Origin of the sequence: Pelomicrobium sp. (assembly GCF_036803785.1) — a bacterium.
GTDB lineage: Bacteria > Pseudomonadota > Gammaproteobacteria > Burkholderiales > UBA6910 > Pelomicrobium.
The window spans coordinates 1-57,671 of the sequence record NZ_DAIRTR010000001.1 but is presented as its reverse complement, the minus strand read 5'-3'; the positions used below and the strand labels follow the sequence as shown (position 1 = coordinate 57,671).

Here is a 57,671-nt window from a genome sequence, read left to right as displayed (position 1 = left end):
GTCATGCACTGAGCACAGGCCCAGATCTTCTCCTGCATCGCGTCGTAGATCTGTTCCACGTTCTCGGTCCACAGGAGCTGGACGATTTCCCGAGGGCTGTAATCGTAGAACTGGGCCGAGGGACAGGTGGCGGTGCAGATGCCGCAGTTGAGACAGCCGTTCAGCTCGTGGTCGTAGCGAAAATCGCTACGGATATCGTCGAAGATCTCCTGCATCTCGGCGTACGTCGCCATCGATGCCTCCTCACCAGAAAGGACGAGTAGCCGTCCTGAACGAGATGGATTATTAGAAGCTGCTAATATTGCAATAGTAAGCCAGCCGGCTGTCGGTTACAACCCCCGGAATCGATCGAATTTCCTTATGATCGAATCAAGGAGTTCGGTGCGTGCCAAGAGGCTTCCCGATTCCCGCCGCTTCGAACCTCAAATGAACAAGCACACGTCCGACTCCCCGGCAAATTCGAAGAAGGTGGCGGCACCCCCATACTCGATGCCGTCGATAAAGTCCTCGTGACTGAAGCCGAAGAGATCCACCGTCATTTCGCAGCCGATAAAAGTCACCCCTGCCTCCAAGCACAGCTCCCGCAGTTCCGGAATCGGGGCGACTCCTTTTTGCCGGATCGTCTGTTTCATGAGGGCACTCGCCAGGGACTCGAAACCGGGGACCAAGGCCTGCACCGCGTTGGGAATTTTCCAGTTGATGCTGCGAAACCACTTGGGACCGAAGGGCATCTTCATGGGCATGGCCGGGTTGCCCAGAGGGCTCACCTTCAGGTCCGAGAGGTCCTTGCGCAGCAACTGCAGGCCATAGAAAGTGAAAAATATCTTCACCTCGTAGCCCAGAGCAGCGCCGGTCGACGCGAGAATGAAGGGCGGATACGCCCAGTCGAGGGTGCCCTTGGTGGCAATCAGCGCGAGCTTCTTTTGCTCGTCCATCGAATCCTCCTCCCGTCCATTTGCGTGCGGCCCGGCGGTGGGCGATCGGCAGTGGGCTATTTCTTCTTGAGCCAGAAATGGAATTCGCCGTTGACTTCCGTCGAGTTCAATAGCTCATTGCCGGTTTGCTTGGAAAAGGCCTGGAAGTCCTTCACCGAGCCCGGATCGGTCGCCAAGATCTTGAGGATCTGCCCGGATTTCATGTCGGCTAGGGATTTTTTGGTGCGCAGGATGGGCAGCGGGCAGTTGAGGCCGCGAGCATCCAGTTCCTTGTCGAAATTCATGGTGTCTCCTTCCAGATGATCGAACAACCGATGTAAAGTCCTCGAACAAACACGGGACACTTCAGGTTCAGCCCGGCAGGGCCACGGTACCACCCGAGCGTACCCATTCGAGTATCCCACCTTTCAAATTATACGAATGAGCAAATCCCTGGGCTGCGAGATAAGCGCACGCCTGAGCCGAACGAGCGCCCGATCGGCAATAGACGACCGTGACCGTGCCCGGGTCCAGCTCGCCTACCCGCAGGGGCAGCAACGCCAGCGGGATGTGTATCGCCCCTTCGATCATGCCCCGTGCCACTTCTTCCCCGGTACGCACGTCCAGAAGCTGCACCGGGCCCCGAGCGGTCAAGGCAGCAAGTTCATGGCTTTCGATCTCGCGGACCCGGTGCATCGTTCAAAATCCAAGATATTAGAAAATTCTAATGCGTCTTCCCTCTGGGAGCAAGGTGGAAAGCCTTCCCTCAGCCCTCAAGAAACTACTTGATAATAAAGATTTTGTGGATGATTGGCCTGGGCGAAGAAAAACCAGCGTTCCGCCACCAAGCCTAAGTATTGAACGGCGAAGGCGGCCGCCAGCAGGGAAAAAGAGGGCCCCTGCTGGCCGGCGGCCATGGCGTACAGGCCTGCAGCCAGGAGAATGAGGGGCACGAGGAAAGCGAGTAGCAGAAACGCCCATTTGACGTGTTTGAGGACCGCCGGGGGCTTCCCATGGAAAAACTCCCGGGTATTGAAGGAGCCCCCCATGAATCCCTGGGACTTCTGCACGATCCGGCTGTGGCGAACGCCGATGGCGCTCTGGAGGGACGATTTGGGCTTCAAGCGGGCATTGCGCACCAGGGCAGCGCTGCGGGTGAGGAAGGCAGTCAGGGTGAGGGCCATGGCGCAGGCGCCCAGGAAGATGACATTGCTTTGTCCATGCCAGGCCGCCCAGGCCGTGCTCAAGGTGAAACCGGAGGCCGAGCCAAGCAGGAGATAGTTCACCACCGTAAGCGGCGAATGCCATTCCTGGAGAAATTTGATGCTCGCATAGATCATGCCCGTGCACACGAAAAGTGCCACAGAAACGATTACGGTCACGACCCCGAGAAGCGCCATGCCGGGCCAGCCGAGCCACTTGCCCAGACTCCACAGGAAGACAAGGGCCATGAACAAGGGCAGCACGATCACCTCCCGGGAAAGCCAAGAGGTGCGCCATCGGGCGGCGGAGCGCCACGCCCGTTCGGGATGCCCCAAGTGGAAAAAAGAAGCGAGGAGGCCTGCGGCAAGAAGCACGAGGGTGATGAGCCCGCCTAAGGCATGGAAGGAGACGTCGTCCATGGGTGGGAGCTTTTCAAGCCGAGCGCCCAGATCGACGAAATAGAGGGCCATATACAACCCCTGGCCGGCGCCGATCAGGGTCGTCAGGAAGATGACGGAAAAGGGGGGATGCATGGGTTCGGTTTTCGTGCCAGCGGGCGGTCCTGGCTCGCCGACCCATGCGCACCGGTGGCATCGGCGGGACGGCGGACGCGCCCAGGTCTTACCAGCTCGTCACATCGTCCAGGGAGGGTTCTTTCAGGGCGGGCTTGGGCAGCTTGCCGTCGATCTTGAGGGGATTGTCGGCCCGCTGCAGATCCTCGGCCCGGATTTCCAGCCGGGTCTTGCGCCGCGGCAGATAGTGGTTGGCGGGGCGGGTACCCCATTCCGGCATCAGGGTATAGCCGGCGTTTTCCCGGATCGCCCTGGATACCTCCGATTCGGGATCATGAATGTCGCCGAACAGCCGTGCGTGGGTGGGGCAAGCGAGCACGCAGGCGGGCTGGCGCTCCGCAGGCGGGAGTCGCTCATCGTAGATGCGGTCTACGCACAAGGTGCACTTCTTCATCACCTTCTGGTGCTCGTCCAGCTCCCGCACGCCATAGGGGCAGGCCCAGGAGCAGTATTTGCAGCCGATGCACTTGTCGTAGTCCACTAGGACGATGCCGTCCTCCGCCCGTTTGTAACTGGCACCGGTGGGACACACCGGCACGCAAGGCGGGTCCTCACAGTGCAGGCAAGACTTGGGGAAATGCACGGTTTCCGTGTGGGGATACTCCCCCACCTCGAAGGTCTGGACTCGGTTGAAGAAGCAGCCAGTCGGGTCGGCCTCGTAGGGCCGGTCATCCGACAGATAGCCGGCCTGACCCGAAGTGTTCCACTCCTTGCAGCTCGTGACGCAGGCGTGGCAGCCCACGCACACGTTCAGGTCGATCACCAAGGCAAGCTGCGTCATGGGAGAATCTCCGTCACTTCCACTCTCCCCTTCCCGCCACGAACGCTAGCCAGCGGGGTCTTGCCGGGACGGTCCCAGGCGCTGGCGGCACCGGGTCGTACTGGGGCCAAACCTCCCTGGGTTCGTCCGCGGCAGCTTTGTAGATGCGCACCCGCACGTCGTACCAGTCGGCCTGACCGGTCACCGGATCGGAATTGGACACGCGTGCGCCTTCCAGGTCGGGCAGCTCCTCGGTGATCAGTGGGTTCAGTAGGAATCCCTTGCGGAACTCGTTGGCATCGGGGGCGAGATGCCAAGCCCCGGCCGCCTTGCCAATGGCGTTCCAAGTCCACACCGTACCAGGCTCCACCGCCTCGCTGAAGCGGCACATGCAGCGTACCCGACCCCACGGGCTTTCCACCCAGATCCAATCTCCGTCTTCGATGCCCTGGGCGCGGGCAGCGCGGGGGTTGACGAACAGGTAGTTGTGGGTATGGATCTGCCGCAGCCAGGCGTTCTGGGAGTCCCAGGAGTGGTACATGGCCATGGGCCGTTGGGTGACGGCGTTGAGCGGATAGCGCCCGGTATCCGTAACCCGGGTCTCCAGCGGCTCGTAATAGAAGGGCAGCGGATCGAAGTAGGTTTCGATCCGCTTTTTCAGGTGGGCTGGCGGTTTGCGCCCGGGCCACTTGCCCTGGGCCGCCAGGCGGAACTTTTGCAGCACCTCGGAGTACACGTGGATCAGGATCGGGTCCGAGTAGCGGATGATGCGCGCCCGCTGGGCCCACTCCAAGTAGCCCTTGTTCCAGTTGCGCATGTACTGATAGCTCGGCGGCAGCTTGTAGTGGAAGACACAATTGTTCTTGGCGTACATCTCCCATTGCCGGGGGTTGGGCTCGCCGCGCATAAACTTCTCGCCCCCCCTGCCCCGCCAGCCAGCGAGGAAACCGATCCCAGAGCCGGGCTCCGTTTCGTAATTGATGATGAAATCTGGGTAGTCGCGGAATTTGCGCGAGCCGTCGGCGTTCACGAAGGCAGGCAGCTTCAACCGACTCGCCAACTCGATCAGTACCTCTTGGAACGGCTTGCATTCCCCCTTGGGCGGCACCACAGGGATGCGCACCGCATCCACTGGACCATCGAACTCGGAGATGGGCCGGTCCAGCATGGACATCACGTCGTGGCGCTCAAGATAGGTGGTGTCGGGCAGTACCAGGTCGGCGTAGGCCACCATCTCTGACTGGAATGCATCGCACACCACCAGGAACGGAATCTTGTATTCACCGTTTTCGTCTTTGTCGTTGAGCATCCTGCGCACTTCCACCGTGTTCATGGTGGAGTTCCAGGCCATGTTGGCCATGAAGATAAGCAGCGTGTCAATGCGGTACGGGTCACCACGCCAGGCGTTGGTGATGACGTTGTGCATGAGCCCGTGCACCGACAAGGGATACTCCCAAGAGAACCCTTTGTCGATTCGCACCGGCGAGCCATCGGGGTTGACAAAGAGATCGTCGGGGCCGGCGGGCCAGCCGAGGGCCATGCCCCCCAGGGGCTTGCCGGGTTGTACCGCCTCCGGGCCGGTAGGGGTCTTCGCACAAGGGGGAATGGGCCGCGGAAACGGGGCCTTGTGGCGAAAACCGCCGGGACGATCGATGGTGCCAAGCAAGGTCATCAGGATGCCGAGGGCCCGGATGGTGTGAAAGCCGTTGGAATGCGCAGCGAGACCCCGCATGGCATGGAACGCCACCGGGTTGCCGGTAACCGATTCGTGTTCCTGGCCCCAGCTGTCGGTCCATGGAATGGGCAGCTCGATTCTCTCGTCCCTGGCGGTGATGCCCATTTCATACGCGAGCCGCCGGATGGTGGCAGCGGGCACGCCGCTGATGCCTTCCGCCCACTCCGGCGTATACGGCCGCACCCGCTCCTCTAGAAGCTGGAACGCGGGCTTGACCGGTGTGCCGTCAGGCAGTTTGAAGCTGCCCAAGAGGTACGGGTCCGCCCCCTCAGTGTGGCTCAGCACAGCCCTGTTGGTGAAGCGGTCCCACCATAGCTTGTTCTGGGGATCGATGCAGCTCGCATAGTCCACCTCCTCCTCGTTCACCCGAACGAACAGCCCATACTTGTCGGAGGTCTCATCCACGTTCACCAATTGGGCCGCGTTGGTGTAGCGGGTGAGGAACTGCCGATCGTAGAGCCCCTGGGCAATGATCTCGTGGACGATGGCAAGCAGCAGCGCCCCGTCGGTGCCGGGTTTCACAGGTACCCATTCATCGGCGATAGCGGAGTAGCCGGTGCGCACGGGGTTGATGGAGATAAATCGCCCGCCGGAACGCTTGAACTTGGAGATGGCGATCTTGAGGGGATTAGAATGATGATCCTCCGCCGTGCCGATCATCACGAACAGCCTGGCTCGCTCCAAGTCCGGGCCACCGAATTCCCAGAAAGAGCCGCCGATGGTATAGATCAGGCCCGCTGCCATGTTCACCGAGCAGAAGCCGCCATGGGCGGCGTAGTTGGGAGTGCCGAACTGCTTGGCGAAGAGACCCGTGAGGGCCTGCATCTGGTCGCGGCCGGTGAACAAGGCAAACTTCTTGGGGTCGGTTTCCCGGATTTTTCGCAGCCGCTCCTCCAAGATGGAGAAGGCCTGCTCCCAGGAGATGGGTTCGAACTGGCCGCTACCCCGCTCGGCGCCCGCCTTGCGTAAGAGGGGACGGGTGAGCCGGGCCGGAGAGTACTGCTTCATGATGCCGGAGGATCCCTTGGCGCAAATGACGCCTTTGTTCAGGGGATGGGCCGGATTGCCCTCGATGTAGCGCACCTCGCCGTTCACCACGTGCACCCGGATGCCGCAGCGGCAGGCGCACATGTAGCAGGTGGTGGCCTTCACCTCCCGGACCGGCTCGGGGAAACGCTCGGACGGAACTGCGCTCATGGGTAGGAATCGCGAAAAGGTTGCTATTGTGCAAAACAAAATCGTTCTCAGCAAAGGAATTTTTTTATAGACCTCGCCCTTCTCTTTTATAGGGAATAAGGTCGATTGAGGCAGCAGGCCCACTATGCTAAATTAGCATTTCCTAATGCACGGAGGCCACCGTGGACAAGAGCCACTTCAAGGAGGACACCCGCTATACAGTGACATGGCGCGATGCCGCCACCGGCAAGACTCGGCCGGCGAATTTCCACGTCTTGCGCACCTACGAGAAATTCATGATCGTCCGCGAGACCTCGGGAGGGGGGCTGCTGCGAAAAATTGCCTATGAGGACATCGAGCGCATCGTCCAGGAGATGCCCGTGGACCCAGCGCATCGGTATAAAGTCCCGGCTGCACTCCTAGACGAAAAGCTGTGGCGGGACCGCAGCCTGATGGAGCACTATTTCAGCTCTCCGGCGCTGGGAAAATGAGCGCTAGGGTTACCCCTTCCCCGGCAGCCGCTGTACGAACCATCTATCCCCAGACGCTCAAAGCAGCGTGATCTGGCGCTCGGCGAGGAGTTGGGAGAGCCGTGCGTTGGCCATGGCCAGCCGATCCACCAGGATGCCCAGGAAGGCACCATTGAACTTCTGGCGGCAGGCCACGGAGGCGTTGTTCAACATCTCGGCGTCGATTTCCACCACCGTCACCTCGGTGAGCGTAGCCACCGTGGCGGAGCGAGTAAACGCGCGCCGGGCGAGATAGGCCATCTCCCCGAAGCAGTCCCCCGCTTTGAGCATGTTGAGCAGCTTTCCATCCACGGTGACGCTCACTTCGCCCGAGGTGAGGACGTAAAACGAGCTGCCGCTGTCGCCCTCGCGGATCAGCGTGGTGCCTTGGGGATAACGGTGCCACGAACTGATGCGCACGACTTCCCATAGCTCCACATCCGTAAACTCCCGAAAGAACGGGAGAGAGCGCAGGGCATTGAATTTTTCGGTGTCTGAGATCTCCTGCACCGAGCCTTTCACCAGCTCGTGGACGTTCGCCAGGTCGCGGGCGAACTGTTCCCACGACTGGTAGCGCCCCTCCAAGTCCTTGGCCATGGCCTTGAGCACGACCGCGTCCAGAGCCGGGGGAATCTCCGGCCGCAGGCTGCTCGGCTTGGGCGGCTCGGCGTTCAGAATCTGGTAGATCATGCTCACGTTGGTGCTGGCGCTGAAGGGAAGCCGTCCCGTGAGGGCCTTGTACATCACCACGCCCAGGGAGTAGATGTCGGTCTGGTGAGTGAGCGGATGTTCCTTGATCTGTTGGGGCGACATGTAGGCGGGCGAGCCCACGGCGCTGATCTGGGTGGTATGCAGGGAGTCCGCCGTGATGGCCGCCCCGAAGTCCGAGATCTTGATGTCCGTGCCGCCGGGAAGGAGGATGTTAGCCGGCTTGATGTCCCGGTGGATCACGCCGTGGCGCTGGGCGTAGTCGAGGGCCTTGCAGCACTTGTAAATGATCTCGATCACGTCAGAGAGGGGGAGCAGGCTGTCCACCTCGCAAAACCGCTCCAGGGTGGAGCCCGGCACGTATTCCATGACGATATAGCTTTGCTCTTCCTCCACCACCGCGTCGATGATCTCGACGATGTGGGGGTGTTTGAGCTTGCCCGCGAGGGAAGCCTCGGTCAGAAACAGCTTGCGGTAGAGCTTGCCCTTGGCCTTGTCCTTGAGCGCCTCGGGGTAGATCAGCTTGATCGCCACCTCCCGCTGGGTGAAGGGGTCGAGGCACAGGTAGACAGCGCTGGTGGCGCCGCTGCCGATCTTGCGCACCACCTGGTATTTGCCGATCTTGTCCATCGCCACCCCCGCGCGACAAAGTCGAAAGGAGAGAGCTCAACTCCCGATCCAATGGCCCGACTTGCCGCCCTGCTTCTCGAGCAGCCGGATTGCCTCCAGCCGCATGCCCCGGTCCACCGCCTTGCACATGTCGTAGACCGTAAGCAGAGCGACGCTCACCGCGGTGAGCGCCTCCATTTCCACGCCCGTGCGCCCCACGGTCTCGGCGGTCACCTGGCAATCGACGGCGCTGCGCTTCTCGTCGATGACGAACTCCACCTGGATGCGAGTGAGGGCCACGGGGTGGCATAGGGGAATGAGCTCTGCCGTGCGCTTGGACGCTTGGATGCCGGCGATGCGGGCCACTGCCAGCACGTCGCCCTTCTTGGCCCCGCCTTCCAGGATGAGTTTCAGCGTCTCTGGCCGCATGCAGATCGTCCCCGCTGCCCGCGCCACGCGGCGGGTTTCCGCTTTTTCCCCCACATCCACCATGTGGGCCTGGCCGCTCGCGTCGAAATGGGTCAGTCCCTGTGTCATGATAGCGCCTCCATCGATTGAACTCCGCCCGCCTGTCCCAATCATACCGAGCAGTATGAAACTGCGTCACCTGATCGTGGGTGTGTGCCTGGGGGCAGCGGCCGTGGTGAGCGCCCAGCAACTGCCGGAGCTGGGAGACACCGCGGCCGCCCAATTGAGCCCCCAGCTCGAGCAGCGTATCGCCGACGAAATCGTCCGAGAAATCCGGCGCAGCCCCGCCCTGGTGGACGATGCGGAGCTCTCCGACTACTTGAACGCCCTGGGCCATCGCCTAGTCGCTAACAGCCCGGGGGCGCGCCAGAACTTCCGCTTTTTCCTGATCAAGGATCCCTCTATCAACGCCGCCGCGTTCGTAGGCGGAGTGATCATCGTGCACACGGGGCTATTGCTTGCCGCCCAGTCCGAGTCGGAGGTGGCTGGGGTGCTTGCCCACGAAATCGCCCACGTCACCCAGCACCACATCGCCCGCATGATCGCCAAACAAGAGCAAGCCACCCTGCCTACGCTGGCGGCGCTGGCGCTTGCCATCCTGGCCGCCCGCTCCAACCCGCAGGTGGCCGAAGCAGCCATCGTCACTTCCCAGGCGGCGGCGATCCAGGCCCAACTCAACTTCTCCCGGGACGCGGAACGGGAGGCTGACCGGGTCGGGCTCCAAATCCTGGAGCGCGCCGGCTTCGACCCCCGTGCCATGCCCGCTTTTTTCGAAAAGCTGCAGCGGGCGGGCCGGTTTCAGGAATCGGCGGCTCCAGCCTACCTGCGTACCCACCCCCTCACCTACGAGCGCATCGCCGACATCCAGAACCGAGTCCAGTCTCTGCCCTACCGGCAGGTGCCGGACAGCGCTGACTTTTTCCTGATCCGCGCCAAGCTGCAAGCCATGCAAGGCCCAGCCCTGGATGCGGTAAGGGACTTCGAGGCATGGATCAGGGAGAAAAAGTACGCCCACGAAATGGCGACCCGCTATGGGTTGGCGCGGGCGCTGGTCCGGGCCCAGCAGCTTTCCCGGGCCGAGGCAGAACTTAAGGCGCTGCGCGGCCACTTCCCGGCCCACCCGATGGTGGAAACGCTGGCGGGCGAACTGCTCCTCGCCCAGGGAAAGCGCTCGGAAGCACTCGAACACTACCGGAAAGCCTTAGCCACTTTCCCCCAACACCGGGCCCTTGTTTACGATTACGCCCGGGCGCTTCTCGCCGACGGACAAGCCGAGGCGGCGGTGCGGTTCGTCTCGAGCCAGCTCGAATACTTCCCCGACGATCCCCGCCTCTACCGGCTACAGGCCGAAGCGCACGGGGCACGGGGGGAGCCGCTCGCCGCCCATCGTGCCCAGGCGGAAGCCTATGTCCGGGAAGGAGACCTGAGCGGCGCCGTGCAGCAGTTAGAGCTTGCCGCTCGTAGCGGAGGAGACTTTTATCAACTCTCCATCGTCGAGGCCCGGCTGCGGGAGTTGCGGCGAGAGCTGGCAGCCCTGCAACGGGAAGCGGTCCGTTGAAAGGACTCAGGGAATTTTTTGTCTAGCAGGTGCGTTTACTATATTGACCCTGCAACGGGACGCAGGCTATTGCAAGAACCCAAGTGCCATAAACGGAGTTTATCCTCGAATTAGGCATAACTATTGGAAAGGAAAGCGATTTTTTTCGGGCGACCGGGGCTTTGACGTCGCAGAAAATTAAGTTATGCTAATTCTTTGTCCCAGGAAGAGTGTCGGATCCGCAGTCCGGCCAAAGGAGGAGAGAGCCATGAATCCATTGCGTAGAGCGATCCTGAAAGGCACGGGAGCCGCAGGCACCCTGGCAGTGGCCGCGGCAGCGGGGTTGATTCGGCCCAAAGCCGTCTTGGCAGCCGAATGGAACAAGGCCGCTTTCGAGGCGAAAAAGGTGGAGGATGTGCTGAAGACGATCGGCGTTGGCGCTCCGATCGAGTCTGCCGACATCGTGATCAAGGCCCCCGACATCGCCGAAAACGGCGCCGTGGTACCTGTGGAGGTGACCAGCAAGATCGCCGGAACCGAGCGCATCGCCGTGATCGCAGAGAAAAACCCGTTCCCGCTGACCGGCAGTTTTAACCTGGGCAACGGGGCGGAAGGTTATGTGAGCTTTCGCATCAAGATGGGCCAGACCTCCAATGTGATGGCGCTGGTGACCGCGGGTGGAAAGCATTATGTGGCCTCGAAAGAGGTCAAGGTCACCATCGGCGGGTGCGGCGGCTAACCGGTACTCGCAAAAGAGCGATTCCCAGGAGGACGACATCATGGCGAGCATGAAAATCCGGGCCACCATGCAGGGCGACGTGGCCGACGTGAAATTGCTGATCAACCATCCCATGGAAACCGGCCAGCGCAAGGACCCCAAGACCGGTCAACCTGTTCCCGCCCACTTCATCACCAATGTGACCGCCACGCTTAACGGCAAACCGGTCCTGGATGCTCAGTGGAGCCAGGCGGTTTCCAGGAACCCGTTCTTGGGCTTCCGGGTGAAGGGCGCCAAGGCAGGCGACAAGGTGAAGGTGAGCTGGATCGACAACAAGGGCGAATCCGACAGCATCGAGACCACCGTTGGCTGATCGGCCAGGCTGGGCTTTCCGCAGGAGAGCCATGCGCCAGCCGACCACCATTCTGGCGTAAGCCGAAGGCCCGGGAGCAAGCTCTCGGGCTTTTCGTTTTCAAAAAGCCCCAGTAAAAACCCAGGAGGATGTCCATGTCCATGACCCGGCGCGAGTTTCTTCAGGTCCTGGCCACTGCCGCCGCAGCGGGCCTGCCCTTGGGAAGCCGCTCGGCCTTGGCCGAAGCCCAGCCGGAAACGTTCTATCGAATCCCCCGCTTCGGGCAGGTGAGCCTGCTGCACATGACCGACTGCCACGCCCAGCTTCTGCCCATCTATTTCCGGGAGCCGAGCGTCAACATCGGTGTGGGGGCCGCTGCGGGTCAGCCACCCCACCTGGTGGGGGAAGCGCTGCTCAAGCACTACGGCATCCGGCCCGGTACCCGAGAGGCCCACGCCTTCACCCACTTGGACTTCGTCCAGGCGGCACGCACCTACGGCAAGGTGGGCGGTTTCGCCCATCTCGCTACGTTGGTGAAATGGCTCCGTGCGGAGCGACCCGGTGCCCTCCTTCTGGACGGCGGCGACACGTGGCAAGGCTCGGCCACAGCCCTCTGGACCCAGGGCCAGGACATGGTGGACGCCTGCCTGCAACTGGGGGTGGACATCATGACCGCCCACTGGGAGTTCACCCTGGGCGCCGAGCGGGTGAAGGAGGTGGTGGAAAAAGACTTCAAAGGCAAAGTCGCCTTCGTCGCCCAAAACGTCAAGACCACCGATTTCGGCGATCCGGTCTTCGAGCCCTACGTGATTCGGGAAATAAACGGGGTACCGGTGGCGATCATCGGCCAGGCTTTCCCTTACACCCCCATCGCCAATCCCCGTTACATGGTTCCCGAATGGTCTTTTGGTATCCAGGACGAGCGGCTGCAGAAGCTGGTGGAAGAGGTACGAGGCAAAGGCGCCCAGGTGGTGGTGCTTCTCTCCCACAACGGCATGGACGTGGACCTGAAGCTGGCCACCCGAGTGACTGGCATCGACGTCATCCTGGGCGGGCACACCCATGACGGGGTCCCCCAGCCCTCGGTAGTCAAGAACGCCAGCGGCCGGACCCTGGTCACCAACGGGGGTTCCAACGGCAAGTTTCTGGGCGTGCTGGACCTGGAGGTGAAAGGAGGAAAGGTGGCCGATTACCGCTACCGGCTCGTCCCGGTCTTCGCCAATCTCCTGCCGCCGGACCCGGACATGGAACGGTTGATCCGCAGCCTCCGTGCCCCCTACGAAGAACGGCTCCAGGAGAAGCTGGCGGTGAGCGAAGGGCTCCTCTATCGGCGCGGCAACTTCAACGGCTCCTTCGACCAAGTGATCCTGGACGCCCTGATGGCCGTCAAGGGGGCGGAGATTGCCTTCTCTCCAGGCTTCCGCTGGGGCACCACCATCCTGCCGGGGGAACCCATCACCATGGAGCGGCTCATGGATCAAACCGCCATCACCTATCCCTACACCACCCTCAATGAGCTGAGCGGAGAGCAGATCAAAATGATTCTGGAGGACGTGTGCGACAATCTGTTCAATCCCGATCCTTACCTTCAACAAGGCGGAGACATGGTGCGGGTTGGCGGTCTCCAATACACCTGTTCCCCTAACGAGACCATCGGTCGCCGCATTAGCAACATGACCCTGAGGGGTAAGCCCCTTGATCCGGCCAAAAAGTACAAAGTGGCGGGATGGGCGCCGGTGGCCGAGGGCGCGACGGGAGAACCCGTCTGGGAAGTGGTGGCCCGTTACTTGAGGGACCGGAAAACAATCCCTACGCCGAAACTTAACTTGCCCAAGCTGGTCGGTGTTAAAGGCAATCCTGGCGTTGCCTGAGCCAATCGCCTGGCCAAGGGCGCCTCGGCCGGCAGGCGGTTGGTTATAATCAGGCAAGGTAGATGCCTTTCACTCCGGCCCCGGAATTCGATGCGAATCAAAGCGATGCTTTTCGTCGCGGCCCTGGCGTTGGCCGCGGCCGCCGGCGGCTGGGAGTACCTCCATCGCGTCAACGACCGCCCGCCTTATGTGACCGCCATCGTCGACCGGGGTGACATCGTTCAGACCATCGCCGCCAACGGTACCTTGAACCCGGTGATTCTGGTCAACGTAGGCACCCAGATCTCAGGTACGGTCCATAGAATTTACGTCGACTTCAACGACCAGGTGAAAGCTGGCCAGGTCCTGGCCGAGCTGGACCCCGCCCTCATCCAGGCGGCCATCGCTCAACGCCAGGCCGACCTAGCGAGCGCCGAGGCGAGCCTACGGCTCGCCCAGGTGAAAGAGCGCCGCACCCGGGAACTGGTGGCCAAGGGCTTCGTACACCAGGCCCAGTTGGACGACGCCATTAAGGAAACCGAGGCGGCCGAAGCGCAGGTAGCGGCGGCCCGGGCCCAGCTCGAACGGGAGCAGGTCAATCTGCGCTATTCCGTGATTCGCTCCCCCATCTCGGGTATCGTGGTGGCCCGCAACGTGGACGTGGGCCAGACCGTGGCCGCCAGCTTCCAGACGCCCACCCTGTTCCAGATCGCCAAAGACTTGAAGCAGATGCAGATCTATGCAGCGGTGGCAGAAGCCGACGTGGGCGCCATTCAGATCGGCCAACAGGTGCGCTTCACCGTCGACGCGTTCCCGGAGCAGACTTTTGTCGGCATCGTCAGCCAGATACGCCTCAACCCTACAGTGCAGCAGAACGTGGTGACCTACAACGTCGTAGTCACGGCGGACAATCCGGAGGGCATACTCCTTCCCGGGATGACCGCCCATGTCTACATCACTCTGCGCACCCGAGAAAATGCTCTGCGCGTTCCCAACGCCGCATTGCGCTTCGTGCCCCAGAGCGAGCGTGAAGCCCCGTTCGCGCGCTCCCAGCGCCCCGAACCTCCTGGCACCAGGACGGTCTACCGCCTGGAGCAAGGTAAACTTCTCGTGCCCGTGCAGATCCGCACCGGCATCAGCGATAGCAACTACACCGAAGTGGTGAGTGGCGAGCTCAAGGCGGGCGACACCATTGTCCTCCGTCAGGCGCGGACCGAACGCACCTCTGGGACGGGCGGTCCAGCGTTCCGCTTCCGCCTATGAGCGCAGGCGAGCCCCTCGCCCGCCTAGAGGGCATCGTCAAGCGCTACCGGGCGGCGGTGGACGAGCGCCCAGCTCTTCAGGAGGTGGACCTGACGATCCGGAAGGGCGAGTTCGTCGCCATCATGGGCCCCTCAGGCTCGGGTAAATCCACCCTCATGAACATCCTGGGGTGCCTCGACGTCCCCAGCGCGGGCCGCTACTTCCTCGACGGCCGCGACACCTCCAGGTTGAGCCCAGATGCCCTGGCGCGGCTGCGCAACCGCACCATCGGCTTCGTATTTCAGGGTTTCAATCTGCTCAAACGCATGAACGCCGTGGACAACGTGGCGCTGCCCCTGCTCTACGCCGGCCTGAGCCTCACCGAACGCCGGCGCCGCGCCCGCGAGCTTCTGGAACGCATGGGCCTGGGCCGTTTCGCCGAGTCCCTACCCAACCAGATGTCAGGCGGTCAACAGCAGCGCATCGCCATCGCCCGCGCCCTGGTCAATGACCCGCAACTGCTCCTGGCCGACGAGCCGACCGGGAACCTGGACACCCAGACCAGCGCGTCGATCATGGCACTCCTCACCGAGCTCAACCGAAGCCACGGCATCACCATCGTGCTGGTGACCCACGAGCCGGACATCGCGGCCTACGCCCGGCGCATGGTGCGCTTTCTCGATGGGCGGATCGTGCAGGACACAAGCCAGCCTTCGGCGAGCACACATGAACCCGAGTTGATCATGCGCTCGTCCGCATGAGCGACGAAATGGGGTTGCTACACGCTGTGGGCGTCATAGGCGAAGCGAGACGCACCCAAGGAAACCAGCAAACGGTGCTCCGCGATGCGTCCCGTTTCTGCAATATTCGGAGGTGGTCGGCCCGTGATATTGGCTATCGCTGCTGAGAGCTGGCGCGCCCTGGGCCAAAACCGCCTGCGAGCAGCGCTCACCATGCTGGGCATGGTGATCGGGGTTGCCTCCGTGGTCCTTATGCTGGCTATCGGTCAAGGCACCCAGACCACCGTCAACCAGGCCATCGCTAGCATGGGAAGCAACCTGATCGTCGTGGTCCCCGGGGCCACCACCCAAGGAGGCGTGCGCCTCGGCGCCGGCACTGCCGGCCCCCTCACGGTTGCCGACGCCGAGGCGATTGCCGCTCTGCCCCAGATCGCGGAAGTCGCCCCTATGCACAGCGGCGCATTGCAGGTCGTCTACGGCCCCAATAATTGGGGCACCAATGTCTACGGCGTCGTACCGGCTTTCTGGCGCATCCGCGGTTGGGACATTGAGGCCGGAGACGGGTTCACCGAATCGGAAGTGCGCTCGGCAGCGCGGGTCGCCGTGCTTGGCAAGGTGGTGGCCGAAAATCTTTTTGGCGCCGAAAACCCCGTGGGCAAGACCATACGGATCCGCGACCTTCCCTTCGTCGTGGTAGGTGTGCTCGCCCCCAAGGGCCAGAATCTGGACGGGCGCGACCAGGACGACACCGTTCATGTGCCGCTCACCACCGCCCAGCGCCAGCTCTTCGGCATGTCGGTGCCCGGGGCCATCCGCTTCCTGGTGGTCCAGGCCCGCTCGGCCGAGGTCATGGAGCAAGCGCAGGAAGAAATCCGCAGCCTCCTGCGCCAGCGCCGCCGCGTCGCGCAGGGTCAGGAAGACGACTTCACCGTGCGCAATCTTTCGGCCGTGGCCGAGACCGCAGCCCTGTCGGCCCGCACTCTCTCCCTCACGTTGGGGGCGATCGCCTCGATCTCCCTCGTCGTCGGGGGTATCGGCATCATGAACATCATGCTGGTCTCCGTCACCGAGCGCACGCGGGAAATCGGCATCCGTATGGCGGTGGGGGCCCGGCGCCAGGATATCCTGGCGCAGTTCTTGCTAGAAGCCGTCTTGATTTGCACCGTGGGAGGCCTGGCAGGGGCTGTTTTAGGGGTGGCCATCGCATGGATCCTCAGCGAAACTGCTCGTATGACGGTCGTGGTCAGCTTGAGCGCGATCGCCCTGTCCTTCGGTTTTGCCGCCGCTATCGGAGTCTTTTTCGGCCTCTATCCGGCGCAAAAGGCGGCAAGCCTCCCGCCAGTGGAGGCGTTGCGGCACGAGTGAGCCGCAACGCTCCCTGTGACTTATCCGAGTCGCCGCATGGCGGCGATCCATTTGCGTGAACGCCCGCCACCTCGCACGAAACACGCTCTACAGCTTGGCTGGACAGGGGGTGCCCCTGCTCCTAGCGCTTTTTGCCTTTCCTCTCTTGATCCAGCAGCTCGGCACCGACCGATTCGGTGCGCTGATGCTCCTCTGGGCCGTGCTCGGCTATTTCAGCCTGTTCGACCTCGGCATCAGCCGGGCGCTCATCAAGGTCGTGGCAGAAAACACCGCCGCCAGACAGGACGATCAGGTATCAGTGTTCCTCGGGACGGCCTTAGTGTTGACCGGCTGCCTCGGCATCGCAGCAGCGCTGTCGCTTGTCGCCGTGACGTCGTGGCTGGTGACCAGTACGTTGAGCATTCCTCTCGAGCTAGCGGAGGAAACCCGCCTCGCCCTATACATCCTGGCTACAAGTCTTCCCTTCCTCACCACCGCGGCAACCTTCAAAGGGCTGTTGGAAGGCAAGCAACGCTTCGGCGCTAGCAACGCCATTCAAGTCGGAATGGGTGCGGTCACGCTCCTGGGACCTCTCGCTGTTCTCCCGCTATCCTCGAGCCTCAGCGCAATCGCGTGGGTGCTCGTGGCCGGTCGAGTCGCTGCATGGATTGCCTATTTCGTCTCGTCCACCCGCTTGGTCCCAGAAGGGACATTGCACTTGATGCCGCAAGCTTACGCAGCAAGAGCCCTCTTCCGGATCGGCGGTTGGATGGCGATCTCGAGCGTGATTGGTCCCGTCATGGTTTATATGGACCGTTTCGTCATCGGCAGTGTGATTTCCTTGGCCGCCGTGGCGTACTACGTCACTCCCTACGAAGTCGTCACTAAGCTGTGGCTCATTCCTGGTGCCCTAGCCGCAGTGCTTTATCCCGCTTTTTCCGCCTCCTTTAATTCAGACCGCCATCGGACAGCGAGACTCTTCAGGCAAGGGCTCAAGTACGTTTTCATCGCTCTCTTTCCCGTGACTTTGGCGCTCTTGACCCTGTCCAGGGAAGTCCTCGAGCTATGGATAGACGTCGAGTTCGCACACAACAGTTATCGCGTTCTGCAAGTGCTGACAGTGGGCGTCCTGATCAACAGCCTGGCCCAGATTGCTTATGCCCTGGTGCAGGGCGCAGGAAGGCCCGATCTTACGGCCAAGTTCCATCTCGCCGAACTCCCCTTTTACCTGGCCGCTCTGGGATGGCTGGTTCCCGCCTACGGTGTCACGGGTGCGGCCCTTGCCTGGACCGGGCGGGTCATTGTGGATGCTGCATTGCTCTTTTATGCATCCGCGAAGCTCATCCCTATCGAAACAAAGCTTCGCATCAATCAGGCATGGCTGCCAGTCTCTCTGGCCGGCATCGGGCTCGCCGCCGGACTCGGCCTGGAAAACCTCATGGTCAAGCTAACGTTCTTGGGCATCGGCCTGCCAGTGCTCCTCGCCTGGTGCTGGCTACGTTGCTTCTCAGCAGATGAGCGCGCCGCGGTGCTCAACCTACTCCACCATTCCACCGTCAAATCATGAGCTTCTCGGATACGCAAATCAGAGCCTGTCCTGCTCCGCGCTGCTTTCTGTGCGGCGCGGAAGGAGATATTTTGTACCGCAGCTTGAAAGATCGACTGTTCGGCGCCCCAGGTCAATGGGACATGAGACGCTGCCCCGGCCGGGACTGCGGCGTATTGTGGCTCGATCCCATGCCCTTACCGGAGGACATCGGTCGCGCATATCAGGTGTATTACACCCATACTGAGACGAAGCGGCGCAGAAGCCCTTACTTGCAAAAGGTCTTTGACTTGGTGAGATCCGGATATCTTGCCTGGCAGTATGGATACCCTTCTAATGAGAACAAAATGGTGGAAAGTCTACTCGGGCAATTGATTCGATTACATCCCGCCCGCAGGGCAAGCCTGGATTTCGACGTGATGTATCTTCCTTACAAACCCGGCGGCAGGCTGTTGGAAATAGGCTGCGGAAGCGGAAAGCTGCTTGAATTCTTGAAATCTCTTGGCTGGGCTGTGCAAGGCGTGGATTTCGACCCCAATGCCGTCAACAACGCCCGCAACAAAGGATTGGAAGTACTACTGGGAACCCTGCAAAGCCAGCATCACCCGGACGGCTCCTTTGATGCTATCGTCATGAACCATGTCATCGAGCACGTTCACGATCCACAAAATCTACTTCGCGAATGCCACCGGATTCTACGAGATCATGGGCAACTCACCATTGCGACACCCAATGCCCAAAGTTTCGGGCATCGAATATTCAAGTCGAATTGGAGAGGTTTGGAACCTCCTCGCCATCTGCACGTGTTCACCTCACCCGCCTTACATCTGCTGGCAGAAAGAGCCGGTTTTTACCATCGGAAAGTGTTGGTCACTGCCCGCGGCGCACGCGAAATCTACCTCGCTAGTCAAAGCAACAAACAGAGGTTGGCATCACGGCAACGAAGCCCATTTGAAATTATAAAGGCAGTCGGTTTTCAGCTGGCAGAACTAGGAGCTTGCATCCTGCAGAAAAACGCGGGTGAAGAGATCATCATGATCGCCTGGAAATGATTACTTGCACGCTTGTGGACGATAGAGCTCGGGAATAGTTCCACTGTAGCAAGCCCACCGCGCTCCATTGTCGCTCGACATGACCAGCGTCCGGCCGGAGATCTCCGGCGCAACGTTGGTAGTACGCATTGTCGCCACCACCTCGATGATCCCTGTGGCGCCGACCGCTCCCACAAGCTCTACTTTATCCACATATTTGCCGGTCGTCGTTTCGATGACCGAGCTTGCCTCGGTTGGCCATCGTCCCTTGTCTGAATAGAACTCCGCAAGTGGCGCTCGCACAGCGCCAGTGAGCACCACGGCTTCGGACACCTGCGCCCTTGCGTGATAATCTCGATAAGCAGGTATGGCAATCGCCGACAGAATCCCAATGACTGCCACCACGATCATCAACTCGATCAAGGTGAAGCCCTTTACTTCCCAAGACATGTTTTGCCCCTCAGCGTCAGCTCCCGAGCCTCAGATCTTGTTGAAACACGGGCTTATCAAGCTTTAGGCAAGGTCCATGCCAGTTAAAGAAGCTTAACAAAGGGCCTTTCTAATGCAGAAAAAGGGCAAATAACGGACAACCAGACAATCAGGATTAGGCTTTGTAGGCTTTTTTCCCAGAGAGCTCTTCGAATAGCTGGACATATTTTGGAACGATCGCGTCTTCCGAAAATAGCCTAACTGCTCGTTCCCGCCCCGCTTCGCCCATACGCCTGCACAACGCTGGATCTTCCGCGAGCCTTCGGCAAGCCTCGACGAAAGCATTTACGTTATCCGGCTCACACAAGATCCCGCATACGCCATTTTCCACTACTTCCGGCAGCGAGCTCGAATTAGAAGCGATCACCGGCTTCCCGCAAGCCATAGCTTCCAGAGCTGCATATCCAAATCCTTCGAAACGGGAAGGAAATAACAGCGCGTCGCAATCTTGGTAGATTTCGATTAGTTTCTCTTCTATCAACTTCCCTAAAGGAATCATGTTGGACAGTGAGCCTGCCCTCATGCTGGATCTCAGCCCGCTCGTATAAAAAAGCTCGAAATCTTCCCCCAGTGCTTCCATGATGGGTACCAGCAGGTCCGCGCCCTTTCGCCGGGAAAAGTTGCCAACGTATAGCAGACGAAAAGGGCGTCTTCTCCGTGCTGTTCCGATTGAAGGTTCGGGCTTGAACTTCTCTACATCAACCCAGTTATGAATGACGCGCACTTGCTTGTATCCTAGGAACGCTCTCAAGCCGCTGGCGGTAAACTCGCTGACAGCCACTACAGCATCTGCCTTTGCGAAGGACGCCTGTTCGTAGGATTTGATCAGCATACGATGATAAAAATATTGCGGAAACGATCGGTATGAATGATAAAGCGGGTCAAAAACACAGTGATGCTCAACGATAACAAGCGGAATGTCAGGGCGCTTGAATGCGTAGCCATTCCAAGAATTGGCTAGTATCACATCAGCGTCTGACGGTGCACAAGCCCTCCGCAGAAGAAATGGGGCAAACTCGAACCATCTTGAATACCATCGAATTTCCGCTCCAATATTTCGTTTCCTTAGTGCGTCGGCTAGTCGGGTAGTGTACACATCGGCTCCCGAGCTAGCACGGATCGTCGGAAACCAAGCTTTCATTCGTCCGCCGTCCGCTCGATTCCTTTACGGATTCCGTAGCTTGAACGGTAACCAAGACAACACAAAAGCGTAAAGAGGGATTGCGCTGCGATATCGGACGCATCGTATGAAGGCTCTGGCAGTCAAAGCTAGCAACTTACACAGCACCATAAATGGAATTTCCACTGGCCACCACCAGGTTTTTAACGCAAGCAAGATGTGTGCACGAGCCAAATGATATTCGTAAAACAGCCCGGCTTTGGAGGACGACGCCCCGCCCTCATGTAGAACAAGCGCGTCTCGGAGACACTTTATTTCTTTCCTTGCTCTGAAGAGCTGCCAGCCTAGGGCCGCATCCTCGCCATACATGAAAAACTCCTCGTCCAGGAGTTTTCCAGAACCGGCAAGCTCTTTCTTGAACATCAGACAACAACCACTAAGGTAGGGAAAGGCGAGAGGGTTTCTGCGCCTGGTGAGCAGACCGAAGTAACGCTGATACCACACCAGGGCCTGTTCCTCGCCTGATACAGAGAAAATGGAAGGAGCAACGAGGCAAAGCTTTGGATCGTTATCGAGTGCTTGCCTTAGCCTAGAGACTAGATTAAGGGTCGCCTCCGCATCGTTATTAATCAGAAGATAGTAGTCATATAACGTGTTGTTGCCAGCAACATGCTGCAAAGCAAAGTTCACCCCTTTCGCGAATCCGAGATTCTCTCCTGGCGTGAGGAGACAAATAGTGAATTCCGGGCCCTTGCGGCGTATTGAATCTAGTGCTTCCGTCAGCTCTTGTGATGCCTTGGCGTCGCTTGAATTATCAACGACGATGACATGATCTATCCCCTGGCCGATCAGCGAGCTTAGACATTTGGCAGTCTTTTGCGCACCGCGGTAATCGAGGACAATGGCGCAAATACTCTTATGATTGCTCTTAGTTGAATCTAGTTTTCCTGCGGACATGACTTGGCCAAGACATCAATCAGCCGTGTATAACGGGAGGAGATTACTTCCCAATCAAACCGGGTCAAGACATGCCGCCTGCCTTCTCGAGCGAGATGCTTGCGAAGATCTGGATTGTCTAAAAGTTTGATCACTTTTGATGCAAGATCTGAGCTGTCCCGCTCACGAGCCGTTAGGCCGGTTACTCCATCGATGACTACTTCCCGAATGGCCGGAAGATCAAAAGCCACAACCGGGCATTCGCAAGCCAAAGCCTCCGCAAGTACTAGCCCCAGCCCTTCTTGGTCGCCACTCTTCGCGATGACCGACGGCGCGACAAACACGGTCGCCCGGCGATACAGGCGAGGAAGGTCGACATTGGGGATAGCTCCCTCAAAAACGACTTTGTCCGAGATTCCAAGCTCCCGGGCCAGAGACCGAAGGCGGTGTTCTTCCGGCCCGCTTCCCACCACAGAAAGTTTCGCTTGCGGATAACTCGCCAGGATAGCGGGCATTGCTTCGAATAGGTAAGCCAGACCTTTTTTTTCGACCAGCCTGCCCACGAACAAGAGTTCGTGATTACTCCTTGCTTCATACTCACTCGGGGTAAAAAGCGCGCAAGCATCTACCCCCATAGAGACGACGTGCAAAGACTCCTCTTGGGCTCCAAGCCTCACCGCCTCCTCAGCCATCGAACGGCTCACCACCGTCAACGCATCTACCCGACCGAGAACCACCTGCTTCAACCGGATCAACCAGGCATTCTTCAGGCCATAAAGATCCCCACCATGGGACGTGCAAAGAAGAGGAAGTCGTTTTCTGAGAAAAAATCTGGCCAATACGGCAATCAGCCCTTGAGGTATCAACCAATGGGCGTGGATGACGTCGAACCTCTTTTCGCCCATGATTCTCATCAAGCTGAGTAGTTGGAAAAGAAAAAAGAAAGGCACCTGTAAGTAAAGCCATTTGTTTCTCTGTAATTTCGCCAGAATACCCCCCTCGTACGCCAGCTTTTGCCACTTGGGAAAAAAGTAGCGAAAGCGCACTACCTCGACGCCCGCGATAATCTCTCGCCGTGCTGCGCCAGCAGCGTGGGGAGCCAAAACCAGGACATCGAAGCATCTAGCGAGCCGTCGGCAGAGCTCATAAACAAATGGCGGCTCGTGATCTCCCTCCCAGCGCGGGAACGTAGAAGTCAGTACGAGAACACGGCAGCGGGTAACTTCAGCGGTCACTGTCCTTGTAGTTGAGATTCGTGATCTGCTCAGAGACGAGTCCCATGAGAAAAATGAGAATCGACGTGATGAACAGCAGCGCCGACATGTTAGTAAAGCGATGGAAGCTCAGAAAAGTATAAAGGTAATATCCGAGTCCGGTGAGGAAGAAAAAAGCGCTCGCTGGAACGAAGAGCTTAAGCGGAGAATAAAGGGTGCCAATCTTGAAAATGATGAGCAAGAATCGAAACCCGTCCCGAAACAGCCGCAAGTGGCTTTTACCGATGCGGGGAGGTGCCACAATGGGCACGTAGGCTACCGGATAACCTGCCCGGAAAAAACTCATGGTGATAGTGGTAGGATAAGAAAAACCGTTCGGCAGAAGGTACAAAAACTTTCGGAACTTCTCCGCTTTCACGACCCTAAAGCCGGAAGTCAGATCCGCCACCTGCTGGCCCACCATCCAGCTCGCCAGCCGATTGTAAAACCTGTTGGCGATGGCCCGGTGAGCCCCAGCCTGGGAGCTCCCATCTCGGGCGCCCACGACCATGTCGTAGCCTTCCGCCAACTTCTCCAGCAACTTGGCGATATCTTCTGGACGGTGCTGTCCGTCGGCATCCATGAAGACCAACACCTCACCCCGCGCTGCCCGGGCGCCCGTCTTAACCGCAGCGCCATTACCCATGTGGTAGGGGTGGGCAATCCGCTTCACGCCATGGCGCTGGCACAAGTCCGCCGTTTCGTCTTCCGATGCGTCATCCACCAACAGAATCTCGGATTCCGGATAACGCTGCCGCAAGGCCGGCAATAAGTTCTTCAAGCTAGCCGCCTCGTTGCGTGCAGGAATGACGATGCTCAAGGTTTTGGGAGCCATGTGTGCACTTCTCGTTTCTCTATGGCCACCCAAAATTATGCCGCCTACAGAGCCCCTTTGTCCCGTAGAATTGCGCGCTCTAGGGCGGCAATATTCGCCAACTGCAAATCTCGCTTGATGGGAAACGCACTTACCGCTTGCCGCGCCTTTTCAACGTAGCGCAAAGCGTCATCGTATAACCCGGCGCTCGCAAGCAAATCTGCCTGAAAGAATGCTATATCGACACGGGGACTCTTCATATATGCTCTATCTAGAGCCTTGATAGCATTGTCTAGATACCCCATGTTTGCATATAGCCGGCCCGCCAATAAACTCAGATTATCTAGGTGTGCTGCATACTTTGGATTCTGCACCAGCGCGTCAATGAGCTCCAGGACGTGCGCGTCGCTGATCCGGATGCATTCCCCTTTTTCCTTTGCCGTTACGATCACATCCAGGGACGCCACGGGAGCATTTGAAAAACGGGCATTTTTAAGATTCTGTAGGAGAGTTTGCTGGTTTGGTAACTCTATTGAACCGTCGTAACAGCCAACACTTAACCAGGCAACATAACTCCCAACGTCTCTAGGAAATTTCTTTCCCATTTCTCGATATATTGCCGCTGCTTTCTGATACTCTTTTAAAGCTTGCCAGATGCCCGCCAGACGTTCCTGGGCTCGGATAGAATATGGCTTTTCCTTGGCCCAGGTATACGCCTGCCTCACCGGATCTCCCCACAGCCGAGCCTCATTGAATGTGATGGCAGCGAGGATCGAGAGATACAAAACGGGGAAAAACCGCAGTGCCCGTTTCACCGGTATGGACTTGATTCTTTCCACCAAATCGACCCCGTAAAAACTCAAGGCGAAAACAGGCCCAGCCATGGGCAGGTAATTCCGGTGCTCAAAGTAAAGCTCCAGCGGGAATATCGTGGATTCCAGCAAATGGCCAATAAAAAACCAGAGCAGACCAAACGAAAAGACCGGTGCGCGGCGTCTGGTAGCAAAGGCGAGGACAACGAGACCCACGATCAGGAAAACGGACCCCAGCGTGGTGACGGGGGCAAGCAGTCCTCGAGAGGGAGCATAGTCATCGTGGTATAGCCCCAGCGCGCTCGGGACGGGCGCCACGGTCAAGCCCAGGTATTCCACCAACACCCTCGCCTGGGTCATCAGTCGTTCGATGAGCGTGAAATCCCGGATGGCATAAGGCCCCAGTACCATCGTGTCGAAGCGCCAGATTACCACCAAGGCAAGCAAGGCGACCGGCCCGTATAGGAAAATGAGCTTCCATGCCCGCCAGCCGGACGGAGATGGAAAGCCCCGCAGCAGAGTAGCTTCCATGGAAAGCGCCAGCAGGCAGATTAAGATTCCGTTTTCTTTGCTCAGCGTCGCCAGCAGACCGAACAGACCGACTCCTAGGGAAATCCACAAGTAGCCGGAGCGCAGTCTCCCCGCTTGCTGATATTCACGCCCGTGGAGATAAAAAAGAAGCCCGACCAGCGTGAACAAGGCCGACAACTGGGTCATGCGCTGAACGACGTACAGGGTCGTGGAAACCAGCAATGGGTGCAGCAGCCAGATGCTCACTGCGATGAGGCCAATGAGGAGATTCCGCCGCCCGGGGATGCCTGTCAAGCGGCCGAGCTTCAGCCAGAGCCAGAACAGGAGGCACCCGTTCAACAGGTGGAGCAGTACGTTGACATACTTGAATGCAGCGACATTACGAGGCCAGTCGGCGTGCTGAAGTGCGAAACTGGCAAGGGACAGTGGTCGTCCGGCCTCACTGCTAATGCCAGATAGAACAGGAAGCAGCCACTCAGTGGACGACCGAGAGGAAAGTTGCCCCAGAAAGCGCAGGTTCTGAAAGTCGTCAAGGAGAAAATCTCCTTTCAGCCCCGGCCAATAGAGGAGCGCGGTAAGAAGAACAAGAACCCAAAAAATTGCTCCTGGGATTAGCTCGGTCCGAAGAAGCTCTTCCCGCTTAAACGCGGTACACGCCGCAGGGCAAGCCGAACCAAATGAGTCAGTTATCATCGCCAGAAGGATTTATGATCGCCATCAACACTTTCGAGGACGACAGCTGACCATCAATTTGAAAAAACATCTCTGCAAAAAAAGAACAGCCTGCACGATTTCTCGGGCAGGCTGTTGTGATCGAAGATAATTACCGGCACGAAGCGGGCAGGTACTTGGCATCAACCGGTGCAGTACCATCACTCTTGCAAGTCCAGGTCCTACCGCCGTCCGCCGTTTCCAATACAACGGTCTTGCTTTGAATTGCTGAATTTACCCCGCTCGCTCGCATTGTCGCTTGCAACGCAAGGGTCGAGCCAGAAGGCGTGCCGCTATAAGCAATCGCTGCCACGTATTTCCCGGAAAGGGTGTTCATGACGGAGGCCGGATTAGCAGGCCACGTGCCCTTGTCGGCGTACCACTCAGCAAGCGGCGTCTTGCCGCCCGCCAGGAGCTCCACCGCTTCGGACATCTGCGCCCGGGCCGTATAGTCCTGGTAGGCGGGGATCGCGATAGCGGCCAGAATGCCGATGATCGCTACCACGATCATCAGCTCGATCAACGTGAAACCTTTTTGCAACTGTTTCATAAAACGCTCCTTTTCACCGAAAAAGACCCAAGGGACACACTCCCAGCCTGGGGTTGAGCAAGGTGCATGCCAAGCCGCTCAGGAATCTTCCGGGTTTATCTTTTTTTACAACATCGTGCCGAGGAGCACTCGAGCGCTGCCCTCCTGGCGCAGTTGCGCGCTTTCCTCTCAAGAAAATGGGGGCTGGAGGAGATCCATTGGAGCCCAAGGTTCTTCTTGGGCCGGCTGAGCAAGGTCTGGGGTGGCCGGCTGAACAACAGAAAGGGGCCCATGGCTTTGGTGGACCCCCGCGGACAGGCAAAAACTGACGCTCTTCGTCACTTTCTATCAGCCGCGAAGGCATGCGGATCGTAGCCAGGAATGCTCGCCTCATCCACCGTGTCGATCTGTTCAGGCTCCAGGAATTCCCGGGCATAACGCAGATAGACTTTTTCCCGTACGAAGACCTGAAACAGATCTGGGTCGATGTGGCCATTTAAGGCGAGTCGGCCTAGGATGGAAAGGGCTTCGCTCAAAGTCTTGCCCCGCTTGTAGGGCCGGTCCGCCGCCGTCAACGCTTCGAAGATGTCGGCAATCGCCATCATCCGGGCCTGAACCGACATCTGATCCTTAGTGAGCCCCCGCGGGTATCCCTTGCCATCCACCCGCTCGTGATGTCCGCCCGCATATTCTGGGACGTTCTTTAAGTGGGCAGGCCAAGGCAAGGATTCCAGCATGCGGATGGTGACCACGATGTGATGGTTAATGATCTCCCGCTCCTTGGTGGTGAGAGTCCCCTTTTCGACGGTGAGATTTTCGATCTCGTCGTCGGTGAGAAATGGTGTTTCTTTGCCGGTCGCATCGATCCACCTGTACCGTGATGCTATCTGATGCACTCGCGCCTGATCCTCGGGCCGCATGGCTTCGACCCCAAGGTTGCACTTCCTCAGAAAGTTCCGATCCGCCTCGATTTGGGTCAGCCGTTCCCGGTAATCCCGTTCGAGGGATGCACGCGCTTTCGCCGGAGGGGCATTCCCCAACTTCAAGCCGGTAACACTCGGATAGGGCGCCGAAGCATATCCAACAGATTCATAGGGTGTGTTGAGCGCGGCGAAATGCGCCGATTCCTCCGGCCTGTCGCTGCCGTGGTGCAGCGAGGCGTACCTCATCAGTTTTGGCGAAGAACGGGGGAGAGAGGTCGCGCCCAGGGCCAGGAGCTGGCGAAGCATAGCGATTTCTGCATCTCGCTTGAGCACCTCGAACCGGGTGTCGATCAAATGGATGCGGTCGAAGATCGTTTGCAGCTTGGTGGCCTTATCGACGATATGTACGGGGGTCGTGATCTTGCCACAATCGTGCAAGAGCCCCGCGATCTTGAGTTCGTACCGATCGGCATCGGTCATTTTGAAATCTTTAAACGGACCCGCATCGGTTCTGCATACTGCATCGGCGAGCATCATGGTCAAGACCGGAACGCGCTGGCAATGGCCCCCCGTGTAAGGGGACTTCTCATCGATGGCTGCGTTGATAAGACTGATGAACGATTCGAACAGCTTTTCCAGCTGATCGATGAGCTGCCGGTTTGTAATCGCAATTGCAGCTTGGGAGGCCAGCGATTCGGCCAGACGTTGATCTGCATCGGAAAAGGGAACAATTTCGCCAGTCGAGCGATCTTTGGCGTTGATGAGCTGCAGAACGCCAATGGTCTGCTTCTCGTGGTTTTTCATTGGCACCGCGAGAAAGGACTTCGAGCGATAGCCGGTTTTCGCGTCGAAACTCCGGGTGCCGGAAAAATCGAAACCCTCTGCCGCATAGGCGTCCGGGATGTTCACTGTTTCACCGCGCAGCGCGGCGAAGGCGACCACCATGGAGTTATTGGGTTGCCCGGCACTGTCGTAGAGTCGTACTGGATAAAAAGGAATGGGCACGCCGCTCGTGCCCCCCATGGCGATTCCTAGGGCGTCATTCTGCACCAGCTCGAAGCGCAAGCGCTCCCCGTCCTCCATCAGATACAGGGTGCCGGCTTCGGCATGGGTAATACGCTTTGCCGCCTTTAAAATTGCTTCCAGTAGGCGGCTCAAGTCCTTTTCTCTGCTGAGGGCAGCACCGACCGCGTTTAGCTCTTCGAGCCTTACCAGCAGATCATGAACAGAAAACCCGCTCATGCCGGCTACTTGATGCACACCGCCCGTACCGAGTGCATGTCGGTAATTCCTTGTAGGACTTTCTCGATCCCGTCTTGCTTCAGGGTGCGCATGCCTTCGTCCAGGGCCGTGACCAGCATCTCGGCCACGCGGGAATGACTTTGAATGTGGTGCTTGATTGCATCCGTACCCACCAACAACTCGTGCAACCCCACACGCCCGCGGTAGCCGGTTCCCCCGCAGTTCTCGCAGCCGACAGGATCGTACAAAGTAATCTGCCCCTTCTGGTCCCCGTACTTGCGCGTCCATTCGGCGTAGATACCCTTCATTGCTGCTGCCGGGTCTTTCTTGAACCACTCCAGGTTTTTGAGCTCTTCCGTATACTCGTTCAACAGCCGCTTGACGTCTTCCTGGCCGGCAGCCCGGGGCCGTTTGCATTGGGTGCACAACCGCTTTGCCAAGCGCTGCGCCAGAATGCCGAGCAGCGCGTCGGCGAAATTAAACGGATCCATTCCCATGTCGAGAAGGCGAACAATAGATTCCGGCGCGCTGTTGGTATGCAACGTGGCAAAGACGAGATGACCCGTGAGGGATGCCTCGATGCCGATGCTGGTAGTCTCCTTATCGCGCATCTCTCCCACCATGATGATGTCCGGGTCGGCTCGCAGGAAGGAGCGCATGGCAGTGGCGAAAGTGAGTCCTGCCTTGGGATTGATCTGTACCTGGCGCAGGCCCTTCTGGGTGATTTCTACCGGGTCCTCGGCAGTCCAGATCTTATTCTCCGGGGTGTTCAGGTGTTTCAGGATAGAATGCAGCGTAGTGGTCTTGCCCGAACCGGTGGGGCCACAGACGAAGAACAGGCCGTAGGGCTTCTCGATGCATTCCAAGAGACGCTTTCGATTGTGCTCAAGTAGTCCCAGCTTGTCCAAGGGAATCGGCTCTCCAGCAGCCAGGATGCGCATGACTACATCTTCCATGCCGCCTGCCGTCGGAATCGTGGCAACGCGCAACTCGATGTCCAGGGGCCCGAACTTTTTAAACTTTATTTTCCCGTCCTGAGGCCTGCGCTTCTCGGAAATATCGAGATCGCACATGATCTTGATTCGAGTCACGATGGCATTACGATAGCTCGCTGGAACTTCGATGTATGGCATGAGGGAACCATCGCGTCGGAAGCGGATTTCCGTCTTCCCTTTCCCAGGATAAGGTTCAATATGGATATCCGACGCCCCCATGTTATAGGCATCGATGATAATCTTGTTGACAAGCCTTACTAACTCGTTGTCCGCTGCGGCGGAAATATCATCGGCCGAAAGCCCGTAATCGTCCGCCGAATCCTCGTCCAGATTGGAAAGCAGGTCGCCGATCGACCCGAGGTCGCCTTCCCCGTAGAACAAATCTACCGTCTTGCGGAATTCCCGCCGCGTGCAGACCCGGTAAACCAAGCGGTGCTTGGGGAATACATTGTTGACAATGCGAGAGGCGCGAACCCGTTCTGGGTCGGTGGTGAGGATCACTAGCCCCTCTTTGGTCTCTTCAATGGGTAGCCAACCGTTTTCTTCGACGTACTCCCGTCGCAAGTTGCGGAGCAGGTCGAAAGGCTTTACCCGATCCGGGTTGTACGGCTCATAGGGAACTCCGAAAAACACTGACAAGGACTTGCCCAGCGAAGGGAGCTTCACCTGGAACTCGTCGATCAGCACATCCTCAATGTCAAGCCCCTTCCGCCGGGCCGAGCGCATGGCGAGGTCGTATTCTGGGGCGGAAATGATCCCGTCCGCGATCAGTTGATCGTACTTGGTTTTGATGACTTGGAGCGCGCTCTGCCGCTGCCGGAAAGCAATCGCCAGCGTTTTAGCGAGCTCCGTAAGGCCCTCGGCTGCTACTTGCGAGAACGGCTGGCCGGAACGGGTGTTAATGAGCTGGACAACCCCGATTAGTTCGTTATCGTTAGCGTCCAAAATGGGGGCCACTAGCATCTGTCGGGTGCGATAGCCGGTGCGCCGATCCACCTCATGCAGAAAGTGCAGATGAGGGCTCAAGCGTCGCAGTTCCTGTTCGTCGTACACGTCCCGAATGTTGACGAGCCTCTTGCTCAAGGCAACGTAGCCTGCGACGCTCTGCTCGGAGATGGGAAGCTTGAGATCTTTGAAAGAATTAAGACCCGTTTTAACCTTGGAAACAATAGATTGTTTGTCTTCGCTCAGAAGATAAATCGTTAGCCGGTCGGCCTCGAACAAATCACAAATGTCCTTGCTCACCTCGAACATAATTTCGTCGATGTTATAGGTGGCATGGATCTTGTTTGTAACCGCTTGCAAGTTGCGCGTAAAGCCAAGCTTGGCGGTGATTTCTCCTAACTGTTCCTGGGAATTCTGGGATTGCAGGATCGTGCTCATCGCATCTACCCCCACCGCCTTTTCAGGCAGCACATTTGTGTTCGGCGAACCGATCTGCCGCGAAGCACTAAAATTCGAATACCTGATTGCTTTCCAGCCTTTTTACCCGAAAACCTTCCACCGCCATTTCGATTTCCTTCAAGATCGAATCCGACTCACCTGGTTTAAGGTGCGTGATGTAGATCTCTGGTCTTGCCTCGAGTTCTATCTTCTGCAGCTCTTCGCGTAGGAGGCTCGGGCACAAGTGTTTTGAGACAACCGCTAGATCTCTTTCCCCGTCGCCAAAGGCAGTCTCGATAATGAGATAGCGTAGGTTTCGGGTTCGATTGACCCACTCCCACAGCGCATCGTTAGTCGTGGTATCCCCGGAAAAAATGAGACTTGCTGATTGTCCCTCGAGCCGAAATCCGACCGCTGGCACCACATGGTGCGCTGGTAGTGGCGTAATTTTTCTGCCGTTTAGGTCGACGGTTTCTCCCACCTTGAGGTAGTCATAACGCATGTACGGGATGTCCGGGTCTGGAATGCAGGAGAAATCGGGCCAGATCTTCCAGTTGAACAAATGTTCTTTGAGAATCTCCAGGGTTGCGTGCGTTGCATGTACGGTCACGGGCTCGCTTCTCATCCATCCAACGGTATCTATCAGAAAGGGGATGTAGGCCACGTGATCCAGATGGGAATGGGTAACGAACACATGGTCGATTTTCTTGAGCTCCTCGAGGCTTAAGTCTCCGACCCCAGTTCCCGCGTCAATCAGGATATCATCGTCGAGCAGCATGGATGTCGTCCGGAGCGTCCCCCCTATCCCACCGCTGCAGCCCAGAACTCTCAGTTTCATTCTGCCTGGTCCGCCTTGGACATGATGAGGGTTGCGACGTCCATCAATCCTATCGCCCGTTCGCTCATGACTTGTAGAAGAATTCCAGCTTTACGCCAGCGAGCTCGATGATGTCGTGATCGTGAAGTTGTCGTGGATGAGTCCCAATGGTCTTGCCGTTGACTACCGGATGCTGGTCGCCCTCCACGTGAGTCAGGAAATAACCGTGGGGCCGCTTGGCAATCACCGCCACCTGGAGACCAGGCTTGCCTAGGGTGGTCAGCGTCTTGGCGATCACCAGTTCTCGCCCGGCAGCTGGCCCGCTCAACACCTGAATCGCAGCTGGCGGTAGCACCGTTTTAGTGCCGGCAGAAGCAGGCTGGAACGACGGTGGCATGGACATGGACGCTGATCGGGTTGCGAGCTCGGCACCCCCCAATCGGGGCTCTGGCTGGCTTGCAGTCGGCGGACGCTTGAGCACCATGGTTTTCTCGAAATCTCCCTGCGACCGCAAAGTGGTCTGATCGTTAAGGTACTTGAGTTTGTACTTGCCGATCTCGATTACGTCCCCGTGCTGCAGGAAGTGTTTCTGGATCTGCTTGCCGTTAACCATCGTCCCGTTAGTACTGTTCAGGTCTTCCAGGAACGAGTCGTTCAGAATGGTAACGATTACCGCGTGGTTCCCGCTGACAGCGAGATTGTCGATGTGAATGTCGTTGGTTGATTTGCGGCCGATGGTGATGCGCTCCTTGTTCAGAGGGAACTCCTTAAGCACTAGCCCATCCATGCTGAGTATCAGTTTCGCCGCCATAGGAAGGCCCTTCCGACTTTATTTCTTGAGCTTTGAGAGCAGGTTTGCGAGCCTGTGCCGCCGCACCGGAAACCCATGTCTCGCCCGCACCAGGATGACCGAAACGTTATCCCGTCCACCGTTGTCGTTCGCCATCTGCACAAGTTGTTGCGCTGCCAGAGGCAGGTTGGAGCGCAGGCTGGTCAAGGTGAGCCGGATATCCTCGTCCTCCACCATGTCGTTCAACCCGTCCGAGCACAACAGGTAAATATCCTCGGGCCGCACATCGTGGACATGGATTTCCGCATCCACCTCGGGATCAATTCCCAGCGCCCGGGTAACCAGGTTTTTGTGCATCGACTGCCGTGCTTCTTCCCGGCTGATCATGCCACTGTCGATCTGCTCCTGGAGCAGGGAATGATCCCGGGTCATTTGCGTCAGCTGCTCACCCCTGAGCCGATAGGTGCGCGAATCCCCGATGTGGCCGATGGCCACCCGGTTATCGAAAAAGAGCGCCGCCACCAGGGTGGTTCCCATTCCGGCATATTGGGGCAGGGTTTGCGCTGCCTGATAGACTGAGGCGTTGGCTCGCCGGATCTCCCTCCTCAGCATGGTTTCCGCCATCAGCTTGCCGCTCATGGGATCAATGGCTGCCGGATCCTGTTGGGCCAACGCCTCCTTGAGCTCGGCCGTCATGAGCGACACCACGATCCCGCTCGCCACCTCTCCCGCGTTGTAGCCCCCCATCCCGTCTGCCAGGATCGCGACCCCTTCCTCAGGCAGGATCCCGACGCTGTCCTCGTTATGAGCACGGACCATGCCAGGATCAGTTACGCTGACCATTTCCAGCGCATCCCCCGGCTTCATAGGGCTGTCCCGCTTATTAGACACGGAATCAAAGAAACCTCTTAAAGTTGTTTTCCTAGTTGCTTATAAAATATACGATTTCAAGGAAAAAATAAATGATTGCCGAAGGCTGGGCAAACAAAAAGGCCAGCGAATCCGCTGGCCTCCGAATGAAGGGGTGAAAGACTTGCCCCTCAGGTCCCCAGCATGGTCCCCACTGTGATACCCGCAGCCTTTACGAATTCCGCAGCGGAGACCTTCTTGCCCTCCTCAGGCTTGACCCGCATCACCTCAATCTGTCCGCCCTGAGCGCTCACCTTGAAGCCAGTGTCGGTGATCTGGGTGACCTCCCCGATTTTGCCGCTTACGTCGCCAAAACGGCGATAGACCGACTTGCGGGCATCGAAAATCTGCAGCTTCTTCCCGCCCAGGGTCGTCCATGCGCCGGGCGCCGGGTTGCAGCCTCGGATTAGGTTATAGATGAAGTCCACATGGTTGTGCCAGTTGATCCGCGCCTCGGCCTCGCGGCACCAGCCCTCGTAGCTCGCCTGGGATTCGTCCTGCACCATTTCCTTGTGCTTGCCCGCGACGACCAGGTCCGCTGCTTCCAGCATGGCCTGGACACCCAGGGGGAAGAGTTTGTTGAAGTACACATCCCCCAGAGTCTCGTCAGGCCCAATATCCACTTCCTTCTGCAGGATGACCGGCCCCTCGTCCAGCCCATCGGTTGGACGGAAGATGGTGAGGCCCGTGCGGGTGTCACCGCGAATGATGGGCCAGTTGATGGAGCTGGGGCCGCGATACTTTGGCAGCAAGGACGGGTGGTACTGAATAGTGCCGTGCTTGGGAATGTTCACGAACTCCTGGGGCGCGAACAACAGCACGTAAGCCATGATACCCAGGTCCACTTTGAGCTGACGCAACGCGTCCTGGGCCTCTGCTTTCCTGTAAGACGGGAACTGAAACAGGGGTAACCCCTTCTCCTGGGCGGCCAGTTTCAGCGGATCCGGTTTGGCCCCTGCCTTCTCGGGGGCCACGAACACGCCTGCGACGGTGTCGCCGCGGGCAAGAAAGGCCTCCATCACCGCCTTGCCAAAATCTTGCTGGCCAATAATGGCAACTCTCATTTCGGACTCCCCTCAGCAAGATTTCGGTAATGGCTCACGTTCGCCAAAGGGGTTAACGTGAACCGAAACCAAAATCCTGTTAACCGATAATTGGCAACTCTGATGTCTGTGTTCCTTCCAGCAGGATCTAGTCCGTGCGTGGCTCGTGGTATTCTGGCACCTTGGCGGGCTGCTTGGAAAAGGCGCCTGCCTCACGCAAGGAGCTGATATGCTCCTGGGAGTAACCGAGCACCTCCGCCAGAATCTCGTCGGTGTGCTCTCCCAGCAAAGGCGAGCGCTTGATCTCCGCCGGTGAATCGGAGAGCTTGATCGGCATGCCGACGTTGTACCACTTGCCACGCTGGGGATGATCCAGCTCGACGATCATCTCCCGAAGCTTAACGTGCTCGTCGTTCACAAGATCCTCCGTGCTCATGATGGGGCCGCATGGCACGTCGAGCTCGTTTAGAATCTTCATCAACTCCCACTTGGTGTAGTTGGAAGCAAACTCGTTCAGGATGCGCCACATCTCCTTCTGGTTTTTGCGACGCTCACCAATGGTAGCGAAGCGAGGATCCTTGGCCAAAGCTTCACCCCCCACACGATTGGCCAGTGCCTCCCACACCGCTTCTTGCACAACGACGTAGAGATAGTCGTTGGGACCGCCGGGCTTGCACTTGATGGCGTTTCCGAGCTGGCCACCACCCGAGTCGTTACCCGCCCGAGGTGTGGCCTTGAGACCCTCAGTCGGCACCGAGTATTCAGGTAGAGGGCCGCGCTGGAGCCGCTGGTGATCGCGGAACTTGACCCGACACAGGTTCATGACGCCATCCATCATCGCTACTTCCACATACTGGCCGCGGCCGGTGCGGTTGCGATGGTGCAAAGCAGCCAGAATGCCGATGGCAAGATGTAGCCCTGTTCCCGAGTCGCCGATCTGGGCGCCGGTTACCAGGGGCGGTCCGTCGGGAAAACCCGTGGTGCTCATGGAGCCTCCCATGGCCTGAGCCACGTTCTCATAGGCCTTGAAATCGGCGTAAGGACCGGAGCTGCCGAATCCCTTAATAGAAGCCATGACGATGCGCGGGTTGATGTGTCGCACCTTCTCCCAAGAGAAACCCAGCCGGTCCAGCACCCCGGGGCCGAAGTTTTCCATGAGGACGTCGCACTTCTTGATCAAATCGGTCAGCACCTCTTTGCCCATGGGATTCTTGAGGTTCACCGTGATCGACCGCTTGTTGCAGTTGAGCATGGTGAAATACAAGCTGTCCGCGTTCGGGATGTCGCGCAACTGGCCGCGGGTCACGTCTCCCGTGGGAGGTTCCAGTTTGATCACGTCAGCCCCGAGCCAGGCAAGCAGCTGCGAGGCGGTGGGCCCCGCCTGAACGTGGGTCATGTCCAGGATTCGAAATCCCGAGAGTGCCTTGTCCATGAAAATCTCACCTCCTCATGACTGGGAACCGGATGCCGGCCATGTCTTGGGCCTGCCTTTGCCACCACTGAACCAGCGATCGCACCGGTCGGATTATATGCCGAGAACCAAAGGAGCTGCGGCAGGCCGAAGCAGCCAAACGCCGCAGCCCCTAGTGACGACCTACTTGTACATGGTCTGATTCATGGTGCCGCTCGAGTACACCTCCCGGTCGATTACCACGTCCACCAAGGCCGGCACGCCCGCATCCCGGGCCTTTTCCAGCGCCGGCCGGATCTGGCTGGGTTCGGTCACCCGGATGCCGAAACCACCCATGGCTTCGGCGAACTTGTCGAAGCGCACATCGGCGAGCACGTTACCCACATCGCCCCGCTCCTTGCCATATTTCATCGCCTGGCCGTAGCGGATCTGGTTCCACGAGGCGTTGTTGCCGATCACCCCGACGAAGGGCAGCTTATTGCGCACCATGGTCTCAAAATCAAAACCGGTCAGGCCAAAAGAGCCATCGCCAAAGAGCACCACCACGTCGCGCTCGGGCTGCAGCAGTTTAGAAGCAAGGGCAAACCCCGTGCCTACCCCGAGGGTACCTAGAGGACCCGGATCCATCCAGCCACCCGGCTTGTGAGGCTTCACCACTGAACCCGAGAAGGTCACGATGTCACCTCCGTCGCCGATGAACACGGTGTCCTCTAATAGGAACTCGTTGATCTCGTGGACCAGGCGTAGCGGATGAATCGGCACCCGGCTGTCGTCCTTGATGATCTTGTCGTTCTTGTTTTTGGTCTTTTCCTCTTCCTCGCGCAGCATCTTGATGAAGGGATCGTGCTTGCGCGCCACGTCGCCTTTGGATGCCTCGCACATGGCGTTCAGGATCGCCCGGATGTTGCCGACCAGGCCGATGTCGAAGTCCCGGTTATAGCCGACGTTCTTGTAGTCCATGTCGAGGATGATGATCTTCGCCTTCGGATTGAGCCTGCGGCCATAGCCCATGCGGAAGTCGAGGGGCGTGCCTACCAAGAAGATCACATCCGCATTGTCGAATGCGACGCGCCGGGAAGGCATGAAGTTGTACGGATGGTTGCGAGGCAGAGTACCGCGCGCAGCGCCGTTCACGTAAACCGGGATGTTGAAGTGGCGGGCGAAGCGGTCCACCGCCTCGTGCGCTCGACAAGTGCGGGTCTGGGTGCCAAACAGGACCACCGGCCGCTCCGCGCTGGCAATGGCCTCAGCCGCCCTAGCCAGCTCGTTGGGATCGCCGATGAACTCGCCTCGTACCCGATAATTCTTGGGGATGCGCACCTTCGACGCGTCTACCTTGCCGTCTAGCACGTCGTGCGGGATTTCCAGATAGCCGGGCCCTGGCGCGCCGTTGTACATCTCGCGCACCGCCTGACTCATCATCTCGGCACAACGCTCGGTGGTCATTACGGTAGAAGCGAACTTGGTGATGGGCGTCATCATGGGAACGTGAGCGAGGTCCTGCAGCGCTCCCATCTTGTACTGCTTGAGCGGGCCGCCGCCCCCGATCAGCAGCATGGGCGACTCCGCCCGGAAAGCGTTGGCGACACCCGTCACCGCGTCGGTCGTGCCCGGGCCGGCGGTCACCACGGCACATCCGAGGTTGCCGGTGATGCGGGCATAGGCGTCGGCCGCGTGGGCAGCCACCTGTTCGTGGCGTACGTCCACGATGCGGATCCCCTCGTCCAGGCAGCCGTTGTAGATATCGATGATGTGCCCGCCGGAAATGGTGAAAATGTGGTTAATGCCTTCCTGCTTGAGAAACTTGGCTACGATCTGGCCGCCGCTGATCAGCTTGACGTCTTGGCCGCTGGCGACTTGTGTTTCCACGGTTCCCATGATTTCCTCCTGACCGTTCGTTGGGAATTGCGAATCCTGCGCTTGATGAAATAAAATTAAGAATTACACAGAAATTTAAGCAGTTGCCGGGCTTTCGGCATTGACCGCGGTCAATATTCGAGCTTCTCCGACCTTTTCTTCCGGCTGACGTTCGCTGAACCTGCCGCTCCTCGATGGTCGCCCTAGTCGCCCACCCCGAATACAAAATCCTGCGCCTACAGCTGCGGCAAAACCTGGTGCTCAAGAACATGCCCCAGGAGGCGTGGGAAGAACTGGAGCCTTTGCTCGAAATCGCCGACTATCCGAAAGGAAGATCCCTGGAAAACCAGGGTGACCTTTCCATGGAGCAATACTTCATCATCGAAGGTATTCTCAAGCGGGTGGTGACGAACAAGGAAGGAAAGGAAATGATCCTGCGCTTCGCGGCAGAAAGCGACATTGACACGAGCTACGCTGCCTGGCGCCTGAAAACCCCTATCCCGTACTCGATCCGCGCTGTCACCCGGGTACGCACCGCCAAGCTTTCCATGGAACAATGGGTACGCTTCATGGACCGGCATCCAAGCGTCAAGGCCGACTTTGAGTTTGAGGTGATGAAATTGATGAGCGAGGTGATGGCCCACACCATCACGCTCCACCTGTTGGATGCTCCGGGTCGAGTGCATCGCTTCATGCGCAAGCATCCCGAGTTGACGGAGCGGCTCCCCAAGAAGGAGCTGGCGTCCTACCTCAACCTGTCGCCAGAAACCTTAAGTCGGCTCAAGCACAAGGGCAAAATCGAGATCTAGCGGGCGTCCCCTCAGTGCCTGACGGGCGCCAAACTCTCCCTCTCTCCCGCTCCGGGGTAGGAAAGAGCAAACAGAGTGCGGAAATGATTTGTCGACCATTCACCGGCAGCTCCACCGCGAGCCCCGGGCAACGAGCTCAGTCGTATTTCTCGGATGTGAAAATACGCGCTCGCGACATTACTTTGAGCTCATTCTCGACTGCCGTCACGCCCGGCACGGCGCGCACTGTTTTCTCCGCCGCGGTGCGCTCGCTGTCGTGCAGCACAATACCGAGCAGCTTCACGCGCCCGCCGTCAGCCTCGATGGTGATGTTAATGTCATCGGTGTCGGGGTCACTCTTGAGCGCCGCCCGCACCCGCGCTTCCAGCGCCAAGTTCTGCAGCTTTGCCCGCGACTCCGGGGTTTCCTGGAACTCAGGGCGCTGTAGCAACAGCTTGATTTCTTCGGCGCACGTCTCCACCGACAGCCGTTCCGTGTTGAGGACCAGGTCATAGATCAGGGGGTCGCCCCAGGTGACGCCGAAGCGCTGTTGCATATTGGCGATATGAGCAGCGTCGCTGCGCCGCAGCTCCTGACGCACCAGCTCTTCGTCGTCGGTTTCGAGCCGCTCCATCATCCACTTGACCCGCACTTCCATGGGAGCGCAGACCCGTACGCAGGGGATATGGGATACTTGTCTGAGGAGGTAAGTCGCGCCCCATCCGCGGATGATGACATTGCCTTTCAAAGCAAGATCGAACACTTCCTCGGCGGTATAGATGGCCAGGCTTTTCTTGTCTGTGGCCATGCCTTCGATCAGTCCGGCCTTGCCTTCCATGATGCGGCGAATGAGGCTCTTCTTCGTCCGCATCTTTTCAGCCACGTGGTCCACCACCTCGTGTCGGACCAGCGCCAAGCCTAACTGCTGGGCCAGCAGGGCGGCTACATCCTTACCCTTTGAGCCCATCTCCTGGTTCATCGCGATGACTGGCATCGTTCTAACCCTCCGTCCAGACCCGGTCGTCCGAAAATGGCTAGCCTTTCCCCTATGGTAACGATTGCCCCGCCCTCTGTCATTCAGCTCACTCCACCGGCCGCTGCTCCTGCTGGGTATCGACCCGGCCGGAGCGGATCCTCTTAAGCCCCTTGGAGATGAGCGGCCAGAAGAGCATGACGAGGGCCAGGGTGGTGATGCTCCCCACTAGCCAGTTGGACCAGAGTATTGTGAGGTCTCCCTGGGCTACCAGCATCGACTGGCGGAAAGCGTCTTCCGCCCGGTCCCCCAGAACGATGGCGAGGACCAATGGGGCGAGGGGGTAGTCCAGCTTCTTAAACACGTAGCCGATGAAGCCAAAGGCGATCATATACCAGATGTCCACCTGGGCATTGGCCACGGTGTAAGCACCCACGGCGCAGATGACAATAATCACCGGAGCGATCACTGCGAAGGGAATGCGCAGGATCGCGGCAAAAAGCGGCACGCAAGTGAGCACCACGATCAACCCCGCGATGTTGCCCAGGTACATGGCGGCGATGAGCCCCCAGACGAAATCCGCCTTCTCCACAAAAAGGAGTGGACCCGGCTGCAGGCCCCAAATGAGCAGCCCACCCAGTAGCACCGCTGCCGTGGGCGATCCCGGGATACCTAGGGAAATCATGGGCAGCAGAGCGCTGGTGCCCGCCGCGTGGGCCGCCGTCTCGGGGGCAACGATGCCCTCGATCTGGCCAGTGCCGAACTTGTCCCCGTCCTTGGACATGCGCTTGGCGACCCCGTAGCTCATGAACGAGGCCGGTGTCGCCCCGCCCGGGGTGATACCCAGCCAGCAGCCGATCAGTGAGCCACGGATCGCGGTGACCCAGTACCTGGGCAGTTTGGCCCACGTCTCCAGCACCACCTTGAGATTGATCTTGCCTTTGGCGGCAGAGCGAAACTCGAGGCCCTCTTCCATGGTGAGCAGGATCTCACCGATGCCGAACAGGCCGATCACCGCTACCAGGAAGTCAAAGCCCTTCAGCAGCTCCGTGATGCCGAAAGTGAGGCGCAGTTGCCCGGTCACCGTGTCGATGCCGACCGCCGCCAGGGCAAAGCCCAGCATCATGGAGGCGATGATCTTGAACGGCGAGCCCTTGCCCATGCCGACAAAGCTACAAAAGGTGAGCAAATACACAGAGAAGAACTCGGGCGGGCCAAACTCCAGGGCGAAATCCGCCACCAAGGGCGCCAGGAAGGTGATAATGATGACCGCCACGAAGGCGCCGATGAACGAAGAGGTGAAGGCGGCGGTCAACGCTTCCCCGGCGCGCCCTTGCTGGGCCAAGGGGTAGCCGTCAAAGGTGGTCGCGACCGACCAAGGCTCGCCCGGGATGTTAAACAGAATCGAGGTGATGGCCCCACCGAAAAGCGCCCCCCAGTAAATGCAGGAGAGCATGATGATGGCGGACGTGGGATCCATGGAAAAGGTAAGTGGCAATAGGATCGCAATGCCGTTTGCCCCTCCCAAGCCTGGCAGCACGCCGATGATGACCCCCAGCACCACGCCCAGCATCATGAGCATGAAGTTGTGCGGGGTGAGCACTATAGCGAAACCATGAAACAGTGCAGCGATCTCTTCCACTTCAGCCTCCCCTCGACCCGCGCTTTTGCACCTTTCTCACCGTTGGTCATTCAGTAGCCGAGCCAGGCCTCCAGCGGGCCCTTCGGCAGCGGAATGAGGAATTGGATCTCGAACATCCAGAACATCACCACCGACACACCCACACTCACCAGCAGCGTCGGCAAAATTTTGTACTTGCCGAGCAAGAGCATGAAGCCGGCGATAAAAAGGGTGGAGGACACGTAAATGCCGATCGTACTGACGCCGACGGCGTAAATGATGGATGGAACCAGCACTTGAAGCACCCGTTTGAACTGGCTCCAATCCACGAACACGGAGCGATCGCGGTTTTTGGACAGGGTGGCCTGATATAAGGTCACGGCACTGCAGACGAAAATGAGCAGCCCTATATAGAAGGGAAAATAGCCGGCTTGCGGGCCCACTTCAGGAGACCAAGAAGCGCCGATCCGGTGGCTGTCGTACATGACAAGGGCCCCAACGAGCATGAGGATCACTGCCGTCACGGCGTCCACCACGCAGACCGAACAACTCTTCCCCGCCTTCGCTTGCGATTCTTCACCGTGTTCCATGGTGTGTGCTCCAGAATTCAGGCATGAATCTCACCCGTGACCGCCCCCGGCGGTCGATTCTTCGCTCGTCACCTAGACGTATTGTGGGAGTACCGGCGGGGAGGAGTGGAGGAGAGGACTGAGTTCCTCGCCCCGCTCCACGCCCGCCGATTCAAGAAAGGAGGGTCATGCTGCAACCCCGGACTTGTGGATTACTTCGCCAAGAAACCCGCTTTCTGCATCAGCTCCTTATGCCGGGCTTCGGCCTGCTCCACCCACTTGCGATACTCTTCCCCGGTCATGAAGCTCTGGTTGAAGGCGCCTTTTTCCATGAAGTCCTTCCAGTCGGGCGTCTCCCGCACCTTCTTGAACAGCTCCACGTAATAGTTGACCTGCTCCGGGGTAACCCCCGCCGGCATGAAGATGCCGCGCAACATCAGGTAATCGATGTTCAACCCCTGTTCCTTGCAGGTGGGGATGTCGGCCCAGGCCATGTCCGTGGTCACCTTGTCTTTGTAAGGCATGCGCTGGGTGTCGAACACGCACAGCGGGCGCAGCTTGCCACTGCGCCAGTGGCCTACGGCCTCGATGGGATTGTTGACCGTAGAATCCACGTGCTTGCCCACGAGCTGAACGGCCACGTCACCACCGCCCTTGAAAGGCACGTAGGTGAACTTCACCCCAGTTGCCTGCTCGATACCCACCGTGATGATCTGATCTTCCTGCTTGGAGCCGGTACCCCCCATCTTGCACTGGCCCGGCCCTCTTTTCTTGCAGTCCTCAATGTATTCCATGGCCGTCTTGTACGGGGTCTCTGCATTGACCCACAGCACGAACTCATCGAGCGCTAGCATGGCCACGGGGGTGAGGTCTTTCCAATTGAACGGTACCCCGGTCGCTAGGGGCGTGGTGAACAGGTTGGATAGGGTGATGATGATCTTGTGGGGGTTGCCCTTGTCGCCCTTCACGTCCAGGAATCCCTCGGCCCCCGCGCCGCCCGCCTTGTTAATGACCACCATGGGCTGCTTCATCAGCTTGTGCTTGGCCACGATCCCTTGAATGAAGCGCGCCATCTGGTCCGCGCCTCCGCCGGTGCCGGCCGGGATGATGAATTCCACCGGCTTGGTGGGCTCCCAAGCCGCCGTCGCCACGAGAGGGGAGGCCGCCAGGAAACCGAAAAGACCACCGATCACTCCCACCTTCGCGGCCCACCCTACCCTTGACATTGTTGGTTTCATGCGTTTCCTCCTCGTAGATCCCACTGGAAAGGTCCGACCCCGACCCGCCACCTCGGCCGACGGCATCGGGCGCTTATCTATGCCCGCTCAGGCACAGCCTGCGTAGAGTAGAGGAGCCCCCCGCTGGTTGCAACCGGGTGCCGCCCCTCTTCTTGACCGCAGTCAAGGACTTTTTCTTGCTGCGGCGCAATAAACCCAGACCTCATTTCACCAGCAACACCGGCACGTCCGCCAAGTGGATCACCTTGGTGGCCACCGATCCCAGCAAGAGACTGCCAATAGCGCCTAGGCCCCGAGTACCCATCAGGATCTGGTCACAACCCCGCTCCCGCGCGAAGCGGGTGATCATCTCGGCGGGATCCCCCACGAGGATATGGTGCTTGTAGGGCACCCGAGCTGCGTCGAGCTTTGCCCGCGCCGACGCCAGGGCCTTGAGGCCTTCCTCTTGATAGTAGTCGTTGAGCTGGTCCTGGCTGATGAACATGGTCACATTGCCAGACACGATGGGCGGTTGCACGTTGAGCAGATGAATCTCCACAGGCTCCCGGTACCAACCCGCCTTCTTGATCACGAAATCCACCGCTCGGAGGGAATTCTCCGAGCCATCCACCGGCACTAGCAGTTTGGGCATGTGCGTGCTCCCGTTCATCTCGTCTCTGGGGGATCGGCAGGCCGGCTGGCGAGATCCACGACAGGTTCCGCCGCCGCCCTCATGGCGAGGAGCTTACCCACCAGGATCACGAGGACTGCTCCCGCCACCGCGACCGCCCACTGGTATCCCGCCATGTTTTGTTCGACCCACTCCTTGATCGCTACGTCCGAGACCGCCATATCGCCCGCGATCCAGCCCAGAAGCGCACCTCCGCCTAGAATAACGATAGGGAAGCGGTCCATGAGCTTCAACACCAGTTGGCTGCCGAAAACGATGATGGGGATGCTCACCACCAGGCCGAAGACCACCAAAGCGATGCTGTCCTTGGAAGCAGCAGCGATCGCGATCACGTTGTCCAAGCTCATGACCGCGTCAGCCACGATGATGGTCTTGATGGCGCCCATCAAGTTGGTACTGGCATCGATTTCGTGAGCACCTTCTTCCCGCTCGGGAAGCACGAGCTTGATGCCGATCCACAGCAGCAGAGCGGCACCCACCAGCTTGAGGAACGGGATCTTGAGGAGCGTGAGGGCGAAGAAAATCAGAATGACGCGTAAGGCAATGGCGCCGAAAACCCCCCAGAAAATGCCGAGCTTGCGCTGGCGGGGCGGCAGCTTCCGGCACGCCAGGGCAATGACTACCGCGTTGTCGCCGCCCAGCAAGATATCGATGGCGATGATCTGCAGGACGGCGATCCAGAATTCCGGGCTTCCGAACTCCATTGATCCTCCTCCGTAAGACGGCTGGTCCCCGCGGCGTTCTTAGCGTCTTGTCCCTCCCGCGGCTAACACGAAGCCGATCAGAACAATCCCACCACTTTGCCGTTTTCGTCCAAGTCGATCTTTTCGGCCGAGGGTACCTTGGGTAGCCCCGGCATGGTCATGATATCGCCGCAGATCATGACGATGAACTCCGCCCCGGCCGCAAGGCGCACTTCCCGGACGTTGATCACGTGCCCAGAGGGGGCGCCACGCAACTGGGGATCGGTGGAAAAGGAGTACTGGGTCTTGGCCACGCAGATCGGGTAATGGCCGTAGCCATCTTCCTGCAGCTTCTTGATCTGGGCCCGCACCTTGGAGTCGGCCGTGACGTCGGCCGCCCCATAGATGTTGCGCGCCACCGTCTGGATCTTCTCCCACAGGGTGGCCGTGTCAGGATAGACGAACTTGAAGTTGGCAGGTGTGGTCTCAATCAGCTCCACTACGGTACGCGCTACCTCTTCCGCCCCCTTGCCCCCTTCCGCCCAGTGACGCGCCACCACGACCGGGGCCTCGTGATGGGCCATCTTTTTCCTGAGCAACTCAATCTCGGCCGGGGTGTCGTGGCTGAAGTGGTTGATCGACACTACACACGGCAGCCCGTAGTGGTTGCGCACGTTGTTTACGTGCCGCTCCAGGTTGGCAATGCCCTTCTCGAGCGCCGCCAAGTTCTCCTGGTTGAGGCTCTTCAGGTCCGCCCCGCCATGGTATTTGAGCGCCCGGATGGTGGCCACAATCACCACCGCATCGGGCCGCAGGCCACTTTTGCGGCACTTGATGTCGATGAACTTCTCCGCACCCAGATCGGCGCCGAAACCGGCTTCGGTAACCACGTAGTCGGCAAGCTTTAGCGCCGTTTGCGTGGCAATGACGGAGTTGCAGCCGTGGGCGATGTTGGCAAAGGGCCCTCCGTGGATGAAGGCCGGGTTGTTCTCCAGGGTCTGCACCAAGTTGGGCTTCAAGGCGTCCTTGAGCAGCACGGTCATGGCGCCATGGGCCTTGAGGTCGCGCGCCCGCACCGGTTTCTGCTCCCGCGTATAACCCACCACGATGTTGCCCAGCCGCTCCTTCAGGTCCTTGAGACTGGTGGCCAGGCAGAAAATGGCCATGACCTCGGAGGCAACCACGATGTCGAAGCCGTCTTCCCGTGGGTAGCCATTGCCCGGCCCTCCCAGGGAGACCACGATGTCGCGCAGCGCCCGGTCGTTCATGTCCATCACCCGCTTCCAGGTAATGCGCCGCACGTCGATGCCCAGCTCGTTGCCGTGGTGAACGTGGTTGTCCACCATCGCCGCCAGCAGATTGTTCGCCAGGGCAATGGCGTTGAAGTCACCGGTAAAGTGCAGGTTGATGTCCTCCATGGGCACCACCTGGGCATAGCCGCCCCCCGCCGCTCCCCCTTTCACGCCAAACACCGGCCCTAAAGAAGGCTCCCTCAGGCAGATGATCGCTTTCTTGCCGATGCGGTTCAGGGCATCGCCCAGCCCCACCGTGGTGGTGGTCTTGCCCTCCCCCGCAGGAGTGGGACTGATCGCAGTCACCAGGATGAGCTTGCCGTCGCGGCGCGATTTGAGGCTGTCTACCCACTCGAGCGACACCTTCGCCTTGTAATGCCCATAGGGCTCCAGAGCGTCCTCGGGAATCCCCAGCCCCTCCGCTACCTCTCTGATGCGCTTCATCTTGGCGCGTTGCGCGATTTCGATGTCGCTGAGCATGTTCTTTTCCCCTTTTCCTCAAGCTGGTTGCGGGCCCGCACCCCGCTTGATCGACGATTCGCTCGGCCAACCGGCGGGCCCACGAGAATGGCCGGGAATTTAGTCAGTCGGCCGAGTCCTGGCATTGACCAGAGTCAAGAGTGAAACCCCTTCTCCCCCACCGAAGACAGAAGCGGCCTTGGCCCGTGTCTTCCCTCGCGGAACAGACAAGGGGTCAGCGGTCAAGCGCCTGCTGACCATCAGCGTAAGCTCGACCCATGTCACGCCATCGCCAGCGAGCGCCCGCCGCCGTAGCTCAAGTGGTGAGGAGCCTCGCCGCCAGGCCGCACTTTGGCCGCGCAATACTTGAACTCAGGAATCTTCCCGTACGGATCCAGGGCGGGATTGGTGAGCAGATTTGCCGCCGCCTCGTAGAAGCAGAACGGGATGAACACCGCTCCCCGGGGCGTCGCTTCCTCTGCCCGGGCAAAGAGGGAAATCCTGCCCCGGCGCGTTTCCACCGTGATCAGATCCCCGGGCTTTACCCCGAGGACGTCCAGATCTAAGGGGTGGAAGGAAGCGACCGGCTCCGGCTCGATGGCATCTAGCACTCCCGCCCGCCGGGTCATGGCACCGGTGTGCCAGTGCTCGAGCTGCCGCCCGGTAATCAGCACCCAAGGGTATTCCTGGTCTGGGCGTTCCGCTGCGGGAATGATGTCCGCCGGCACGAAGCGGCCCCGGCCAGTCTTGGTGGGGAAGCGGTCGATAAAGACCACCGGCTGCCCCGGATCGCCCTCCTTCTCGCACGGGTAAGTGACCGAGCTTTCCCGCTCGAGCCGCTCCCAGGTGATGCCGGCAATGGACGGCATCGCCCGGCGCATCTCCTCGAATACCGCCCGCACGCCGCTTTCCGGACCTTCATAGCGCCAATCGAGCCCCAGCCGCCTGGCCATCTGCTGGATGATCCACAGGTCCTGGCGGGCCTCTCCCGGCAGATCCAGGGCACGTCGGCCGAGCTGCACCATGCGGTCGGTGTTGGTTACGGTGCCGGTTTTTTCAGGCCAGGCGGAGGCAGGCAGCACCACGTCGGCGAGATAGGCCGTTTCGGTCAGGAAGATGTCCTGCACCACCAGCCAATCCAGCTTGGCCAAAGCCTCCCTGGCATGCTGGAGGTCCGGGTCGGACATGGCCGGATTTTCCCCCATGATGTACATGCCGCGGATCTCTCCCGCGAGGATCGCGTTCATGATCTCCACCACGGTCAACCCAGGCTTAGGATCGAGACGGGTTCCCCAGAGCTGCTCGAAGCGCGCCCGGGCCTCCGCGTCGTCCACCCGCTGGTAATCCGGGAACACCATGGGAATCAGGCCCGAATCAGAGGCGCCCTGCACGTTATTCTGCCCGCGCAGGGGGTGCAGCCCCGTGCCCGGGCGCCCGACCTGCCCGGTCATCAGGGCGAGGGCGATCAGACAGCGGGCATTGTCGGTGCCATGCACGTGTTGGGAGATGCCCATGCCCCACAGAATCATGGAGCCCTTGGACTTGGCGTACAGGCGCGCCACTTCCCGGATCGTCTCGGCCGGAATGCCGCAGATCGGCGCCATCTTCTCCGGACTATAGCCCTTGACGTTCTTCTTCAAGGCCTCGAAACCTTCCGTGCGGCTGCGAATGAACTCCTCGTTCACCAGCCCCTCTTCGACGATGGTGTACATCATGGCGTTCAAGAGGGCCACATCGGTGTCGGGCTTGAACTGAAGAAAGTAGGTGGCATAGCGGGCCAGCTCGGTGCGGCGCGGGTCGGCAACGATGAGCTTCACCCCTTGCTTGGCCGCATTCTTGATCCAAGTGGCCGCCACCGGATGGTTTACCGTCGGGTTGGCGCCGATCACCAGGACCACCTCGGCTTTCAGCACGTCGCTCACCTGGTTGGAAACGGCCCCGCTGCCGATGCCCTCCAGGAGTGCCGCCACGCTAGAGGCATGGCACAGGCGGGTGCAATGGTCCACGTTATTGCTGCCGAAGCCCGTGCGCACCAGTTTCTGGAACAAGTAGGCTTCTTCGTTGGAGCCCTTGGCCGAACCGAACCCGGCCAAGGCATGCTTGCCGTGGGTGTCGCGGATCTCCCGCAACCTACCAGCGGCGAGATCCAACGCCTCCTCCCAGGTCGCTTCGCGGAATACATCTCGCCAGTTTTCCGGATCCACCACGAAGTCCGCGGACTTGGGCACGCCGGACTTGCGGATGAGAGGCTTGGTCAGGCGCTGCCGGTGATGCACGTAGTCGAAGCCGTAGCGCCCTTTCACGCATAGGCGCCCATGGTTTGCGGGGCCCTCCCGTCCGGTCACGTACAAGATCCGGTTGTCCTTCACGTGGTAGGTAAGGAGGCAACCCACGCCGCAATAGGGGCAGACCGAATCCACGGTCTTGTCTGCCTGCTGCAGCCCCACGTCCCGGGCCGGCATCAGCGCCCCCGTGGGGCACGCTTGAACGCATTCGCCGCAGGCAACACAGGTGCTCGCACCCATCGGATCATCGAAGTCGAACACGATCTTGGAGCGATCGCCACGGAACGCGTAGCCGATCACATCGTTCACTTGCTCCTCGCGGCAGGCACGCAGGCAGCGAGTGCACTGAATGCAGGCATCGAGCCGCACCGCCATCGCCGGATGGGACAGGTCCGGCGCCACCCGGGTACGGGGAGCGAAGCGGGGCTTGCCCACTTGAAGCTTGCGCGCCCATTGGTCGAGCTCGGAGGCGAGGGTGTATTGCTCTTGCGGCATGTCGGAGAGTAGCAGTTCCAGCACCATCCTCTGGGAGTGCCGGGCCCGCTCGCTGTCGGTCGTGACCTCCATGCCGGGCGCAGGTCGCCGGCAGCAGGAAGGCGCCAGCACCCGCTCCCCTTTGATCTCCACCATGCAGGCACGGCAGTTGCCGTCGGGCCGCAGGCCCTCTTTGTAGCACAGGTGGGGAATCTCGATCCCGTAGCGCTTGGCCGTCTGCAAAATCGTCTCGTTGCTATAGCCGGTGACCTCCTTCCCGTTCAGCTTGAAGCGGATCGCTTCGGGCCGGACTTCCAGCTCGGTCATCTTCATGGGCTCACCTCTTCGATAGGGCTTGGCACCGCATCTACTCGTTGGAGCGGTGCGGCCAGAGTCGGTTCGTTACTCGATTTCCTTGGGAAAGAACTTGATCACGCTCTTGACCGGGTTCGGCGCTGCTTGGCCCAAACCGCAAATGGAGGCGTCCATCATGGCCCGGGACAGCTCCTCTAGCAGCGGCACGTCCCACTTGGGTTTCTCCAGGAGGGCGAGGGCCTTGGCAGTGCCCACACGGCAGGGGGTGCACTGGCCACAGGACTCGTCGTGGAAAAAAGCCATCAGGTTGCGGGCGGCGTCCCGTGCCCGATCCTTGTCCGAGAGCACGATCACCGCCATGGAACCGATGAAGCAGCCGTGGGGCTCCAGGGTACCAAAGTCGAGGGGAATGTCTCCCAGAGAAGCAGGCAGGATTCCGCCGGAGGCTCCGCCGGGCAAGTAGGCATAGAACTCGTGGCCATCCTGCATGCCACCACAGTATTCGTCGATCAGCTCCTTCACCGTGATCCCGGCGGGTGCCAGCTTGACCCCCGGTTCCTTGACCCGGCCGCTCACCGAGAAGGAACGCAGGCCCGTGCGTCCGTGGCGGCCATGGGAGGTGTACCACTCGGCACCCTTTTCCAGAATGTCCCGAACCCAGTACAGGGTCTCAAAGTTGTGCTCCAGGGTGGGACGGCCGAAGAGACCCACTTGGGCCACGTAGGGCGGGCGCAGCCGGGGCATGCCCCGCTTGCCTTCGATGGATTCGATCATCGCCGACTCTTCCCCGCAGATGTAGGCGCCTGCGCCGCGGCGCAGGTGGATCGGGGGAAGAGCACAAGGGGGATCTTCCTGAAGGGCCCTGAGCTCCCGCGCCAGCATTTCCCGGCAGCCGTGGTACTCGTCCCGCAGGTAGATGTAGATTTCGGACACGCCGCACACCCAGGCGGCGATAATCGCCCCCTCTAGGAACCGGTGGGGATCCCGCTCCAAATAGTAGCGGTCCTTGAAGGTCCCCGGCTCGCCTTCGTCGATGTTGACCGCCATCAGCCGCGGCGCGGGCTCTGAGCGCACGATGCGCCACTTGCGCCCGGCCGGGAAACCGGCACCGCCGAGCCCCCTCAAGCCCGAGTCTTCCATGGTCTTGAGGAACTTCTCCGGATCGTGTTTCCCCGCCAGGCACTCGGCCAGGAGCCGATAGCCCCCCTGGGCTCGGTATTCCCCGTAGGTGATGCCCTGGGGGGGCGAATCCTTGAGCTCCCGCCGCTCGATTGCCTCGAGCACCCGCGCGACTTGCGCTCGCTCGATCGGTTTCTGACCCACGACCGCCACCGGGGCGCCGGCGCAACGGCCAACACAGGGAGCGGGGATCACCCGCACGTCGGACCCCACTCGCTCTTTGAGCGCCACCATCAGCTGATGGGCCCCGGCCAGCTCGCAGGAAAGGGATTCGCATACCCTCACCGTCACGGCGGGCGGGGCCGCGTCGCCTTCTTTCACCACGTCGAAGTGATGATAGAAGGTGGCCACCTCGAAGACCTCCGTGAGGGCCAGGTTCATCTCCCGGGCAAGGGCCGCCAGGTGGGCGGCCGAGAGGTGGCCATAGGTGTCCTGAATCTTGTGCAGATGCTCGATGAGGAGATCCCGGCGCCGGGGCTCTTTTCCTAATAAAGCACGCACTTCTTCCAGCGCCTTCCGATCGACGGTGCGGCCCTTGGGCGTCGGTCGTACCCGGTGGCGATGGTTGCCGCCTTCGCGAGAATCAGTCGAGAAGAGGGTTCGATCATTCATCACAAATGCCTTTCGAGCCTGACACTCAGGTGGAGCAATGCGGACCGGCAAGACATTTGTGCACTGCGTAACTGCAGGTCAACAACACCCATCCGGTCCTGGTTAGCTCCAGGGCTCCGGCGGGAGGTCGCGTTCCGGGGAGGGAGTTCCTAAAGCTTCACGCTGCTCCTAGTGTGGGACGATTCAAACGTGTTCATCGGAAACACAGACGAATTGCAATAGGAAACATTATCCCCTCGAGGAGGGGCCGCCGCAATGAAAACGTCCGTGCTTTGCAAGTATGATGCCATATACGGTTCCGGCGTTGCCCGAGGACCCCCGGCCCGCTCGGCCATCTCTGGAGGAGCGTGCGCGATTGTCGCCTCCCTCATCTTCAAGAAACTTCTGGTCTCGGCCCACGGGCTCCGCCCGTGACCCTCGCCCAGCTCGGCTTGGCTCCAGGATCCCGAAACGTCTCCAACAACGCTTCCCTCCATCAGGAAGAGCTTGGTCTCGGCCCACGGGCTCCGCCCGTGACCCTCGCCCAGCTCGCTTACTTGAGCACGGACTTTGCCAGCTTACCCATCTCGGCAGGATTGCGTGTCACTTTGATGCCGCATTCCTCCATCACCGCGATCTTCTCCGCGGCGGTGCCCTTGCCGCCGGAGATGATGGCTCCCGCGTGACCCATGCGCTTGCCCGGCGGTGCCGTCACCCCGGCGATGAAGCCCACTACCGGCTTCTTCATGTTTTCCTTCACCCACAGGGCGGCGGTCTCCTCGTCCGAGCCGCCGATCTCGCCCACCATGATCACCGCCTCGGTAGCGGGATCCTCGTTGAACATCTTGAGCACGTCCACGTGCTTCAAACCGTTGACCGGGTCGCCTCCGATGCCGACGCAGGTAGACTGGCCCAGCCCGAGCTCCATGAGCTGGGCAACCGCCTCGTAGGTGAGCGTGCCGGAGCGGGATACCACCCCCACCGGGCCCTTCTTGTGAATGTGCCCCGGCATGATGCCGATCTTGATCTCGTCCGGCGTGATGACCCCGGGACAGTTGGGGCCCACCAGCAGCGTCTTGCGATTCTGCTTACGCATGCGGTCCCGCACCACGATCATGTCCCGCACCGGAATGCCCTCGGTGATGCAGATCACCAGGTCCAAGTCGGCCTCCACCGCCTCCCAGATCGCCTCCGCCGCCCCCGCCGGAGGCACATAGATGACCGAAGCGGTCGCCCCCGTCTCGGCCTTGGCCTCCTTGACCGTAGCGAAAATGGGAATGCCCTCGAAATTTTCCCCTGCCCGCTTCGGGTTCACCCCGGCGACGAAGCAGTTCCGACCGTTAGCGTACTCCCGGCACATCTTGGTGTGGAACTGACCGGTTTTGCCGGTGATGCCCTGGGTGATCACCCGGGTGTTCTTGTCGATCAGGATGCTCATTTCGCGATTTCCCCATTCTCAAGCGCGGCCACTCGCCGCCGCCACGACTTTCTGAGCAGCTTCGGCCATGTTGTCGGCGGAGATGATGGGCAGGCCCGATTCGCCCAGGATCCGCCTGCCAATCTCCTCGTTGGTGCCCTTCATGCGCACCACCAGCGGAACGTTCAGATGAACCTGTTTGGCCGCCACCACCACGCCTTCGGCGATCACATCACAGCGCATGATGCCGCCGAAAATGTTGACCAGGATCGCTTTGATCTTGGGATTTTTCAGCATGATCTTGAAGGCTTCGGTCACTTTTTCGGTGGTGGCGCCCCCCCCCACGTCCAGGAAGTTGGCCGGCTCCCCGCCGAAGAGCTTGATGGTGTCCATGGTGGCCATGGCAAGGCCCGCCCCGTTCACCAGACAACCGATGTTGCCGTCCAGGGAGATGTAGGACAGGTCGTACTTGGACGCCTCGACCTCCAGGGGATCCTCTTCGTCCAGGTCACGCATCGCTACGATTTCCGGATGACGGTACAGCGCGTTGTCGTCGAAGTTCATTTTGGCGTCGAGCGCCAGCACGCTCCCGTCCCCGGTAAGGATGAGGGGATTGATCTCGGCAAGCGATGCGTCGCACTCCCAGAACGCCCGGTACAGGCCTTGCAGAACGGCTCGGGCCCTGGGTACAGAGCTCTGCGGGATACCGATCTTGCGCGCCACCTCATCGGCTTCTTCGGCCTTGAGTCCGGTTTCGGGATCGATGAACACCTTGTGGATTTTTTCCGGGCTCTTGGCCGCCACCTCCTCGATGTCCATACCCCCTTCGGAGCTGGCCATCAGGCAGACTCGCTGGGTCACGCGGTCCACCACCATGCCCACGTAGAGCTCCTTGCGGATGTCGGCCCCTTCTTCGATCAAAAGCCGCTTGACGATGCGCCCTTCGGGGCCGGTCTGATGGGTGACGAGCCGCATGCCCAGAATCTCCGAGGCCCGAGCTCTCACCTCGTCGAGGGATTTCGCCAGCTTGACGCCACCCCCCTTGCCCCGGCCGCCCGCGTGGATCTGGGCCTTGACCACCCAGACGGGTCCACCCAGCCTCTTCGCCGCCTCCAGCGCTTCGTCAACGTCGAAGCAGGGAAAACCGCGGGGCGTGGCAACCCCGTACTTCCTTAGGATTTCCTTTGCCTGATACTCGTGGATTTTCATTTGTTCCTTGCCCGCTCCAGGATGAGGGAGACAGCCGCCCACACGCGGGCGGCCGCGTAAAAATGCCCTTATCAATCTACGGCATGAGCCCGCCTTGCACGATTGACCGGGATCAATATTCGAAGAACTGGGTATTCGAAGAACTGGGAGCTCCCTTAAGCCGCTTGCCCGAAAAAGGGTCCGCGGCCCCGGGACCGTCACGGGCAAAGCACCTGGGACGGGCAGAATGGCGCTCTCGCGTGCCGGCTTGGCAATTTCCCCGGGCCGGTGCCGACAGTAGGATTTGAACCCACGACCTACCGCTTACAAGGCGGTTGCTCTACCCCTGAGCTATGTCGGCCCACACGGAAAAATTATAAATCATGGGCCCGTACCCGCGAGTTCGCGCTTTCGTGCCCTTATTTGACGACTTGCAGGCGCGGCCGCCCGCTGTTTCCCCCCGAGGGCGGGGACTTGTCCTCAGAGCCCGCCTCCACTCCGCCCGTACCGGCCGAAACCTGTTCCGGCCGGGGAAACATGAGGCCTTGACCGTTTTCTTTGGCGAAAATGGCTGCCACTGCATCAATAGGAATGGCGAGCTCCCGCGATACGCCGCCGAAGCGGGCGGAGAACTGGATCAGGTCATTGCCGATGGTGAGATTGCGGGTGGCATCGGGGCTAATGTTGAGCACGATCTGACCCTCCCGTACGTACTCCATGGGAACGCGGGTGTTGGCGTCGACGATCACCGAAAGATAGGGGGTGGCGCCACTGTCGACGCACCATTCATAGATGGCGCGGATCAGATAGGGTTTGGTGGAAAGCTCGCGCATGGCTGTGAGGGTATCCGGCAGTTTATTTTCGCATGACTTTCTCCGACGGGGTAAGGGCGTCGATGAACGCCGGCCGGGAAAAGATCCGCTCCGCGTACTTCATGAGCGGCGCCGCCTGCTTCGGTAATTGGATCCCATAATGGTCGAGCCGCCACAGGAGCGGGGCGATCGCCACGTCCAACATGGTGTACTCGTCCCCCAGCATGTACTTCTGGCGGGTGAACACCGGGGCGATCTGGATCAGGCTGTCGCGAATGAGCTGGCGGGCCTTTTCCGCCGCCTTTTGGCTGCCCTTTTCGATCGATTGGACGTGGGAGAACAGCTCCTGCTCGAAGCGGAACAGGAACAGCCGCGCCCGCGCCCGCATGACCGGGTCTGCCGGCATGAGCTGAGGATGGGGAAAGCGGTCGTCGATGTATTCATTGATGATATTGGACTCGTACAGGATCAGGTCCCGATCCACCAGCACCGGCACCTGGTTGTACGGGTTCATGACCGCCAAATCCTCGGGTTTGTTGTAGAGATCGACGTCGATGATCTCGAAGTCCATCCCCTTTTCGTACAAAACGATGCGGCAACGGTGACTGAACGGGCAGGTAGTGCCCGAATAGAGCCTCATCATGGCAGTGTTTCCACGTTGTTTATCGTCAGACGAGCGGCAAAACCGGGCCGGCTCAGTGCACGTCCTTCCAGAATTCTTTCTTGAGGAGATAGGTAAGGACGAATAACACCGCGAGGAACAGGATCACCACGATGCCGATCTGGATCCGTTTGAGCCGGGCGGGCTCCCCCATGTAGGTGAGGTAATTCACTAGGTCTGCCACCGCCGCATCGTACTCGGTCCTTGAGAGCTTTCCGGGCTCGGCCAGGACGAGCCGTTTGACCAGGCGCTTCTCCCCGTGCAGCTCGACCTCTTCCTCCTTGAGCACCTGCACGCCCTGCAGCTCCCACAGCGCGTGGGGCATACCCACCTGGGGAAAGGTCAGGTTGTTCCAGCCGAGGGCGCGGGAATCGTCCCGGTAGAAGGTGCGGAGGTAGGTGTACAGCCAGTCCGGTCCCCGTGAGCGGGCGATAACCGTCAGGTCGGGCGGTGCTGCACCGAACCATCGCTTGGCATCGTCCGCGTTCATGGCTACGGTCATGGTGGAGCCCACCTTGGCACCGGTAAAGACCAGATATTTCTCGATGTCCTCTTCGGACAAGCCCAGGTCGGTGAGCCGGTTGTAGCGCATGTAAGCGGCGCTATGGCAGTTCAGGCAGTAATTCACGAAGAGCCGTGCGCCCCGCTGCAGGGATAGCCCGTCTTCCAGATCGATGGGTGCCTTGTCCAGCTTGACTTCGGCGCCAGCGCTCCAGCCCATCACTGGCGCAAGCAACAAGGCCAACAAGGCGCTTAGGAAAAAGTTGTTGATCTTCATCACCCCGTCACCCTTTCTGGTTCAGGTTTGGTCTTGTCCATGCGCGAGTACCACGGCATGAGTGTGAAGAAGGCGAAATAGATCACGGTGCACGCCTGGGCAAGGAGGGTGCGTCCCGGCGTCGGCGGCAGAACACCCAGATAGCCCAGAATCAGGAAACTCACCGCAAACAGCGTCAACGCCAGCTTGAAGATCGGGCCTTTGTAGCGGATCGACTTGACCGGACTCTTGTCAAGCCACGGCAACAAAGCGAAGATCAGCACCGACACCCCCATCAGGACCACGCCCCAAAACTTGGGATCGAGGGTGGCATAGCCCAGGAGCAGCAGCGCGGCGACGACCACCGTGACAGTCTTGCGCGTCGCGCTCCCCCGGGAGAAAACGATCAAGGCGGCAAGCAGCACGGTGAACGCCCCCACCACCCACATAAAGTCGGTGGTGGTCGCCCGCAGGATCGAGTAATAGGGGGTGAAATACCACACCGGCGCGATATGCTCTGGCGTCTTGAGCGGGTCGGCGGGGATGAAGTTGTTGTGTTCCAGGAAATAGCCACCCATTTCCGGAGCGAAAAAGACCACCGCCGAGAACAGCATCAAGAACACCACCGCCCCCATGATGTCCTTGACCGTGTAATAGGGATGGAACGGGATGCCGTCCAGGGGCTTGCCGTCCGGACCCTTCTTCTTTTTGATCTCGATGCCGTCTGGGTTGTTGGAGCCCACGTGCTCGTCGTGCAGCGCCACGATATGCACGAACACCAGCCCCACCAGCGCGAGGGGCAAGGCAATTACGTGGAAGGCGAAAAAGCGGTTCAACGTCGCGTCCGACACGGCATAGTCGCCGCGGATCCACACGGCCAGGTCCGGGCCGATCAGTGGGATGGCAGAGAACAGGTTTACGATCACCTGGGCGCCCCAATAGGACATCTGCCCCCAGGGCAGCAGATAGCCGAAGAAGGCTTCCGCCATCAGGGCCAGGTAGATGCCCATGCCGATCAGCCACACGAGCTCTCGCGGCTTGCGGTATGAGCCGTACATGAGGCCGCGGAACATGTGCAAGTAGACGACGATGAAGAAGGCCGAGGCACCAGTGGAATGCAGGTAGCGGATGAGCCAGCCCCAGTTCACGTCGCGCATGATGTACTCGACGGAGCCGAACGCCTGGGTGGCGTCGGGCTTGTAGTTCATGGTGAGGAAAATGCCCGTGACGATCTGGATCACCAGCACCAGCAACGCTAGCGAACCGAAGTAGTACCAGAAATTGAAGTTTTTCGGCGCGTAGTACTCCGAGAGGTGCCGCTTCCAGGTCGCGGTGAGCGGGAACCTCTCGTCGAACCAGCGGATCAACGCCGTGAGCATGCCGTTCATCGATCAGGCCCCTTTCGTGTCTTCGCCTATCAGGATACGGGTGTCGGAGAGGTATTTGTGGGGAGGAATGTCTAAATTCGTGGGTGCCGGCACGTTCTTATACACGCGCCCGGCCAGATCGAACTTGGAGCCGTGGCAGGGACAAAAGAAGCCGCCGAGCCACTCCCGCCCCAGGTCGGCGGGGGCCACGTCGGGACGGTAGGTGGGCGAGCAACCCAGGTGGGTGCAGATACCAACCGCCACCAGATATTCCGGCTTGATCGACCGGTGCGGATTCTTGCAGTACTGCGGCTGAATCGAGCGCTCGGAATCTGGGTCCGCCAGTGCCCCCTCCTCGGCCAGCTTGGGCAGTGTGGCCAGCATCTCCTGGGTGCGGTTCAGCACCCAGACCACTTTGCCCCGCCACTCCTGCTGAATCAGCATCCCCGGCTCCAGCTTGCTGATGTCCACCTCCACCGGAGCGCCCGCGGCCCGAGCGCGCTCGCTCGGGTTCAGACTGTCGATAAAAGGCCAGAGGGCCGCCACGGTCCCGACGCCCCCCACCACGCTGGTGGCGGCGATCAGGAGCTTCCTGCGGCCGGCATCCACCGGTTGATCGCTCATGCCCGCTCCCTGAGTTGACCAGAAAAATTTGTGCATTCTACCGAAAGCGGACGACAAACTTAAGTCCCGGAGCGTAAAAGCCGCAGAGATTCAAAGGCCTCGGCCCATTTTGCAGGGGCGGCAAACCCC

At 59.7% G+C, this 57,671-nt stretch carries 51 protein-coding genes and 1 tRNA gene (1 of these 52 running past the window's edge); 11 read left to right on the top strand and 41 right to left on the bottom strand.

Going from position 1 to position 57,671, the window contains the following annotated elements; genetic code table 11:
* The 7 genes from V7Q81_RS00260 to V7Q81_RS00230 all read right to left on the bottom strand — a co-directional run.
* Window positions 1–215, bottom strand: the start of a protein-coding gene (locus V7Q81_RS00260; protein ID WP_333839209.1) for a 4Fe-4S dicluster domain-containing protein. It extends 451 nt beyond the left edge of the window; 215 of the gene's 666 nt are visible here — the first part of the coding sequence; it begins with the start codon at window positions 213–215; the stop codon falls past the left edge of the window.
* 207 nt (window positions 216–422) lie between these two features.
* Window positions 423–935: a sulfur carrier protein DsrE2 gene (gene dsrE2 / locus V7Q81_RS00255; protein ID WP_333839165.1), complete on the bottom strand. Its 513-nt coding sequence runs from the start codon at window positions 933–935 to the stop codon at window positions 423–425.
* A gap of 56 nt (window positions 936–991) precedes the next feature.
* Window positions 992–1,219 carry a sulfurtransferase TusA family protein gene (locus V7Q81_RS00250; RefSeq protein WP_333839162.1) on the bottom strand — a complete coding sequence of 76 codons (228 nt, stop codon included), beginning with the start codon at window positions 1,217–1,219 and terminating at the stop codon, window positions 992–994.
* Window positions 1,220–1,286: 67 nt separating this feature from the next.
* Entirely contained in the window at window positions 1,287–1,610 is a 324-nt protein-coding gene (locus V7Q81_RS00245) for a rhodanese-like domain-containing protein (RefSeq protein ID WP_333839160.1), read from the bottom strand.
* Between the two features lie 77 nt (window positions 1,611–1,687).
* Window positions 1,688–2,650, bottom strand: a complete 963-nt coding sequence (locus tag V7Q81_RS00240; RefSeq protein ID WP_333839157.1) for a dimethyl sulfoxide reductase anchor subunit family protein — start codon at window positions 2,648–2,650, stop codon at window positions 1,688–1,690.
* An 88-nt stretch (window positions 2,651–2,738) separates the two neighbouring features.
* Complete coding sequence (locus V7Q81_RS00235) at window positions 2,739–3,470, bottom strand: 4Fe-4S dicluster domain-containing protein (protein WP_333839154.1); 732 nt, start codon at window positions 3,468–3,470, stop codon at window positions 2,739–2,741.
* Between the two features lie 13 nt (window positions 3,471–3,483).
* On the bottom strand, window positions 3,484–6,381 hold the full coding sequence (locus V7Q81_RS00230; RefSeq protein ID WP_333839153.1) for a molybdopterin oxidoreductase family protein: 2,898 nt from the start codon (window positions 6,379–6,381) through the stop codon (window positions 3,484–3,486).
* Between the two features lie 161 nt (window positions 6,382–6,542).
* Between V7Q81_RS00230 and V7Q81_RS00225 the strand changes: the two genes are divergently transcribed.
* On the top strand, window positions 6,543–6,851 hold the full coding sequence (locus tag V7Q81_RS00225) for a hypothetical protein (RefSeq protein WP_333839151.1): 309 nt from the start codon (window positions 6,543–6,545) through the stop codon (window positions 6,849–6,851).
* Between the two features lie 57 nt (window positions 6,852–6,908).
* Here V7Q81_RS00225 and V7Q81_RS00220 read toward each other — a convergent pair whose 3' ends face one another.
* Both V7Q81_RS00220 and moaC read right to left on the bottom strand, forming a co-directional pair.
* Window positions 6,909–8,207, bottom strand: a complete 1,299-nt coding sequence (locus tag V7Q81_RS00220; protein WP_333839148.1) for a serine/threonine-protein kinase — start codon at window positions 8,205–8,207, stop codon at window positions 6,909–6,911.
* 36 nt (window positions 8,208–8,243) lie between these two features.
* Window positions 8,244–8,723 carry a cyclic pyranopterin monophosphate synthase MoaC gene (moaC, locus tag V7Q81_RS00215; RefSeq protein ID WP_333839146.1) on the bottom strand — a complete coding sequence of 160 codons (480 nt, stop codon included), beginning with the start codon at window positions 8,721–8,723 and terminating at the stop codon, window positions 8,244–8,246.
* A 55-nt stretch (window positions 8,724–8,778) separates the two neighbouring features.
* Here moaC and V7Q81_RS00210 point away from each other — a divergent pair, with 55 nt between their 5' ends.
* From V7Q81_RS00210 to V7Q81_RS00170, 9 genes are all read left to right on the top strand, one after another.
* Window positions 8,779–10,212, top strand: a complete 1,434-nt coding sequence (locus V7Q81_RS00210; protein WP_333839144.1) for a M48 family metalloprotease — start codon at window positions 8,779–8,781, stop codon at window positions 10,210–10,212.
* Window positions 10,213–10,459: 247 nt separating this feature from the next.
* Window positions 10,460–10,930 carry a thiosulfate oxidation carrier protein SoxY gene (soxY, locus tag V7Q81_RS00205; protein ID WP_333839142.1) on the top strand — a complete coding sequence of 157 codons (471 nt, stop codon included), beginning with the start codon at window positions 10,460–10,462 and terminating at the stop codon, window positions 10,928–10,930.
* A gap of 40 nt (window positions 10,931–10,970) precedes the next feature.
* Window positions 10,971–11,282, top strand: a complete 312-nt coding sequence (soxZ, locus tag V7Q81_RS00200; protein WP_333839139.1) for a thiosulfate oxidation carrier complex protein SoxZ — start codon at window positions 10,971–10,973, stop codon at window positions 11,280–11,282.
* Between the two features lie 134 nt (window positions 11,283–11,416).
* The gene (gene soxB, locus V7Q81_RS00195) at window positions 11,417–13,132 is read left to right on the top strand and encodes a thiosulfohydrolase SoxB (protein WP_333839137.1); all 1,716 of its coding nucleotides are present in this window, start codon (window positions 11,417–11,419) and stop codon (window positions 13,130–13,132) included.
* A 90-nt stretch (window positions 13,133–13,222) separates the two neighbouring features.
* Complete coding sequence (locus V7Q81_RS00190) at window positions 13,223–14,374, top strand: efflux RND transporter periplasmic adaptor subunit (RefSeq protein ID WP_333839134.1); 1,152 nt, start codon at window positions 13,223–13,225, stop codon at window positions 14,372–14,374.
* Window positions 14,371–15,114 (top strand): ABC transporter ATP-binding protein, encoded by a 744-nt coding sequence (locus tag V7Q81_RS00185; RefSeq protein ID WP_333839132.1) that lies wholly within the window; start codon window positions 14,371–14,373, stop codon window positions 15,112–15,114. Before V7Q81_RS00190 ends, V7Q81_RS00185 begins: the two co-directional genes overlap by 4 nt.
* A gap of 123 nt (window positions 15,115–15,237) precedes the next feature.
* Window positions 15,238–16,458 carry an ABC transporter permease gene (locus V7Q81_RS00180; protein WP_333839130.1) on the top strand — a complete coding sequence of 407 codons (1,221 nt, stop codon included), beginning with the start codon at window positions 15,238–15,240 and terminating at the stop codon, window positions 16,456–16,458.
* A gap of 55 nt (window positions 16,459–16,513) precedes the next feature.
* Window positions 16,514–18,004 (top strand): flippase, encoded by a 1,491-nt coding sequence (locus V7Q81_RS00175; protein ID WP_333839128.1) that lies wholly within the window; start codon window positions 16,514–16,516, stop codon window positions 18,002–18,004.
* A complete protein-coding gene (locus tag V7Q81_RS00170) occupies window positions 18,001–19,035 on the top strand; it encodes a class I SAM-dependent methyltransferase (protein WP_333839126.1) in 1,035 nt (344 codons plus the stop codon). The genes V7Q81_RS00175 and V7Q81_RS00170 overlap by 4 nt, the downstream gene beginning before the upstream one ends.
* On the opposite strand, the gene V7Q81_RS00165 is transcribed toward V7Q81_RS00170, so the two are convergent.
* The 15 genes from V7Q81_RS00165 to V7Q81_RS00095 form a co-directional block, all read right to left on the bottom strand.
* Entirely contained in the window at window positions 19,036–19,464 is a 429-nt protein-coding gene (locus V7Q81_RS00165) for a pilin (protein ID WP_333839124.1), read from the bottom strand.
* A 154-nt stretch (window positions 19,465–19,618) separates the two neighbouring features.
* Window positions 19,619–20,644: a glycosyltransferase family 4 protein gene (locus V7Q81_RS00160; RefSeq protein WP_333839122.1), complete on the bottom strand. Its 1,026-nt coding sequence runs from the start codon at window positions 20,642–20,644 to the stop codon at window positions 19,619–19,621.
* Window positions 20,645–20,668: 24 nt separating this feature from the next.
* Window positions 20,669–21,580, bottom strand: coding sequence for a glycosyltransferase family 2 protein (locus V7Q81_RS00155; RefSeq protein ID WP_333839120.1), 912 nt, complete (start codon window positions 21,578–21,580; stop codon window positions 20,669–20,671).
* Complete coding sequence (locus V7Q81_RS00150; RefSeq protein ID WP_333839118.1) at window positions 21,562–22,794, bottom strand: glycosyltransferase family 4 protein; 1,233 nt, start codon at window positions 22,792–22,794, stop codon at window positions 21,562–21,564. The genes V7Q81_RS00155 and V7Q81_RS00150 overlap by 19 nt, the downstream gene beginning before the upstream one ends.
* Window positions 22,784–23,647, bottom strand: a complete 864-nt coding sequence (locus V7Q81_RS00145; protein WP_333839116.1) for a glycosyltransferase family 2 protein — start codon at window positions 23,645–23,647, stop codon at window positions 22,784–22,786. The genes V7Q81_RS00150 and V7Q81_RS00145 overlap by 11 nt, the downstream gene beginning before the upstream one ends.
* A gap of 44 nt (window positions 23,648–23,691) precedes the next feature.
* Window positions 23,692–25,662: a tetratricopeptide repeat protein gene (locus tag V7Q81_RS00140; RefSeq protein ID WP_333839114.1), complete on the bottom strand. Its 1,971-nt coding sequence runs from the start codon at window positions 25,660–25,662 to the stop codon at window positions 23,692–23,694.
* A 130-nt stretch (window positions 25,663–25,792) separates the two neighbouring features.
* Window positions 25,793–26,230, bottom strand: coding sequence for a pilin (locus V7Q81_RS00135; protein ID WP_333839112.1), 438 nt, complete (start codon window positions 26,228–26,230; stop codon window positions 25,793–25,795).
* A 317-nt stretch (window positions 26,231–26,547) separates the two neighbouring features.
* Window positions 26,548–28,374 carry an HD domain-containing phosphohydrolase gene (locus V7Q81_RS00130; protein ID WP_333839110.1) on the bottom strand — a complete coding sequence of 609 codons (1,827 nt, stop codon included), beginning with the start codon at window positions 28,372–28,374 and terminating at the stop codon, window positions 26,548–26,550.
* A gap of 5 nt (window positions 28,375–28,379) precedes the next feature.
* Window positions 28,380–30,752, bottom strand: coding sequence for a GspE/PulE family protein (locus tag V7Q81_RS00125; protein WP_333839208.1), 2,373 nt, complete (start codon window positions 30,750–30,752; stop codon window positions 28,380–28,382).
* A gap of 67 nt (window positions 30,753–30,819) precedes the next feature.
* Entirely contained in the window at window positions 30,820–31,590 is a 771-nt protein-coding gene (locus V7Q81_RS00120) for a 3',5'-cyclic-nucleotide phosphodiesterase (RefSeq protein ID WP_333839108.1), read from the bottom strand.
* A gap of 64 nt (window positions 31,591–31,654) precedes the next feature.
* A complete protein-coding gene (locus V7Q81_RS00115) occupies window positions 31,655–32,356 on the bottom strand; it encodes an FHA domain-containing protein (protein WP_333839106.1) in 702 nt (233 codons plus the stop codon).
* A gap of 42 nt (window positions 32,357–32,398) precedes the next feature.
* Entirely contained in the window at window positions 32,399–33,202 is an 804-nt protein-coding gene (locus tag V7Q81_RS00110; protein ID WP_333839104.1) for a Stp1/IreP family PP2C-type Ser/Thr phosphatase, read from the bottom strand.
* Between the two features lie 197 nt (window positions 33,203–33,399).
* On the bottom strand, window positions 33,400–34,332 hold the full coding sequence (locus V7Q81_RS00105) for a methionyl-tRNA formyltransferase (protein WP_333839102.1): 933 nt from the start codon (window positions 34,330–34,332) through the stop codon (window positions 33,400–33,402).
* A 127-nt stretch (window positions 34,333–34,459) separates the two neighbouring features.
* On the bottom strand, window positions 34,460–35,743 hold the full coding sequence (frc, locus tag V7Q81_RS00100; protein ID WP_333839101.1) for a formyl-CoA transferase: 1,284 nt from the start codon (window positions 35,741–35,743) through the stop codon (window positions 34,460–34,462).
* A 162-nt stretch (window positions 35,744–35,905) separates the two neighbouring features.
* A complete protein-coding gene (locus tag V7Q81_RS00095; protein WP_333839099.1) occupies window positions 35,906–37,600 on the bottom strand; it encodes a thiamine pyrophosphate-binding protein in 1,695 nt (564 codons plus the stop codon).
* A gap of 173 nt (window positions 37,601–37,773) precedes the next feature.
* Between V7Q81_RS00095 and V7Q81_RS00090 the strand changes: the two genes are divergently transcribed.
* Window positions 37,774–38,388 carry a Crp/Fnr family transcriptional regulator gene (locus V7Q81_RS00090; protein WP_333839097.1) on the top strand — a complete coding sequence of 205 codons (615 nt, stop codon included), beginning with the start codon at window positions 37,774–37,776 and terminating at the stop codon, window positions 38,386–38,388.
* Between the two features lie 136 nt (window positions 38,389–38,524).
* On the opposite strand, the gene V7Q81_RS00085 is transcribed toward V7Q81_RS00090, so the two are convergent.
* The 17 genes from V7Q81_RS00085 to petA form a co-directional block, all read right to left on the bottom strand.
* Window positions 38,525–39,361, bottom strand: a complete 837-nt coding sequence (locus tag V7Q81_RS00085; RefSeq protein WP_333839095.1) for a cytidylate kinase family protein — start codon at window positions 39,359–39,361, stop codon at window positions 38,525–38,527.
* Window positions 39,362–39,449: 88 nt separating this feature from the next.
* Window positions 39,450–40,982: a tripartite tricarboxylate transporter permease gene (locus V7Q81_RS00080; RefSeq protein WP_333839093.1), complete on the bottom strand. Its 1,533-nt coding sequence runs from the start codon at window positions 40,980–40,982 to the stop codon at window positions 39,450–39,452.
* Window positions 40,983–41,032: 50 nt separating this feature from the next.
* Complete coding sequence (locus V7Q81_RS00075) at window positions 41,033–41,551, bottom strand: tripartite tricarboxylate transporter TctB family protein (RefSeq protein WP_333839091.1); 519 nt, start codon at window positions 41,549–41,551, stop codon at window positions 41,033–41,035.
* A gap of 191 nt (window positions 41,552–41,742) precedes the next feature.
* On the bottom strand, window positions 41,743–42,756 hold the full coding sequence (locus tag V7Q81_RS00070; protein ID WP_333839206.1) for a Bug family tripartite tricarboxylate transporter substrate binding protein: 1,014 nt from the start codon (window positions 42,754–42,756) through the stop codon (window positions 41,743–41,745).
* Window positions 42,757–42,970: 214 nt separating this feature from the next.
* Window positions 42,971–43,399, bottom strand: coding sequence for a universal stress protein (locus tag V7Q81_RS00065; protein ID WP_333839089.1), 429 nt, complete (start codon window positions 43,397–43,399; stop codon window positions 42,971–42,973).
* 14 nt (window positions 43,400–43,413) lie between these two features.
* Window positions 43,414–44,142: a TerC family protein gene (locus V7Q81_RS00060; protein WP_333839087.1), complete on the bottom strand. Its 729-nt coding sequence runs from the start codon at window positions 44,140–44,142 to the stop codon at window positions 43,414–43,416.
* Window positions 44,143–44,219: 77 nt separating this feature from the next.
* Window positions 44,220–45,893, bottom strand: a complete 1,674-nt coding sequence (locus V7Q81_RS00055; protein ID WP_333839085.1) for a formate--tetrahydrofolate ligase — start codon at window positions 45,891–45,893, stop codon at window positions 44,220–44,222.
* Window positions 45,894–46,153: 260 nt separating this feature from the next.
* Window positions 46,154–48,964: a formate dehydrogenase subunit alpha gene (gene fdhF, locus V7Q81_RS00050; RefSeq protein WP_333839083.1), complete on the bottom strand. Its 2,811-nt coding sequence runs from the start codon at window positions 48,962–48,964 to the stop codon at window positions 46,154–46,156.
* A 69-nt stretch (window positions 48,965–49,033) separates the two neighbouring features.
* Window positions 49,034–50,737, bottom strand: coding sequence for an NAD(P)H-dependent oxidoreductase subunit E (locus tag V7Q81_RS00045; RefSeq protein ID WP_333839081.1), 1,704 nt, complete (start codon window positions 50,735–50,737; stop codon window positions 49,034–49,036).
* Window positions 50,738–51,269: 532 nt separating this feature from the next.
* Window positions 51,270–52,154 carry a succinate--CoA ligase subunit alpha gene (gene sucD / locus V7Q81_RS00040; protein WP_333839079.1) on the bottom strand — a complete coding sequence of 295 codons (885 nt, stop codon included), beginning with the start codon at window positions 52,152–52,154 and terminating at the stop codon, window positions 51,270–51,272.
* 18 nt (window positions 52,155–52,172) lie between these two features.
* Window positions 52,173–53,342: an ADP-forming succinate--CoA ligase subunit beta gene (gene sucC / locus V7Q81_RS00035; RefSeq protein WP_333839077.1), complete on the bottom strand. Its 1,170-nt coding sequence runs from the start codon at window positions 53,340–53,342 to the stop codon at window positions 52,173–52,175.
* 268 nt (window positions 53,343–53,610) lie between these two features.
* Window positions 53,611–53,682, bottom strand: a tRNA-Thr gene (locus tag V7Q81_RS00030).
* 58 nt (window positions 53,683–53,740) lie between these two features.
* Complete coding sequence (locus tag V7Q81_RS00025; protein ID WP_333839075.1) at window positions 53,741–54,154, bottom strand: ClpXP protease specificity-enhancing factor; 414 nt, start codon at window positions 54,152–54,154, stop codon at window positions 53,741–53,743.
* Window positions 54,155–54,176: 22 nt separating this feature from the next.
* Entirely contained in the window at window positions 54,177–54,776 is a 600-nt protein-coding gene (locus V7Q81_RS00020) for a glutathione S-transferase N-terminal domain-containing protein (RefSeq protein WP_333839073.1), read from the bottom strand.
* 52 nt (window positions 54,777–54,828) lie between these two features.
* A complete protein-coding gene (locus V7Q81_RS00015; protein WP_442954720.1) occupies window positions 54,829–55,575 on the bottom strand; it encodes a cytochrome c1 in 747 nt (248 codons plus the stop codon).
* Window positions 55,572–56,939 carry a cytochrome b gene (locus V7Q81_RS00010; RefSeq protein ID WP_333839069.1) on the bottom strand — a complete coding sequence of 456 codons (1,368 nt, stop codon included), beginning with the start codon at window positions 56,937–56,939 and terminating at the stop codon, window positions 55,572–55,574. The genes V7Q81_RS00015 and V7Q81_RS00010 overlap by 4 nt, the downstream gene beginning before the upstream one ends.
* Window positions 56,940–56,942: 3 nt before the next feature.
* Window positions 56,943–57,542 carry a ubiquinol-cytochrome c reductase iron-sulfur subunit gene (gene petA / locus V7Q81_RS00005; protein ID WP_333839067.1) on the bottom strand — a complete coding sequence of 200 codons (600 nt, stop codon included), beginning with the start codon at window positions 57,540–57,542 and terminating at the stop codon, window positions 56,943–56,945.
* Window positions 57,543–57,671 lie beyond the last annotated feature (129 nt).

Excerpts from the sequence above, each read along its gene's own strand:
- dsrE2 (WP_333839165.1), bottom strand. The coding sequence starts at position 935 with ATGGACGAGCAAAAGAAGCTCGCGCTGATTGCCACCAAGGGCACCCTC.
- V7Q81_RS00250 (WP_333839162.1), bottom strand. The coding sequence starts at position 1,219 with ATGAATTTCGACAAGGAACTGGATGCTCGCGGCCTCAACTGCCCGCTG.
- V7Q81_RS00245 (WP_333839160.1), bottom strand. The coding sequence starts at position 1,610 with ATGCACCGGGTCCGCGAGATCGAAAGCCATGAACTTGCTGCCTTGACC.
- V7Q81_RS00240 (WP_333839157.1), bottom strand. The coding sequence starts at position 2,650 with ATGCATCCCCCCTTTTCCGTCATCTTCCTGACGACCCTGATCGGCGCC.
- V7Q81_RS00235 (WP_333839154.1), bottom strand. The coding sequence starts at position 3,470 with ATGACGCAGCTTGCCTTGGTGATCGACCTGAACGTGTGCGTGGGCTGC.
- V7Q81_RS00230 (WP_333839153.1), bottom strand. The coding sequence starts at position 6,381 with ATGAGCGCAGTTCCGTCCGAGCGTTTCCCCGAGCCGGTCCGGGAGGTG.
- V7Q81_RS00220 (WP_333839148.1), bottom strand. The coding sequence starts at position 8,207 with ATGGACAAGATCGGCAAATACCAGGTGGTGCGCAAGATCGGCAGCGGC.
- moaC (WP_333839146.1), bottom strand. The coding sequence starts at position 8,723 with ATGACACAGGGACTGACCCATTTCGACGCGAGCGGCCAGGCCCACATG.
- V7Q81_RS00210 (WP_333839144.1), top strand. The coding sequence starts at position 8,779 with ATGAAACTGCGTCACCTGATCGTGGGTGTGTGCCTGGGGGCAGCGGCC.
- soxY (WP_333839142.1), top strand. The coding sequence starts at position 10,460 with ATGAATCCATTGCGTAGAGCGATCCTGAAAGGCACGGGAGCCGCAGGC.
- soxZ (WP_333839139.1), top strand. The coding sequence starts at position 10,971 with ATGGCGAGCATGAAAATCCGGGCCACCATGCAGGGCGACGTGGCCGAC.
- soxB (WP_333839137.1), top strand. The coding sequence starts at position 11,417 with ATGTCCATGACCCGGCGCGAGTTTCTTCAGGTCCTGGCCACTGCCGCC.
- V7Q81_RS00190 (WP_333839134.1), top strand. The coding sequence starts at position 13,223 with ATGCGAATCAAAGCGATGCTTTTCGTCGCGGCCCTGGCGTTGGCCGCG.
- V7Q81_RS00185 (WP_333839132.1), top strand. The coding sequence starts at position 14,371 with ATGAGCGCAGGCGAGCCCCTCGCCCGCCTAGAGGGCATCGTCAAGCGC.
- V7Q81_RS00170 (WP_333839126.1), top strand. The coding sequence starts at position 18,001 with ATGAGCTTCTCGGATACGCAAATCAGAGCCTGTCCTGCTCCGCGCTGC.
- V7Q81_RS00165 (WP_333839124.1), bottom strand. The coding sequence starts at position 19,464 with ATGTCTTGGGAAGTAAAGGGCTTCACCTTGATCGAGTTGATGATCGTG.
- V7Q81_RS00160 (WP_333839122.1), bottom strand. The coding sequence starts at position 20,644 with ATGAAAGCTTGGTTTCCGACGATCCGTGCTAGCTCGGGAGCCGATGTG.
- V7Q81_RS00155 (WP_333839120.1), bottom strand. The coding sequence starts at position 21,580 with ATGTCCGCAGGAAAACTAGATTCAACTAAGAGCAATCATAAGAGTATT.
- V7Q81_RS00145 (WP_333839116.1), bottom strand. The coding sequence starts at position 23,647 with ATGGCTCCCAAAACCTTGAGCATCGTCATTCCTGCACGCAACGAGGCG.
- V7Q81_RS00140 (WP_333839114.1), bottom strand. The coding sequence starts at position 25,662 with ATGATAACTGACTCATTTGGTTCGGCTTGCCCTGCGGCGTGTACCGCG.
- V7Q81_RS00135 (WP_333839112.1), bottom strand. The coding sequence starts at position 26,230 with ATGAAACAGTTGCAAAAAGGTTTCACGTTGATCGAGCTGATGATCGTG.
- V7Q81_RS00130 (WP_333839110.1), bottom strand. The coding sequence starts at position 28,374 with ATGAGCGGGTTTTCTGTTCATGATCTGCTGGTAAGGCTCGAAGAGCTA.
- V7Q81_RS00125 (WP_333839208.1), bottom strand. The coding sequence starts at position 30,752 with ATGAGCACGATCCTGCAATCCCAGAATTCCCAGGAACAGTTAGGAGAA.
- V7Q81_RS00120 (WP_333839108.1), bottom strand. The coding sequence starts at position 31,590 with ATGAAACTGAGAGTTCTGGGCTGCAGCGGTGGGATAGGGGGGACGCTC.
- V7Q81_RS00115 (WP_333839106.1), bottom strand. The coding sequence starts at position 32,356 with ATGGATGGGCTAGTGCTTAAGGAGTTCCCTCTGAACAAGGAGCGCATC.
- V7Q81_RS00110 (WP_333839104.1), bottom strand. The coding sequence starts at position 33,202 with ATGGTCAGCGTAACTGATCCTGGCATGGTCCGTGCTCATAACGAGGAC.
- V7Q81_RS00105 (WP_333839102.1), bottom strand. The coding sequence starts at position 34,332 with ATGAGAGTTGCCATTATTGGCCAGCAAGATTTTGGCAAGGCGGTGATG.
- frc (WP_333839101.1), bottom strand. The coding sequence starts at position 35,743 with ATGGACAAGGCACTCTCGGGATTTCGAATCCTGGACATGACCCACGTT.
- V7Q81_RS00095 (WP_333839099.1), bottom strand. The coding sequence starts at position 37,600 with ATGGGAACCGTGGAAACACAAGTCGCCAGCGGCCAAGACGTCAAGCTG.
- V7Q81_RS00090 (WP_333839097.1), top strand. The coding sequence starts at position 37,774 with ATGGTCGCCCTAGTCGCCCACCCCGAATACAAAATCCTGCGCCTACAG.
- V7Q81_RS00085 (WP_333839095.1), bottom strand. The coding sequence starts at position 39,361 with ATGCCAGTCATCGCGATGAACCAGGAGATGGGCTCAAAGGGTAAGGAT.
- V7Q81_RS00075 (WP_333839091.1), bottom strand. The coding sequence starts at position 41,551 with ATGGAACACGGTGAAGAATCGCAAGCGAAGGCGGGGAAGAGTTGTTCG.
- V7Q81_RS00070 (WP_333839206.1), bottom strand. The coding sequence starts at position 42,756 with ATGTCAAGGGTAGGGTGGGCCGCGAAGGTGGGAGTGATCGGTGGTCTT.
- V7Q81_RS00065 (WP_333839089.1), bottom strand. The coding sequence starts at position 43,399 with ATGCCCAAACTGCTAGTGCCGGTGGATGGCTCGGAGAATTCCCTCCGA.
- V7Q81_RS00060 (WP_333839087.1), bottom strand. The coding sequence starts at position 44,142 with ATGGAGTTCGGAAGCCCGGAATTCTGGATCGCCGTCCTGCAGATCATC.
- V7Q81_RS00055 (WP_333839085.1), bottom strand. The coding sequence starts at position 45,893 with ATGCTCAGCGACATCGAAATCGCGCAACGCGCCAAGATGAAGCGCATC.
- fdhF (WP_333839083.1), bottom strand. The coding sequence starts at position 48,964 with ATGAAGATGACCGAGCTGGAAGTCCGGCCCGAAGCGATCCGCTTCAAG.
- V7Q81_RS00045 (WP_333839081.1), bottom strand. The coding sequence starts at position 50,737 with ATGAATGATCGAACCCTCTTCTCGACTGATTCTCGCGAAGGCGGCAAC.
- sucD (WP_333839079.1), bottom strand. The coding sequence starts at position 52,154 with ATGAGCATCCTGATCGACAAGAACACCCGGGTGATCACCCAGGGCATC.
- sucC (WP_333839077.1), bottom strand. The coding sequence starts at position 53,342 with ATGAAAATCCACGAGTATCAGGCAAAGGAAATCCTAAGGAAGTACGGG.
- V7Q81_RS00025 (WP_333839075.1), bottom strand. The coding sequence starts at position 54,154 with ATGCGCGAGCTTTCCACCAAACCCTATCTGATCCGCGCCATCTATGAA.
- V7Q81_RS00020 (WP_333839073.1), bottom strand. The coding sequence starts at position 54,776 with ATGATGAGGCTCTATTCGGGCACTACCTGCCCGTTCAGTCACCGTTGC.
- V7Q81_RS00010 (WP_333839069.1), bottom strand. The coding sequence starts at position 56,939 with ATGAACGGCATGCTCACGGCGTTGATCCGCTGGTTCGACGAGAGGTTC.
- petA (WP_333839067.1), bottom strand. The coding sequence starts at position 57,542 with ATGAGCGATCAACCGGTGGATGCCGGCCGCAGGAAGCTCCTGATCGCC.